Here is a 57671-nt window from a genome sequence, read left to right on the forward strand (position 1 = left end):
TGGCGTTGTCGCGCCGGAACGCGGGCGCGCCCTCGACTGCGGTGTAGAGGGTGGCGCCGAGGGACCACAGGTCGGCGGGCGGCCCGTCGGCCTCGCCGCGCAGCCGTTCGGGGGCCATGTACCCGGGTGAGCCGTTCAGCAGCCCGGTCTGGGTGAGGGCCGGGTCACCGGCGACCGTGGCGATGCCGAAGTCGGTGAGCAGCACCCTGCCGTCGTCGGTGAGCAGCACGTTGCCCGGCTTGACGTCCCGGTGCAGGATGCCGGCCGCGTGGGCGGCGCCCAGCGCGTCCAGGACGGCGAGCCCGATGGCGGCCACCCGGTGAGGCGGCAGCGGCCCGTCCGCGCGCACGATCTTGTCGAGCGACCTGCCCCGGACCAGCTCCATGACGATCCAGGGCTGGCCGCCCTCCAGGACCACGTCGTGCACGGTGACGATCGAGGGGTGCGACCGCAGCCGGGCGGCGGCCCGGGCCTCCCTCAGGGTGCGTTCGCGCAGCTCCGCCCGGGCGTCCGCGTCGAGCTCCGGCGGCAGCAGCACTTCCTTGATCGCGACCTCCTGGCGCAGGAGCTCGTCGGCGGCGCGCCAGACCGTCCCCATGCCACCCTGCCCGATCGCCGAGATGAGCCGGTAGCGGCCCGCGAGCAGGGTCACCGGCGGGCCCCGGTCCGCGCGTGGGACGGGCTCGGCTGACCGGCGCCGCACGGGCCGGGGCGCGCGTTCGTCGGGTGTTCGGGCACGGCCGTGGTCCGCGGCGGCCGGACGGCGATCGTCAACATCTCTCCCAGGTGCGATTCGGCAGCGCCATTCTGGCGGCCGGACCGGACCTGAGCATCCGGAATCCCCGCATCGCGGCGATTTGGTGTGATCCTGCAACCAGGGCTCGGCGCGTCGATCAACCTCAAGATCATCGTCACGGCGGCCGGGCCTTGCGCTTGAGCTCGGGCCCGGACGGCGCCTAGGGCTGCACCTCCAGGTAGTCGACGTTCGGCCCGCCGTTCGCGGTGGTCGCGGTGGCCCGGATGGTGTTGGTCCCGGCGGAGAGGTTCGCGGTGAGCGTCCCGGTCTGCCAGGTGGTCCACGCGCCCGTCCCCGGGAAGGCCATCCCGGCGGCCACGGTGGCGCCGTTGACCGTGACGGTCATCGGCCGGTTGACGGTGGTGCCGTTGGCGTACCGCACGCGCAGCGTCACCGGGCCCGCAGCCGCCGCGGTGACGGTCCACTGGACGTACGCTCCACTGGCGTTGTCGTAGTTGACGAACCCGATGCCGGAATAGCCCGCGTGGTCGGACTCGACGACGCCCCGCGAGATCGTGGCGTTCTCCGCCTCGTACCTTGCCGCCGTACCGGTGCTCCACGGGACCTGGGCGGACCGGTAGAAGCCGATACCCATGGCCGTCCAGCGCGGCGCCTGCGCGCCCAGGCGGGCGCGGAAGGCGTTCCAGTCGTGCGTGGACCACGGCGACCAGCCCAGCTCGGCGATGGCGGGCAGCCGGGGGAACGCCATGTACTCGATGTGGTCCTCGGTGACGATCGTCTCGGTCCACAGCGGCGCCTCGACGCCGAGCACGGCCGACTCGGGCACTCCGCTCAGGTAGGCGCCCGGGTTCCACTCGTACGCCGTCCGCACCTCGATGTAGCCCGCCCAGTTCAGCCCGAGCGGAGTGGAGGAGTTGTACTTCATGTCGAGGTAGGCCTTGTCGGCCGGGGACATGACGACCTTGGCGCCGCGCGAGACGGCCGTGGTCACCGCCGAGTCGGAGGTGGTCGTCCCCCAGTACTGCACGACGCGCCCCGGCGAGTGGTTCACCGCCGACGTCCCTATCTGGTGCCACCCCATGACCGTCTTGCCCGTCCCGGTCACCAGGGGCTGCACGCGGTTCATGAACGCGGCGTACTGCGCGGCCGGGGTTGAGCTCGCCTCGTCGCCGCCGATGTGCAGGTAGGGGCCGGGCGTGATCGCGGCCAGCTCGGTGAGCACGTTCGCGACGAAGGTGTAGGTGTTCTCCTTGGTCGTGCACAGCGAGCTGAAGCCGACGTCGGTCCCGGTGTAGAGCGGCGGGGCGACGCCGTCGCAGTTCAACTCGGCGTAGGACGCGAGCGCGGCGTTGGTGTGGCCCGGCATGTCGATCTCCGGGACGATGGTGACGTACCGCTGCGCGGCGTAGGCCACGATGTCCTGGTATTGGGCCTTGGTGTAGTAGCCGCCCGCGCCGCCGCCGACCTGCGTGCCGCCCCCGTAGGTCGCCAGGCGCGGCCAGGTGTCGATCGCGATGCGCCAGCCCTGGTCGTCCGAGAGGTGCAGGTGCAGATGGTTGACCTTGTAGAGGGCGATCCTGTCGATGTACTGCTTGACGGTCGCGACCGGGTGGAAGTGGCGCGCGACGTCGAGCATGGCGCCCCGGTAGGCGAACCGCGGGTGGTCGACGACGCGCCCGCCCGGCACGACCCAGGGGCCGGGGCGCACCGTCGTGCTCTCGACGTCGGCCGGCAGGAGCTGGCGCAGCGTCTGCACGCCGTTGAACAGCCCGTTGGCCGTCTGCGCGCGGATGGTCACCGACGTGGCGGTCACGTCGAGCTGGTAGCCCTGCGCGCCCACGGCGGGGTCGGCGCCGGTCAGCAGCAGCGAGATGCCCGGGGAGGGCGAGGACGCCTGGGCCAGCGGCAGCGCGTACCCGGTCGAGCGTCGCAGGAGCGCGGCGAGGTAGGCGCCGACGTCCGCGGCCGCGGCCGAGCCCGTCTGGGTGAAGATGCCCGCACCCGACGGGAGGATGTAGGTGACGCCGGCGGACGGCTGGGCCGACGCAGGGGCCGGGATGACGTCGGCGATCGACGCGGCCGAGGCCGGAGGGGCCGCGGTGACCGTCACCAGCCCGGTGCCGCCGACCAGGAGCAGGACCGCGGCGAGCCATGCGAGCGCACGGCGGGCCAGGGGACGTAGGCGGGTCGTGCGGGGCTTGCCGGACGGTAAGGAGAGGCTCATAGGCGTCCCTCGCAGGCGAAAGCGGCTTATTTATTAACAAGCTTTACTTTCAGCGAGAACGCCGTCAAGCCACAGGGCGCCCCCCCGGATCGGGGTGCACGCGAGGTCACTCCGCCGCGATCGGGAGCAGCACCCGGAAGCGGGTGTCGCCCGGCACCGAGTCCACCCGGATGTCGCCGTGGTGCTTGTTCACGATGATCCGGTAGGAGATGTCCAGCCCGAGGCCCGTGCCCTCGCCCACCGGCTTCGTGGTGAAGAACGGCTCGAAGATGCGCGGCCGGATCTCGGCGGGGATGCCCGGCCCGGTGTCGGCGATCTCGACGAAGACGCGGTCGGCCTCGTGCCCGGTGCGGACGGTGAGCACGCCGCCGCGGCCGTTCATCGCCGCGAAGGCGTTGTCGATGAGGTTCGTCCACACCTGGTTCAGCTCGGCGGCGTACGCCGGGATCGCCGGCACGGTGCGGTCGTACTCCTTGACGGTCCGCACCCCGGAGGGGATCTTCGCCTGCATCATGGTCAGCGTGGCGTCGAGCAGCTCGTGCACCTCGACGGTCTGGTAAGGGGTGCGGTCGAGTTGGGAGTACTGCTTGGCGGCCTGGACCAGCGAGGACACGCGACTCACCGCGTCCTCGATCTCGCCCATCAGCAGCTCGGTCTCGATCGTGTAGGTCAGCCAGCGGATCGCGGGCTCCAGGTTCTCGCCGCCGACCGCGCCGCTGATGCGGTCCAGCCACGTCGCATCGATTCCGCCGGAGACGAGCGTCGAGGCCAGCTCCCAGCCGCCCGTGATGTCGTGGTCGTCCAGCCAGTCGCACAGCGCGTCCTCGGCGTCGGCGGTGGCGAGCGCCGACAGCGGCACCGCGTTCGCCGCCCGCTTGACCGCGTCCTCCTGCAGCTCGACCAGGTCGTGCAGCCGCGAACCGTCCACCCTGCCGTCGGCGATCAGCGCCAGCTTGTGGCGCATGCCCGCGACCCGCTCGCGCAGCACGGCCGTGGCCCGGACGGCCGCCGCCGCCGGGTTGTTCAGCTCGTGGGTCAGCCCCGCCGACAGCGAGCCCAGGGCCAGCAGCCGCTCGCGCTCGCCGACGATGGTCTGGTTGACGCGCATGCCGACGAACATGCCCTCCAGCATGTGCGTCGCCATCGGGAACCATTCGCGCATCGCCCGGGCGAGCACGCTCGCCGGTAGCGCGAACAGCTCGATGTCGCTGATCGCGCGCAGCGTGGCGGTGTAGGTCTGTTTCACCTGGTCGGCGAGGTAGGTCTGCATCGCCCCGGCGTACACGCCGCGCTGGTCGGTGCGGTTGATCTCGACCTCGTCGCCCCGGACGCGCCGCGTGAGGGCCACGGTGCCGCTCAGCAGGACGTAGAAGCAGGTGGCGGGCTCGCCCTCCTGGCAGACCATCTCACCGCCCCTGTGGCGCTCCACGCGGCCGTGCTCGACGAACACGGCGAGCTGGGAATCGGTCAGGGATTCGAACAGGAACAGGGTGCGCAGCTCGCCGGCGGTGAGGCGATCACCGTCCGCGTCTCCGCGCCCGGCGGTCTCGCCCGGCTCGGTCATTGCGTCTCCAGATAACGGTGGATCAGCGATACGGCCATCGCGCCCTCGCCTACGGCCGAGGCGACGCGCTTGACCGAGGTGGCGCGCACGTCGCCGGCGGCGAACACGCCCGGCATACTGCATTCCAGGTGGTACGGATCGCGCGGCAGCGACCAGCCCGGCGGCCGGCGGCCGTCGGCGAGCAGGTCCGGGCCGGTGAGCACGAAGCCACGATCGTCCCGCTGGATGGATTTGTCCAGCCAGTCCGTGCGCGGCTCGGCCCCGATGAAGATGAACAGCCAGGAGGTGTTCACGTCCTTGACGTGCCCGGAGCGCGGGTCGCACAGCGAAAGCCGCTGCAGGTGGCCGTCGCCCTCGCCCCCGACCACCGTCGTGTGCGGGTGGACCTCGATGTTCGGCCTGCCCTCGATCTGGTCGATCAGGTACTGCGACATCGAGCGCCGCAGGTCCCCGGCGCGGATGAGGATGTGGACCTTCCGGGCGTACCGCGAGAAGTGCATGGCGGCCTGGCCGGCGGAGTTGGCGCCTCCGACGATGTAGACCTCCTCGCCGGCGCAGGCGGGGGCCTCGGTCGCCGCCGACCCGTAGAAGACGCCCCGGCCGGTCAGCTCGGCGAGGCCGGGGGCCTCCAGCATGCGGTAGGAGACACCGGTGGCCAGCACGACGGTGTGGGCGGCGATGGCGCCGCCGTCACCGAAGCGCAGCAGTCGCGTGCTGCCGCCCGACTCCAGGCCGACGACCTCGCGCGTGGTGAGGATCTCGGCGCCGAAGCGCAGGGCCTGGCGCCGGGCGCGGTCGGTGAGCTGCGCGCCCGACACGCCGTCGGGGAAACCGAGGTAGTTCTCGATGCGGCTGCTCTGCCCGGCCTGGCCTCCGGTGGCGCGCTGTTCCAGCAGGACGGTGCGCAGGCCCTCGGACGCGCCGTACACCGCCGCGCCGAGCCCCGCCGGACCCGCGCCCACGACCACCAGGTCGTAGAAGTCCTCTGCGGGCTTGGTCGTCAGCCCGACGTGCGCGGCCAGGCCGGCCTCGGTCGGCTTGACCAGGGACGAGCCGTCCGGGGTGACCACCAGCGGCACATCGTCCACGCCCAGGCCCGCCGCGGAGAGCAGGCGCCCGCCCTCGGCCTCGTCGGCCAGCAGCCAGCGGTAGGGGACGAGGTTGCGGGCGAGGAAGTCGCGGACCTTGTACGACGGGGCCGACCAGCGGTGGCCGACGACGCGGATGTCGTTGATCGCCTCGTCGGGCGCCGCCGCCCACGCGTCCAGCAGCGCGTCGACGACCGGATAGAGCTTCTCCTCCGGCGGGTTCCACGGCTTCAGCAGGTAGTGGTCCAGGTCGACGATGTTGATCGCGTCGATGGCCGCCTCGGTGTCGGCGTACGCCGTGAGCAGCACGCGGCGGGCGCGCGGGAAGATGTCCATCGCGGACTCGAGGAACTGGATGCCGTTCATCTGGGGCATTCGGTAGTCCGCCAGCATGACGGCGACCTGCTCGCCGCGCAGCTTGAGCTCGCGCAGGGCATCGAGGGCGGCCTGGCCGGAATCGGCGCGCACCACTCGGTAACGATCACCGTATCGTCGCCTGATGTCCCTGGCCACCGACCGCGAGACGGCCGGATCGTCGTCGACGGTCAAAATCGCCGGGTTCGCCATGGATCCAATGAAACCATGTCGTGGAGTAAAGATGGCCCGGTCCCGAGGGCCTTGCGCCGCTCATGCGCACCCCTGTGCCCGACCCTCCCGCGGATATCACAGATGTCGGAACTGGCCTGGTTTCGGGGGCTTTCCGGGAGCCGAGTGAGTAGAGTCACCGGCGATGGCTACACAGACGACGCACACGATCACCGTTCAGTGGGACGTCATCCCCGACGACGCCGACGACGTCGCGCTCGTCCACGACGGCGCGTTCCGCACCTACCGGTGCGCCTGCGAGACACCGCTGCCCGGACGGGTCGCCGCCGAGCTGCACGCCATGGAGACCGGCCAGTGCTCGGTCTGCCTCGGATCGGCCGACCAGGAGATCGTGCCCGGGTTCGTCCAGCGCTGCGCCGCGTGCGCCGCCACCGGACGCCGCGACGTCCAGCTCGTCTGGGAGGTCGCGCACGGCGAGGCGCGGGAGGTGATCACCACGGAGCTGGTCCGCGGCGTGATCGGCGACCACGCCGGCCCGTTCCGGCTGTCGCAGGTCGCCGACGCCGTCCGCGAGAGCCTCGCCCTGCCGCGCGGCCGCCTCCCCGTGGGCCCGCGCGTCCGGGACGTGCTGCGCGAGATGGAGGCCGCCGGGGAGCTGGTGATGCTGTCGGCCCCCGACGAGATGCTGCGCGGCCCGTCCGTGGTGCTGTACCGCGACCCGCTGTGGCAGCGGGCTTCGGCCTGAGGCGGCCGCGCCTCACACGCCGCTGAGGACGAGGACGGCCCACGAGGAGACCGCCCCCGTCACGGCCCCCGCCGCGACCTGCGCGAAGGTGTGGTGCGCCAACCGGACGCGCGCCCAGCACACCACCGCGACGACCAGCAGCCCGACGGTCAGCGTGGGCGTCGCGGGCAGGACGCGCGACAGCACCAGCACCGTCCCCGCGGACACGGCGGCGTGGAAGGAGATCTTCCACAGCAGCGTCACCGGCACGGTCACCGCCAGGCCCGCGAGCATCGCGCCCACCGTGGCCACCAGCAGCCGCGGCGCGCCGAGACCGGCCAGCAGGACGAGCGCGGCCAGCACCGCGACGACCGCCACCATCAGCGGGACCGTCCTTCGGGAACGGTCGACGATGTGCCGCGAGTCCAGCCGCCCGGCGCGCACCCCGAGGGCGATGACCAGGGCGGGGACGCCTCCGCACAGCAGCGACGCCACCAGCCCCCAGCGGAACCCGGCCCACCCGTCGGAGACCAGGCCCACCACCGGCGGCAGCCCGATCACCAGCACCTGCGGCGCGAAGACCTCGGTCACCCACCGGGCGACCCGGTCGGTGACCCCGGTGCCCTCCACGACCCCCTCGCCGGCACCCGGCACGCGCGCCCCACCCATGACACTCCCTGGAGAGATCTTCCGGACGTACGCACAGTGCCACATCTGAACCTATGGCCACGCCAAAAGCACTGTTCGGGGCGCGGCGGTGTTCTGGAGGAGGAGGGAGGAAGGGTGAGGAACGAGCCCTTCCGAGTGACGACGGAAGAACACCGCCTCAAGGGCGCCCCGAACCCGCCGAGCGGAGCGGGGCCGTGGACGCAGCCAACAGGCGGCGGTGGGCGGCTTCGGCGGCGCCGGGGGCGGGCTCGGGGGCGGCTCTCAGGGCCAGGGCGGCGGCGCCGGCCGCGCCGTCCAGGGACAGGGCGAGCGGGCGTCCGCGCAGCGTGTCCCGGACACGCTCGGCGACCAGGGTCGGCTGGGTGAGCAGCGACCCGGCGAGGACGACCGGCAGCGCGGGGTCCAGCGGGCCGACGGCGTCGAGGGTGGCGACGAGGCGGCGGGCGGCGTCGTCCAAGATGGCGAGCGCGACGCGGTCGCCCTCCCGGGCCGCGGCCTCCACGACCGGGCTGATGATCCCGAGCCGCGCGGGCTCGTGGTCGTACACGGCCGCGATGTACGCCTCGATCAGCGCCTGCTCCGACCGGGGAGCGGCCGCGGGGGCGCCCTCCAGGGTCGCGAGGACGCGCTCGGTGAGGACGGTGGGGGCTCCGCGCCCGTCGAGGGAGGCCAGGGCGGCCTGGACGGCGCGGCGGCCGATCCACACGCCCGAGCCCTCGTCCCCGAGCAGCCAGCCGTAGCCGTCGCACCGGCGGGCGATGCGCCGGTCCTCCATGCGCGCCGCCACGGCGCCCGTCCCCGAAAGGATCAGGCCGCCGGAGGGCTCGGGCGTCGCCCCGGCGAAGGCGACCACGACGTCGGGGACGACCTCGGGCAGGCCGGGCAGCCCGGCGGCCCGCCACGCCGCGGCGGCCAGCGCGCGCGCCTCCTTGCGGCCGGTCTCACTGGCGCCCGCGAGCCCGAACACCCCGCCCACCACTCTGCCCGCCACGTCGCCGGCCACATCACCGGCGGTCTCACCGGCCGCGCCGGGACGGACGCCGGCCAGCGCCTCGGCGAGGGCGCGGGCCAGGTTGCCGCCCGGGTCGCGCGCCGAGCGGGGGTTGGCGCCGCCCGCCCGTCCGCGGGAGAGGATCTCGCCGCTCGTGGTGGCGATCAGGCACCGCGTGCTCGTCCCTCCGCCGTCCACGCCGACGACCAACGGCTCAGCCTCGCTCATACGTCTCCCCTGCCCGGTCGTGCCCGGAAGTATGGGCAGGCGAAGATCTTCGCCGCCCGCGCCTCACCGGCCGGCGGGCCCCTACTCGGGCTCCCAGGAGACGGGTTCGCTCTGGCGGTTGGCCCGGTCCAGGGCGGTCACGTGGTAGCGGGTGCCGGGCCCCGCCCCGGTGTCGGTGTGGCGGGCGTGGCGGGTCCCCGGCAGCACGGCGATCAGCCGGCCGGGGTCGCCGGGCCCGTCGGTCCGGTACACGGCGTACAGGCGAGGCGCGGGGTGGCCACCGGCGTGGAAGGTGATCTCGGTGCCCGTGTCCGTCGACCGGACGGCCCTGAGGACGGGCGGGGCGGGCGAGGGGCCGTCGGCGAGGCGCGGGAGCAGCGGCGGCAGCGCGGGCTCGGCGTAGTGGTCCTCGCACAGGCGGCTGGTCGAGCCGCGGCGGTCGGCGCGCAGGTCGCCCGCGCTGTAGTAGACGTCTCCGCCGATCAGCGGGTGGTCGCGGTCGAAGGTCAGGTGCCGGGACAGCTCGGCCGGGTCCTGCCAGGCGCCGGTCTCGCCGGGGGCGCAGGCGCGGTAGGCGGCCTGGCCGATCCAGAGCTGGGTGCCCGTGCCGTCCACGACGCGCGCCCACCAGGGGGCGAGCACGGCGTAGTCGGCGGCCCCCGGACCGATGTGCCAGTAGAGCTGCGGCGTGACGTAGTCGAGCCAGCCCTTCTGCACCCAGCCCCGCGTGTCGGCGTACTGGTCGTCGTAGGACTGCAGGGCGGTGGTGGCGGATCCGCCGGGGTCGGAGGCGCGGTTGCGCCAGACGCCGAAGGGGCTGATGCCCCACATCGCCTCGGGCTTCGCCTCACGCACGCGCTCGGCCATCTCCTGGACGAACCGGTCGACGTTGTGCCGACGCCATGCCGCCCGGTCGGGGAAACCCTTGCCGTGGCGGGCGTAGGCGGCGGCGTCGCCGAACTCCTGCCCGTCCACGGGATAGGGGTAGAAGTAGTCGTCGAAGTGGACGCCGTCGACGTCGTACCGGACGACCGCGTCCATGATCGCCTCCTGGACGAAGGCGCGCACCTCGGGCAGCCCGGGGTTGTAGTACAGCCCGCCCGCGTAGCGGACCCCCCACGCGGGATGGCGGCGCAGCGGGTGATCGGCGACGAGCCGCGCCGGGTCCGCCTGGAGCGATACGCGGTAGGGGTTGAACCACGCGTGGAAGGCCAGCCCGCGCGCGTGGGCGGCCTCGATCATGAACCGCAGCGGGTCGTACCCGGGGTCGCGTCCCTGGACGCCGGTGAGGTACTGCGACCAGGGCTCGTGGCGCGAGGGCCAGAACGCGTCGGCGGTGGGCCGCACCTGTACGAACACGGCGTTGAGGCGGCGGGCGGCGGCGAAGTCGAGCCAGGAGGTGAACTCCGCCTTCTGCTGCTCGGCGGTCAGTCCGGGGCGTGACGGCCAGTTGTCGTTGTCGACGGAGCCGATCCACATGCCGCGCATCTGGCGCGGGGCGGTCAGGACCGGGTTCCGCGCGGTGGCGGCCTTCCCGCGGGTCCCGGCGGGACCGGACGCGCGGCCACGCGCGTGGGCGAGGGGGATGAGGGCGGCACCGGCGAGGCCGCCGAGGACGGCCCTGCGGCTGATCGGCTTGGAGTTCACGTGTCCTCCCATGGGATCACCGGCCGGGCCGCGTGACGGCGGACTCCGGGCCGGAGTTGGCGGGGGGTTTCACTTTGCGGGAGCGCTTCGAAGAGAATCGTCATCAGGCCGTGACCTAACCAAGAGCCGATGAAGGAAATCTTCATAGAAGATACGCCAAATGTCGAATAGTGCCACATCGGTGGCAAAGTTCACACGACGCCCACCGCGTCCAGACCGGAAAGGATCTCCACGCCCGCGACGAACATGCCGATCACGAGGGCCGGCCCGGACGCCGGCCACAGCGCCCCTGACGACCCTGACCGCACGCCACGCCCACCCACCGGAAGCGCCGCCCATGCCGCACCCCACGCGCGAACCGCGCAGCCCCGACCTGGACCGTCTGGCCGCCACCGTGCTCCAGCCCGGTTTCGACGGCACGACCCCGCCGGACTGGCTGCGCGCGCAGCTCGCCGAGGGCCTCGGCGGCGTCGTCCTGTTCGCGCGCAACATCTCCCCGGACACCGCCGGCCTCGTGCGGCGCCTGCGCGCGGAGAACCCCGGGGTCGTCGTCGCCGTGGACGAGGAGGGCGGCATGATCACCCGCCTGGAGGCCGCGTCCGGCAGCTCGTGGCCGGGCAACGCCGCGCTCGGCCTGCTGGACGACCCGGAGCGGACCGAGCGCACCGGCGCGGAGATCGGCCGCATGCTCGCCGCCGTGGGGATCACGCTGAACTACGCCCCCGACGTGGACGTCAACGCCGACCCGGCCAACCCGGTGATCGGCGTGCGGTCGTTCGGCGCGGACCCGGCGCTGGTGGCCCGGCACGCGGCGGCCTGGGTGGCCGGGCACCAGAGCGCGGGGGTGGCGGCCTGCGCCAAGCACTTCCCCGGCCACGGGGACACCGTGACCGACTCCCACCTCGCCCTCCCCGCCGTCCACGCGTCGCGCGACCTGCTGGAGCGGCGCGACCTGCCGCCCTTCCGCGCCGCCGTGGCGGCCGGGGTCCGGGCGATCATGTGCGGCCACCTGCTGGTGCCGTCCCTCGACCCGGACCTGCCCGCGACGCTGAGCCGGCGCGTCCTGACCGGTCTGCTGCGCGAGGAGCTCGGGTTCGAGGGCCTGATGGTGACCGACGCGATCGAGATGCGGGCCGTCGCGGCGCGCATGCCCCAGACGGAGATCGCCGTACGGGCGCTGGCCGCGGGCGCCGACGCCGTCTGCGTGGGCGCGTCCTCCCCCGGCGGCGAGAACGTCGTCGCGCTGCGGGAGGCGATCGTCCGCGCCGTCCACGAGGGGACGCTGGCGGAGTCGCGGCTGGCCGAGGCGGCGGGCCGGGTGCGCGCGCTGGTGGCCTGGCACGAGGCGGCCCGGGCGGACGGCGAGGCGGCCCCCGTGCCGCGCGACCCGGCGTACGGGGTGTCCCGGCTGGGGTTGGAGACGGCGCGGCTCGCCCTGCGCGTCACGGCGAGGGCCGAGGGGGTGGAACGGCCGGTGCTGACCCGGCCGCCGCGGGTGATCGAGATGACGGCCCGCCCCCACCTCGCGGCCGGAGGCGCTCCCCCGTACGGACCGGCGGAGGCGCTGGCGGCGCTGCTGCCCGGCACGACCCGCGAGACGCTGACGCCCGAACGGCACGACCTCCCCGTCCTGGACGGCCCGAGCCGGGCGCCGCTGGTGGTCGTGACCCGCGACGCGCACCGGCACGCGTGGATGCGGGACGGCCTGCGGCGGATCGTCCGCCGCAGGACGGACGCGATCGTCATCGAGATGGGCCTGCCCGGCTCCCCCGCGGGCGCGCTCTACCTGGCGACCAGCGGCGACTCGCGGGTCACCGCGCTGGCCGCCGCCGAGTGGCTCACATCACGGTGAACCATCGGCAGGGCCGCTTGAGGACGATGGAGCGGTCCGATAAGACCAGGACTGAGTAATGTGTCGGTAACAGAAAAGGACCCCCATGATCGACCCGCAACGCTCGACCCCGGAAAACCTGGTCGCCCGGGTGCGGGCCGTGCTCCCCTCCCTCACCCCGTCCGCCCAGATCATCGCCCGGCTCATCCTCGACGACCCGGCGACCGTCGCCCGCAGCACCATCACCGAGCTGAGCGCCGCGTCGGCGACCAGCGAGGCGACGATCGTGCGCACCGCGCGGGCCCTCGGCTTCTCCGGGTACGCCCAGCTCCGGCTCGCGCTCGCGGCCGCCGCGGCCACCAACCGCCAGGGGCCTGACCGGCTCGTGCCCGGCGACCTCGCCCCCGACGACCCGCTGTCCGACGTGATCGCCAAGGTGACCCGCGCCGAGGCGCAGGCGCTGGAGGACACGGCCGCGCAGCTCTCCCCCGACCTGCTGGGCGAGGTCGTCACGGCCATCACCACGGCGCGGCGGATCGACGTCTACGGGGTCGCCGCCTCCGGGCTGGTCGCCCAGGACATGGCGCAGAAGCTGCTGCGCATCGGCCTGTCGGCGCACGCGTTCACCGACGCGCACCTGGCGCTGACCAGCGCCGTCCTGCTGAGGCCCGGCGACGTCGCGGTCGGGGTGAGCACGACGGGCGAGACGCCCGACGTGGTGGAGCCGTTGCGGCGCGCGGGCAAGGCGGGGGCGGCCACCGTCGCGATCACCAACAACCCGCGGTCCTCGCTCGCCGAGGTGTGCGGGCACGTCCTGATCTCGGCGGGCCGTGAGACGGCCTTCCGCCCGGGCGCGCTGGCCAGCAGGATCAGCCAGTTGCTGATCGTCGACTACGTCTTCGTCGGGGTGGCGCAGCGGACGTCGGAGGTGTCCAACGAGGCCCTGCGCACGACCCGCGACGCCCTGGACCACTTCGTGTCGGACTCGCGGCAGCGGGGCCGTAAGGCCTGGTAGGCCCCTCAGGCCCCGCGCCGGCGGAGGCGATCGTCCAGGAAGTCGTCCAGGACCGGTCCGAGGCCGACGCGGCCCGCGGGGGTCACCCGGCGTCGCGCGAGCGGAGGATCTTGGTCAGGGCCATGACGGCGAGGGCGACCACGCCGATGATCAGGGCCCACTTGACGAGCCCGGCGATGAGGCCGAGAACGCTGCCGAGGAGGAAGAAGCCGACGATCACGGCGGCGGCGATAAGAAGAATGCGTCCCATGGCATTCACGCTAGGCCGCCGGGACCTCCGGCGATACGGGCGCGGGCCGACTTCAGGGAGGAGTCAGGGTCGGCCCTGAGGCCGCGCCGGGGGTGTCCCCGCCGGGAACCCCGCCGGCCCTGCCGGGCGTACCGCGGGCACTCCGCCGGGGACCACTCCGCGGCAATGCCTTCGGGAACGCCGGCGGGCCGGCCCCTCGCGCAGGGGCCGGCCCGCCTTTCGTGACCCGAGTTCCTAGAGGACCGCGCAGCCGATCCGCACCGGAACCCTGGCCGACCAGCGGCCGGAGACCACGTCGTACGCCTGGGCGTAGCCGTTGGCGGGACGGCCGGGGCCCGAACAGTCGAAGACGCCGGTCTTCTTGCCGAAGCTGCCGCCCACGAACCCGCCGTGCGCGGCGGCGGTGACGGTCCCGGTCCAGAACGTGCGGCCGGTGTTGTAGCGCAGGTAGAGCTTGACCTGGCCGAAGTTGTAGTGGTCGCCGCTCAGCTTGAGCCGCGGGATGTCGTCCACCGAGGTCGTGGTCGAGGTGCCGTCGCCGTTGTCGCGCGGCGGGACGGTGTACCGGTTGATCCACAGGCGGGCGGAGACCTTACGGCCGTCGGCGGCGGCGTTGTCGGCGCGGGCCTGGGAGCGGATGGCCGGGGTGACGCAGACGTCGTCGCCGCTGAACGCCTCGCGCCACACGTAGCCCTGGACGCAGGTGTGCGGGCCGAAGGCGCCGGAGGTCCACCGGCTCGCGGCGGCGGCGTTGTCGTTGCGGGTCTGGGTGCGGACGCCGGAGGTGACGCAGACGTGGTCGGAGGGCCGGGCCTCGCGCCACACGTAGCCCTGGACGCAGGTGTCGGGGCCGAAGTCGCCGGTGGCGGCGGACGCGGAGGTCGCGGGGACGGTGACGGCCAGACCGGCGATGGAGGCGGCGGCGAGACCGAGCAGGGTGCGCTTCATCTTTCTTCTCCTGAGGGTGAGTGCTTCCCGGTCCGGTCGGTGCCGCCGGGGGCCTTGCACGCTCAGTTAACGGAGGGCCGCCTGCACGTTCATTGACATCCGCTTGACCCCGCCGCCGCAAGGCGCCTGCAAGTCGCTCAAGCGCCTCGCGGCGGGCCGCGGGGCCGTCCGGCCGGTGCGGGTGCGGACACGGGGGTGTGGACGGGCCCAGAGGGCTCGAGCTCAAGCGGGGGACGGCTCAGACGGGGACGGCGAAGAGGGCTCTGCGGCCCTTGAACTCGGTGACGCTCCAGAGCTGGTTCTTCTCGGTCCAGCAGGTGAGGTCCTCCGGTCCTACCGGGAACTTCCTCACCTGGGCGGTCTGCCCGTCCGGCACGACCAGCAGCGAGCCGTTCGCCGTGGAGGACGCCGCCTGGCTGAGGTACCACTTCCCCCTGTACGACAGTGCCCCCTGGATCTTCGCCGCGGGCAGCGTCAGGGCGTCCGCGGCCACCGCCGTCCCGTCCGGGCCGGCGACCGGCGTGCCGTCCGCGGCGAGCGGCCAGCGCGCCACCCGCCCCACCACGCCCGGGTCCTCGGCCGGGTCGACGTACTCGCCGGAGACCAGCGTGTGCGGGGTCGTGCTGCGGTCGACGGCGGCGAAGGAGAACCGGGCCGTGGCGGTGGCCGCCCACGCGTCCACCTGCGGCATCACGTACCGGTACCCGAACGCGTGGTACCCGCCGTTCCGCTTGCCGATCTTGTCGTCGTCGCCCTTGACCTCGAAGACGCGCCGGGTGTCGAATACGCGCATCCCGCGCGAGGTGTCCGCCACGTAGATCAGATCGCCGTACCAGGCCACGCCACCCGCGTGGATGTTGATCGCGGCGTACGAGCCGTCCGCCTTCGGCTCGACCAGCAGGACGTGCCGGTACTTGCGGGTCGCCGGGCTGAGGAACGACAGACGCACCCCGCGCTCGGTGGACGCGCCCTCCGGCTTCCAGTACCAGCTCACCACCAGCGCCTGGACGTCCTTGCGGCCCGCCTCGGAGGACGAGGCGACACCCTGGGGATACCAGTCGGCGGTCTGGTCGTCGCCCTCCTCGAAGCAGTACCAGTCGGCGGGCTTGGGGTTCATGGAGCCGAACGCGGACGTGCTCCCCTTGCGCACGGCCGTCCGGTTGGCGTCGGCGAGCACGGTCTTCAGGTCGCGGGCGGGCAGGGCCTTGGCGAGCGTCTCGACGGCCTTCGGGAGGTCGCGGGTGTTCCGCCGGAGCCGGAACGGCCCTGGGTCCGTGGCGGTCATGCGGCTCGCTGTCATGCGGCGCTCCCGTCGCGCGTTCGGAGCGAGGAGTGCGCCGCCGCGGCGCCGGGCCGCGCCTACCCCGCTCGGCCGGTGATCGATCTCGACAGTCTGCCGCAGGAGCGGAATATCCGCACACGTAATGACCTATCCGGCACTGAGGACCGCCGCCGCCTCGCGCCGGCCCCGAGGGTCGCCGCTCATGCGTCGCGGGCGTCTGCTGCAACGTGCCGAGCAGGCGCCCGCTCCGCAACCGTATGGGTAGGCGCTTAACGTGAGACGTGCCGCGCGGTCATGAGTGGTACCCGCCGGGAAGGAGGCGGGGGCGTCAGGCGTCGGGCTCCTCCAGGGACCTCCTCGCGCGCTCGATCACCTCGTCCCCGGTGAGCGCGCTCTTCGGATGGTGGCTCAGGCACAGGGAGGTGCGGACCTTGCGGAACCCGCCGCCCTCCAGGGCCGCGTAGAACTCGCCGGTGCCGAGATGCCCCACGTCCGCGACGGCGCCGCCCTTGGCCCGGGCCAGTTCCGTCGCCGCCGTGATCTGCACGGGCGCGTTCAGCAGACCGAAGAACTGCGTGGCGGCGTTCCCCGGGATCCGGTTGTGCAGGCCCTTCGGCGCCTGCGTCGCGAACACCAGGCCCAGCCCGTACTTGCGCGCCTGCGACGCCAGCGCCAGCGTGCTGTGCGTGCAGGCCGTCATCGCCCCGGACGGCGCGAACGTCTGCGCCTCGTCCATGACGAACAGGCCGCCCAGGGGACGGTTCCCGGCCGGGTTGCGCTTGATCCACGAGAACAGCGCCATCTGGAGCTGGTTGACGAACCCCTGCCGCTGGCCGTCCGAGGGCAGCCCCGCCAGGTTGACGACCGAGACGCGCGCCCGCTTGCCCTTCGCCGGGGTCAGCAGCACCCCCGGATCCACCGGAGTCCCGGTGCCGCCGAACAGAGGGTCGATGACCATCGCGGCCGTGAGGTTCTCGGCGATGTCCGCCGCCAGCTTCTCGGCGTTCTTCAGCTCGCTGACGCCCTCCGGCAGCGCCGCCATGACCTCGATCAGGCCCTTCAGGCTCGTCGGCCCCCGGCGCGCGTAGTACACGAGGGCCTCCCGGAGCACGGCCAGGCCCTGGTGCGCCTTCGCGGCGCCGCCGACCAGCTTGGCGCGCGGGGCCAGGGACTCGACGGCGCTGTCCACGGCCTCGCCGAACTCGTCCGGGTCGTCCACGACGCCGCTGAAGTCGGGCAGCGGCTTGAAGGTCAGCGGGCGTCCGGCGTCGCGGCGCGGTGTCCAGACCACGACGTCGGTGTTCTCCAGATACTCCTTGGCCTTGGCCGCGTCCCCGGGGGCCCACTGCGGCGGGTCCTCGGGCCACGCGTCGCCCAGGCGGGCCAGGTCGTTGTTGGGGTCGAGGACGATCGACGAGACCCCGTTCAGCGCGCACTCCTCGATCAGCCGCCGGATCAGCACGGTCTTCCCGGACCCGGACCCGGCGAAGATCACGGTGTGCTTGCGCAGCGCCTCCAACTCGATCTCGACCGGCGCGCCCTCGACGAACGTGGTCCCCAACGTCACCACGGAACCGACCGCAGAACCGGTCACAGGATCGGCGACAGAATCGGCCACGGAGCCAGCCACGGAGCCGACCGCAGAACCGGCCACGGCTGCCGAGTGCAGCGGGCCCACGCCTTCCAGGGCCGTGGCGCCCCCGGGGCCGAGCCCTCCCTTAGGTGGGCGAACCGCACCCTTTCCACCCTGGCCGCCCTCCCCGTCCCTACCGTCCGCCTCGCCCGAGTCCCCGGTCGCGGCGTCGTCCCGCCGTGCGTCCGGAACGCTCCAGACCTCGGCGAGCGCCTCGGTGAACAGCTTGACGTCGTCGGCGGGCTTGCGAGCCAACAGCCAGGCGGGCAGATCCGGCGCGTTCTCGGCGAACATGTCCCGCAGCGCGGCGAGGGTCTTCAGATCCTCCTCGTCCACCGGAAGCGTCCGCCCCCCGGCCCGCTCGAACTCCGCGACCGCCTCCTGAGTACGTTGCCCGCCCGACCAGTCGCCGTTCCGCAAGATGAACAGCCGCCTCGCCTGGGACCCGCTCATCAACCCCGCTGCCACGGACGCCGTCCGCAGACGGTTGAGCGAGGCGAGGGCGTTCCGCGATGAAATCGCACGAAACGCCCAGTGCGCCTCTTCCTCGGACTCCTCGTTCAGGGTACGCCGAAGCCGCGCGTGCAGAGGCGGCTTCGCACTCGGCGGCGCATCTTTACTGAACTCCCGCCCCGCGTCCCCTTGCCCGGCGATCCAGGCGGCCAGCCCGGCGGACAGCAACGCGGGCATGACCGCGTCCTCGGACTCGAACTCAAGAGCCGATGCCACGGCAGCGGCGCCCTTCAGTTCAGCGAACCTCACGTCCATCGCGGTCAGGTCGGGTGTGTCGATCACGCGAGTGGGCGTGTCGGTCGGGCCGATCGGCTCCGTCAGATACTCCAACTCACGGACTTCGTCGGCGACCAAGCACGCCCGGACATGCCCGTCGATCTTTATCAGAAGCTGGCGGACGGTAAAGTCGGGCGCGTCATCGAAGGCGGAGGGTTTGACCGGCCACGTGGGATAGGGGGGCCGGAAACCAACGGACTTGAAACGGCTTGCGAGCCGCTTCTCGACCAGTTCTCGCCCGATCTTGGCGTTGGGAATGGAGTGCAACTGCGAGACCTCGCGGAACCGATCTCGCACGCTGTCCACGGCCAACGTCTTGATGAGCGTCCACGACGTAGGCAGACAGGACAGAACCGTGAGCGCACGACTTGTGTACTCGCGGAGCGACATCAGCCCACCCGCGATGTGTTCGATCGCGAGAGCCTCTCGCCAGTCGTATTCCGATCCCATCTTCGCGGCCATCGAGGTCTTCGTGATGAGGCCGTCGACCTGATCGACGGCGATCACCGATGGACCGGTCATCGCCAGCAGGCGGAACACATCCTTGACGATTTCCTGCGGGGACTTCTTGCCTCTTCCTATCCCCCAGGCGGCGCGCTCTCCCAGCTCTTCCTCGGGCTGAGACGACAAGTAGGAGGTGCCGATGTCCTGTGCGTGGAAATTGTTCGAGGCGAGCAGCACGAGAGCGCGTAGGGTGTCCTGGGTCTCACGACCTATCCGGTCGTCGTAGCGGCGCAGCGCGTCGACGAATCCGTCCAGCGCCCCCTTGGTCAACGCCGCGTGCCCGAACAACTGGAGACGCTCCAGGCGAGACACACCGACGAGCGATGAGAGCTTGCGCATGGCTGCCCTGAGTTGGGTGTCAGCGTCTGCGTCACGTGCCAGGCTGTCCAGCATCGACACCAGGACGCTGCCCCAGAAGTCCCTGGCATCCAGAAGGCGGACCAAGAAGAAGTAGCCGCCTTCTTCCTGGATCTTCTGCCGCACCCATCCGACCAGGTGAGTCTTGCCCGACCCGCGCTGCCCTTGAACGACCACCCCTATCGGACTGGCTGTGACGCTACCGCCGGCTTCTGCCATCCCGTCGAGGATCGCCTGAGCCGTAGCACGGTGCAGACCGTCCACATGGAATTCGGATGGGCGCCACACATCGTCGTCGCCCTCGACGTAGTTGAACCGCATGGCTTGCAGGGCAAACCGCTCATTGACGTCCATCACGCTCCGATCGACAGAAGATGCTTGTCCTGGTCGCCGATGTTCACTGCCGCTTCACGGTCCTCCTTGGAGAGGGACTTGTTGTTTGATTCCGGAACCAGGTTCACGTCGGAGGAGCGGTTCATCAGCCTCAGCACCTGGTCCAGCTGCGCCCGGGGGACGTCACCCAAGCGCGACCGAATCTCCGCCAGCCCGACCCATGCGCCAGGCTCTTTCGCTAGCACCTTGTACGCGGCTCGAATGAGTGCCTCTAGGTCTGATGACTCTGAAGCCTTGATCGTTGTGGCGGGCACCGGATGTGAGGACACCGACTCCGCGGCTATGGGAGTAGGCGCCTCATTCATCGAAACGGCCGACGGACCGAAAATATCCAGGAGCTTGTAGCCATTTCGTTCCATGACACTGTGAAGCCCGCCGGCCAAGCCTTCCAAGATCACCTTGGGAGATGCCTTGAGCTGCAGACTTTGGAACCCGTGGGCGATCTCGTCGCGCATTCGAGCCCAACCTGCGTCGGTGAGCACATGGGCATAACCACGTCCTTGCTTCCAGCTGTCGACCAGGCCCAACTTGTTCAGATGCTCACGCTCAGGATTGACCAGCGTCAGGCCGTAGAGCTTCTCCAGTTCGGAGTTGGAGACCTCTCTGGCCTCGCGCATCAGCGCAACCATGCGAGCCAGCTCCGGCTGCGACAGTTTTTCGTCAGACACGTTGTCTTCCCTCCAGGGTTTCGTTCCGGCGGCTGCGGAGGAATTGCTCCAACTGGCCGACGACGTTCTCCACGTCCGTCAGGACTTGGGCGTTCGTGAACCGTAGGACCGCGTAGCCGTCCAGTTGTAGCTGAACGTCGCGCTGGCGGTCGGCGGCGAAGTGGTCGGGTTTGAGGTGATCGTCGCCGTCGATTTCGACGGCGCAGCGTTCGGCGCGCCATAGGAGGTCGACCACGATGGGGTTGGTGAGCGGGTGGGATTGGTAGGTCTGGTTCCAGGCGCGGCCTTGGGCCCAGGGATGGGAGGAGAGCGCCTTTTCCAGTAACTTCTCCGCCTTGCTCGCCGGGTGCGGCTTTCCGATCACGGGCGGGTAGGCGATGGCACGTTCCACTGGACGTCCGGGCGGATGCGGGGACCGGCGCGGCGGTACCCGCACGTCGTGTCCGGGGAAGCGGAGCGTTACCGGTTCGACGTGGTCGGCGGATGTGGTCAGGGCACCCGCCAGCCATACGCCGAACCCGCCCCGCCCCGCCAGCCATTCGCATGCCGCGACGAGCACGTCCTCCTCGGACGCGGACAGCGCCTCGGGCACCCTCACCAGGATCGCCGCCCGGGAGCGGCCGAAACCGGAGGCGAGCACCCGGGCGAGCCCCGCCGCGCGGACTTCGGGGGCGAACCTGGACGTGTCAGGCGCTCCGCGTAGGGCCGATTCGGCGAGGTCCGCGAGGAACGGTCCGAAATGGCGACTGGTGGACGCGGCGCGCAGTGCGAGGGTGCGTACGGCGATGACCGACGCGCCGCCCGGCCCTTCGATTCCCTCGGCGCCCGGAAGCCACGCGGGGAACAACTCGACGGCGGCGGCTTCGAGTTCGCGCAGCGCTGCGGCCACCGCTTCCGCCCCGGATTCGGCGGCCGAGGGCGTGTAGGTGAGAACGGCCGGGGCGTTCTCGGGGAGCGGTTCGACGGTGAGCGTGCTCACCGCGGCGTCCGCCCGCAGTAGGCGTACGACGCGCCCCACCGGCAACTCCGCCCACGAATGTGCCACGCCGTATCCTTCTGCGCATCGGTCACTTGAGATTGCGCACTTTATACGCGGGCGATACTGGCGCGCACTCCTTTGCCCGAGACCCGACTATTTGCCCTGTTTTAAGCGGCCGACATGGCTAATGCCACCCCGCGCGAACACGCCCGAGCCGATTGTCCGAAACCGGGATTCGGTCCCCGGAGAAACGAGCGGCCCGGGCTCGGCGCGAACCGAGCCCGGCCGTAACCGGCACGAACGGTCAGGCGACCGTGCAGGCGGAGCCGTTCAGCGTGTAGCCGGCCGGGGAGGCGTCGCCAGCGTTCCAGGTACCCCGGAATAGTGGGGGCGCTCCCAAGCACGAGCGACCCCGGGTCGTGCTCCGCCCGCCCTCCCAGAGCCCTCGCGCCCTGTCGTCCCCACAGGATCTCTGACCTGCGATTACGAGCCCTTCGCCGCTGAAAATTTCACCTGCCGCTCCCGGTCGGCGTACCGCCGCGCCGCCCGCGCCACATTGTCCGGCATGCGGCCGAAGATCAGCCCATGGAAGGGGTACAAACCCCACCAGTAGAGATGTCCGGACAGGCCGCGCGGGTGGAAGATCGCCCGCTGGCCGTACACCGTCTCGCCGTCCTCGCGGCGGCAGGTGAGCTCCAGCCAGGCGAGGCCCGGCAGCAGCATCTCGGCGCGCAGCCGCAGCAGGCGGCCGGGCTCGATCTCCTCCACCCGCCAGAAGTCCAGGGCGTCGCCGACGCGCAGCCGCGCGGGGTCGCGCCGCCCCCGGCGCAGGCCGACGCCTCCGGCCACGCGGTCCAGCAGTCCGCGCAGATACCAGGCGACGGGCAGGGAGTACCAGCCGTTCTCGCCTCCGATGCCCTCGATCACCCGCCACAGCGTCTCGGGCGGCGCGTCCACGGCCTCGGTGCGCTCGTCGACGTACAGGCTGCCGCCCGCCCAGTCGGGGTCGGTGGGCAGCGGGTCGCTCGGCGCGCCGGCGGTGGAGGCGGACGACCAGCGGGTGGCGACGTCGGCCTCCTTGATGCGCTGGAGCGCCAGCCGCACCGCCCCGGGGAAGTCGATCAGCCCCTCCGGCGGGTCGGGGACGTACCGGGCGATGTCGTGCTCGCGGCAGATCGCCTCGTCGCGCAGGGACTCCACCAGCGGCCGGGCGACGTTCACCGGGAGGGGGGTGACCAGGCCGATCCACAGGCTGGACAGCTTCGGCGTGAGCAGCGGCACCGGGATGATCAGCCGGGCGGGCAGCCCCGCGACGGCGGCGTACCCGCGCATCATGCCGGCGTAGGTCAGCACGCTGGGGCCGCCGATGTCGAACGAGCGGTTCACCCCCTCGGGGATGTCGACCGCCTTCACCAGGTAGCGCAGCACGTCCCTGATCGCGATGGGCTGGGTGCGGGTGCCGACCCAGCGGGGCGTGGTCATGACGGGCAGCCGCTCGGTGAGGTGGCGAAGCATCTCGAAGGAGACCGAACCCGAGCCGATGATCATCGACGCGCGGTACGCGACGGCGGGCACCGCGCGGTCGAGGAAGACGCGCTCGACCTCGGCCCGCGACCGCATGTGCGGCGACGGCCGCGAGCCCGGCGACCGGGGGTCGCGGGGGGTCAGGCCGCCCAGGTAGACGATGCGGCGGACCCCGGCGTCCTCGGCCGCCGCCGCGAAGGTCTCCGCCGCCCGGCGGTCGCGCTCGGCGAAGCCCTGGCCCGCGGCCATGCCGTGGATCAGGTAGTAGGCGACGTCCACGCCCTCCAGAGCGGCCCGCGTCGCGCGGGGGTCGGCGGCGTCGGCCTCGGCGACCTCCACCCGGCCGATCCAGGCCTGGTCGCGCAGGCGGCCCGCCGAACGGGCCATGCAGCGGACGTCGTGGCCGGCCTTGAGCAGTTCGGGCACCAGCCTGCCGCCGATGTAGCCGGTCGCGCCGGTGACGAGACACCGGGTCATCGCATCACCCCCGATGACCCATTCGTACCCATGGGCTTCTGCGGTTCCGCCCCCGGTGCGGGTTCACCCAGGGCATGATCCGACACTGGATGAGCCAAGATATCTGGGGTAGGCCATCCGCGTACACGTCGATCCGGAGGGTAGTCAGATGCTTTACGGAAAAGAGCATGTAGATAGATATCGCGCGACGGACGGCAAAGAGGGACACGACTGGAACGGCACGACCGTCCTTCTGCTGACGACCACCGGGCGGACCAGCGGCCGCAAGTACACGACGCCGCTCATCTACCAGAAGCACGGGGACGACTACGTGATCGTCGCGTCCAAGGGCGGCGACCCCCAGTCCCCCGACTGGTACCGCAACCTGGAGGCCGATCCCAACGTCGAGGTGCAGGTCCTGGGCGACCGGTTTGCCGCCCGCGCCCGTACCGCCTCGCCGGAGGAGAAGCCCGAGCTGTGGCGGCTGATGAACGCCACCTGGCCGCAGTACGACGAATATCAGGCCAAGACCGACCGCGAGATCCCCGTCGTGGTCCTCGAACGCGCCGCGGGCTGAGGCGCGCTCCGCGCCCGGAGGAAAGAGGGGCCACCGATCGTGTACGGGATACGCGACCGGTGGCCCTTCCGGCGCGGTATTTGCGAAAATACCGTGACGGACCGGTCGGGTGTAGCCCGGCCCGTCCTGCCAGAGGTTCCGGCGCGTGCACGAGTCAGGAGACAGGATGGGCACCGATTCCCGGACGGCCGAGATCATGATCGCCGAGGCCAGGAAGGCCTTCTGGGTCATGGTGGGGTTCCTGGCCCTGATCTGGGTGGTCCAGATCGCGAACTGGGCCTTGGGCTACTCCCTGAGCCAGTCGTTCGGCATCGCGGCCCGTGATCCCGCGCGGCTGCCGGACATCGTCACGGCACCGTTCCTGCACTGGAACTGGATGCACATCGAGGGCAACTCGGGCCCGCTGTTCGTCTTCGGCTTCCTCGCCGCCTACCGCGGCGTCGGCAAGTTCCTCGGGGTCACCGCGCTGATCGCGGCGGTGAGCGGCCTCGGCGTGTGGTTCGTGGCCGGCCCGGGCAGCGTCACGGCGGGCGCCAGCGGCGTGGTGTTCGGCTACTTCGGCTACGTCCTGGTGAAGGGCCTCTTCGACCGGCACACCATCGACATCGTCGTCGGCCTGGTGATGGCGCTCTGCTTCGCGTACCAGTTCACCGGGCTGCTGCCCTCCGACGAGTTCAGCTGGCAGGGGCACCTGTTCGGCTTCATCGGCGGCATCGTCGGCGGCTGGGTGTTCCGCGACCGCCGCGCGCCGTCGCCCGCGACCGCGCCCGTCCCCGGCGCCGCCCGTCCGGTGAACGGCCCCGTCCCCAGGCCCCTGGACCGGCCCGCTCCCACGTCCACGGACCCCTCCCGCGCCGCCCTGCTCAAGGAACTCGACGACATGGGCCTGTGAGCGCCCCGCCGTCGCCGGCCGGTCTGCGCCGCCCCCGTGCCGCGCCTTGGCGGGGGCGTCCGCATGTGGCCGTCGCCCAGCGGCCGAGTAGTCGGTATCGTCCCTGTATGTGACCCTCCTCATCGACCCGCCGAACTGGGCGGGCCCCCGCGGCCTCTACTGGTCACACCTGGTCAGTGACCACTCGCTGGACGAGCTGCACGGCTTCGCGGCCCTGCTCGGCTCGCCCCGCCGGGCGTTCGACCGTGACCACTACGACGTCCCGGAGACGGTGTACCTGCGGGCGATCGAGCTGGGCGCCGAGGCGGTGTCCTCGCAGACACTGGTCAAGCGCCTGATCGCGGCGGGGCTCCGGCGCCGCCGCCTCCGTCCCTGACACGGGGACGGCCGCCGGTCCCAGGAGCGGTCAGCGTCCGGGGGGCTGCGCGGTGAGGGCCGCCAGCTCCGCGTGGACGTTCCGGCGCGCCGCCGACTCCCACAGGTCGCGCGCGGGCTCGGTCCGGTACAGCACCGGCATGGCGAGCAGGTTCTCGAGGACGCGCGCCCGGCCGGCCCGGAACGCGTCGTCGGGCACGTGCCGGTACTCCTCGCGCACCGCGCGGGCGTACGCGTCGTAACCGGGACCGGCGAGCACGGCGAGATCGGCGTCGCACAGGACCTCGCCGTCACGATCCCCCGGAGCCGGATCGTGCCCGGCGGTCAACCGCACGAGCCGCGCCACCGTGCCTACCGAGCCCGCTCCACTCGCTCGGGCATGGGCGCTCTCGACCAGGCGGGGCAGGCGGGAGTGGGCCAGTTGGGCGCTGCGTTCCTCGTCCCAGCCGGGGCGGCCGTCGTACACCGCGTCATGGAACCAGGCGGCCAGGCGTACGGCCGCCGGGTCGCGGGTGAGGAAGGCGAGCGGCTCGATGGCGGCGAGCACCGCGCGCAGGTGGTCCAGGGTGTGGTACCTGCGGTGGGGTTCGGACCACCGGGCGATCAGCTCGGCGCCGACGGCCCCGGCCGCCGGCGAGTCGCCCGCGAGGTCCCGCCACGCGGCGGCCAGATCACGCATGCCCCAATCGTGCCACCACCCGGCCCGGCCGCCCCACCCCTGGGCCGGCCGCGCCCGGCCCGGTCCCGTCACCGATGCGGCCGGACCGCCTGTCTCCGCCGGACCGGCCGGTTCTCCGCCGGGGATCAGTCGGCGATGTAGGAGATCGAGCGGACCTCGTAGCCGCGGGTCTTGCTCCCCTTCATGTGCAGGAACATGGCGCCGCCCTCGTAGGAGTAGGCGCACGCCTGGCCGCCGGTCTCGGCCTGGCAGCCCTGGTACATGTAGCCGACGCCGCCGAACTTGACCTTGAACAGCGTCTTCACCGCGCCGGTGGACCCGACCTCCAGGCCGCGGTTCCTGTCCCCGGCCTTCCACGCCGCGAAGAAGTACTTGGCCGCCTTGTCCGCCGAGGTGATGTGGCGGGACTCGTACACCTTCGCGACCTTGTTCCCCGAGACGATCATGAGGATGCCGTTGAGCCCGCCCGGCACGCGCACGCTGGTGTGGACGAACCGGCAGGCGTTCTTGACGCACCCGGCCGACTTGTCCGGTGCCCGGTAGGCGTAGGCGAACAGTGTCTTCACCGCGGCGGGGCTCGCCACGGCGGCGGCCGCGGCGCTGTCGTCCTGGAGCCACGCGCGGAACAGCTTGCCGGCGACGCTCGCCGGGGTGGGCACGGAAACACCCGCCGAAACGCCCGCCGAGCCACCCGACGAGCCGCCCACGGCCACCGCCGCCGTGCCCGCCTCGGCCCGCATCGGCAGCGACAGCGACAGCGACGCAGCCGCCGCCAGGACCACGGCGGCCTTCGATCCACGCATGAGAAATCCTCCCCTTGTCCGGGACCCGGCCGGGCCCCGGCAGGAGGACGCCGGAGCCGTGGGCGCGGTTCACCGGTTCACCGGACCGTTTTCGATCACGGTTTCGGGCGCACGAGCCTGGGCCGGGGGGCCGCGCCGCCTGAGATCGCCGGTCTGAGCGCGCCGAGGGCGAAAGGTGGATGGACCACGTCGTTGCTTTCGGCAGTATTGAGGGGTGACCCTCCTCCAGCACCTTCCCCAGGACACCCGCCCCGACGCTCTGTTCGAGGCGTTCGCCGAGTGGAACGCCGACCGCGGGCTGACGCTCTACCCCGCGCAGGAGGAAGCGCTCATCGAGGTCGTCTCGGGCAACAACGTGATCCTGGCCACGCCGACCGGCTCGGGCAAGAGCCTGGTCGCGGCCGGCGCGCACTTCGCGGCGATCGCCACCGGCAGGCGCACGTTCTACACCGCGCCCATCAAGGCCCTGGTCTCGGAGAAGTTCTTCGACCTTGTCGCGCTGTTCGGCACCGAGAACGTCGGCATGATGACCGGCGACGCCTCGGTCAACGCCTCCGCGCCCATCATCTGCTGCACGGCCGAGATCCTCGCCAACATCGCCCTGCGCGACGGCGCCGAGGCCGACATCGGCCAGGTCGTCATGGACGAGTTCCACTTCTACGCGGAGCCCGACCGCGGCTGGGCGTGGCAGGTGCCGCTGCTGGAGCTGCCGCAGGCGCAGTTCGTCCTGATGTCGGCCACGCTCGGCGACGTGACGCGGTTCGAGAAGGACCTGACGCGGCGCACCGGCCGGGACACCGCGGTGGTGCGCTCGGCGACGCGGCCCGTCCCGCTGTACTACAGCTACCGCACCACTCCCCTGCACGAGACGCTGGAGGAGCTGCTGTCCAGCCAGTCGGCGCCGGTGTACGTCGTCCACTTCACGCAGGCGGCGGCGATGGAGCGGGCTCAGGCGCTGATGAGCGTCAACATGTCGTCCAAGTCCGAGAAGGAGGCGATCGCCTCGCTGATCGGCAACTTCCGGTTCACGACGCGGTTCGGCCGCGCGCTGTCCCGGCTGGTCCGGCACGGCATCGGCGTCCACCATGCCGGCATGCTGCCGAAGTACCGGCGCCTGGTCGAGCGGCTGGCCCAGGCCGGGCTGCTGAAGGTCATCTGCGGCACCGACACCCTCGGGGTCGGCGTCAACGTGCCGATCCGCACGGTGCTGTTCACGGCGCTCAGCAAGTACGACGGCAACCGCGTCCGCCTGCTGCGGGCCCGCGAGTTCCACCAGATCGCCGGCCGGGCCGGGCGGGCCGGCTTCGACACGCTCGGGTACGTCGTCTGCCAGGCCCCTGACCATGTCGTCGAGAACGAGAAGGCGCTGGCCAAGGCCGGGGACGACCCGAAGAAGCGACGCAGGGTCGTGCGCAAGAAGGCCCCCGAGGGGTTCGTGAACTGGAGCGAGGAGACGTTCGAGCGCCTGCAGAAGGCCGAGCCCGAGCCGCTGAACTCCCGGTTCAAGGTCAGCAACGCCATGCTGCTGGCCGTCATCAACCGGCCGGGCGACTGCTTCGCGGCGATGAAGCGCCTGCTGACCGACAACCACGAGGAGCGCAAGGCCCAGCGGCGGCACATCAGCCACGCGATCGCGATCTACCGCTCGCTGCTGGCCGGCGGCGTGGTCGAGAAGCTGCGCGAGCCGGACGAGCAGGGCCGCATGGCCCGGCTGACCGTCGACCTGCAGGAGGACTTCGCGCTCAACCAGGCGCTGTCGACGTTCGCGCTCGCCGCGTTCGAGCTGCTGGACTCCGCCTCGACGACCTACGCCCTCGACATCGTCTCGATCGTCGAGTCGACGCTGGACGACCCGCGCCAGATCCTGCACTCCCAGCTCAACAAGGCGCGCGGCGAGGCCGTGGCCCAGATGAAGGCCGACGGCGTCGAGTACGAGGAGCGCATGGAGCTGCTCACCGACGTCACCTACGCCATGCCGCTGGAAGACCTGCTGTTCGGCGCGTACGAGACCTACCGGCGCGGGCATCCCTGGGTGGGCGACCACGCGGTCAGCCCCAAGTCGGTCGTCCGCGACATGTACGAGCGGGCGATGACCTTCGCCGAGTACGTCCAGTTCTACGAGCTGGCGCGGTCGGAGGGCACGGTGCTGCGCTACCTCGCCGACGCCTACCGCACGCTGAGCCGCACGGTGCCCGACCACATGAAGACCGAGGACCTCCAGGACCTGATCGAGTGGCTCGGCGAGCTGGTGCGCCAGGTCGACTCCAGCCTGCTGGACGAGTGGGAGCAGTTGCAGAACCCGTCGGAGGAGCTGGAGCGTCCCGGCCTGGAGGAGAACACCCGGCCGGTCACCGGCAACCGGCGGGCCTTCCGCGTGCTGGTGCGCAACGCCATGTTCCGCATGGTCGAGCTGGCCGCGCTGGAGAAGTACGACGAGCTGCGCGAGCTGGCCGACATCGACTGGGAGTCGGCGCTGGACGCCTACTACGAGGAGCACGACGAGATCCGCACCGGTCCGGACGCGCGCGGCCCGGCGCTGCTGCAGATCGAGGAGGAGAAGGAACTCTGGCGGGTCCGGCAGGTCCTGCACGACCCGGCGGACGACCACGACTGGGGCATCAGCGCCCAGGTCGACCTGGCGGCCTCGGACGAGGAGGGCCGCGCGGTCGTGTACGTCATCGGCGTGGACCGCCTCTGACGGACCGCCTCTGACCGGCGCCGGGGCTCAGCCGCCGGAGGTGTCCAGCTCGGCGTCCGGGGAGATCTCGGCGTCGCCGGGGTCGTCAAGCCAGCCGTCCGGCAGGTGGACCCGGTCCCGGGAGCTCGACTTCCCGCGCGGGCCGTCCGCCGCCTCCCCCGGCCAGGGCAGCCCGGCGGGCAGGCGGGCCAGGTGGTCGCGCAGCTCGTCCAGGGAGCCCGCGGTGGCGAGGTCGCGGCGCAGTCCGGCGCCGACCTCGAACCCCTTGAGGTACCAGCCGACGTGCTTGCGGAAGTCCAGGACGCCGTGGGTCTCGCTGCCGAAGCACTCCACGAGCAGCTCGGCGTGGCGCGCCATGGTCGCGCCGACCTCGCCCAGGGACGGCCGGGCCCGCTCGGGACGGCCCTGGAAGGCGTTGTCCAGGTCGCGGAAGAGCCAGGGGCGGCCGAGGCAGCCGCGTCCGACGACCACGCCGTCGCAGCCCGTCGTCCGGGTCATGCGGATCGCGTCCTCGGCGCTCCAGATGTCGCCGTTGCCGAGCACGGGGATCTCCGGGACGGCGTCCTTGAGGCGGGCGATCGCGTCCCAGTCGGCCGTGCCGCCGTAGTGCTGCACGGCGGTGCGGCCGTGCAGGGCGACGGCGCTCAGGCCCTCCTGGACGGCGATCCTGCCCGCGTCGAGGTAGGTCAGGTGGTCGTCGTCGATGCCCTTGCGCATCTTCATGGTCACCGGCAGCGTCCCGGCGTTCGCGACCGCGGCGCGCAGGATGCGCCGCAGCAGGCCGCGCTTGTACGGCAGGGCGGACCCGCCGCCGCGGCGGGTGACCTTGGGCACGGGGCAGCCGAAGTTGAGGTCGACGTGGTCGGCCAGGCCCTCCTCTGCGACGATCCTGACGGCCCTGCCCACGGTCTCGGGGTCGACGCCGTAGAGCTGGACGCTGCGCGGGGTCTCGTCCGGCTGGAAGCGGATCATCGCGAGGGTCTTGGGATTGCGTTCGGCCAGGCCCCGCGTCGTGATCATCTCGGACACGTACAGGCCGCCGCCCTGCTCGCGGCACAGCGCGCGGAACGCCGTGTTGGTGACGCCCGCCATGGGTGCGAGCACCACGGGCGGCCAGACCTCGATCGACCCAATCTTCACCCGCTCATTTGTACCCCACGCCCGGAACGGGCGGATCAGCGTCGGTCGGCCGCCGTCTCACCACCCGTGCTTTCCCAGGTGAACCCATGTTTCCCCGCATCTTTGGACCGGCGCCGGCGCGGACCGTTAGATTGGGACGAGGGACGATCTCCGGGCCGCCGCCCGGGGACGCCACGGTGCTCGTAAAATGCTCGCACTCGACAGACGGAGGGCGTGGATGCTGCTGAGGCTGCGTATCTCACTGCCTGACCGCCCGGGGTCCCTGGGCCAGGTGACGCGCGTGCTCGGCGTCGCGGGGGCCGACATCATCCAGCTCGTCGTACTCGAACGCGGCGAGGGCCGGGCCGTGGACGACCTCACGGTGTACTGGCCGGACACCGCGCCGCGCGACACGCTCGTGCAGGGGCTGGAGACGGTCCCCGGAGTGGTCGTCGAAGGGGTGTGGGCCACGCGGGAGGCGCCGGGCACCTACCCCGAGCTGGAGATCCTCAAGTACATCACCACGGCGGGCGACCGCGCGCTGGCGACGTTGATCGACTCCATGCCGGTACTGTTCAGCGCCGACTGGGCCGCCGCCGCGACCGAGCGGCAGCCGCGCAGCATCGTCCACTCGAGCTGGCGCGCCCCGACCGACGTGCCGTTCCCGTCGATCACGCCGACCCGCCCGGAGGCGCACACGCTGCCCTCGGGGCTGCACATCATCGCGGCCCCCCTTCCGCCGCTCGCGCTCACGTTCCTGCTGGCCAGGGCCGAGGGGCCGCCGTTCCACCGCATCGAGATCCACCGGCTGACCCGCATCCTGGAGATCTTCCTGACGCTCCCGGCCGTCGAGCGCATGGTCGCCCGCACCTTCCGCGGATCGCCCGCCGGTTAGGCACAGGCGGCGAAAACCCGCTAGAGTCTCCGTGTCGTCACCACGGGCGCGGGTCTCCCGAGGTGGGCACGCGGACGTGGCTCAGCTGGTAGAGCATCACCTTGCCAAGGTGAGGGTCGCGGGTTCGAATCCCGTCGTCCGCTCTGATTCTTCATCGAGGGCGATTAGCTCAGTGGGAGAGCGCTACCTTGACACGGTAGAGGCCACTGGTTCAATCCCAGTATCGCCCACCATCTGACGCGAAAGGCCGGTCCCTTCTGGTGACCGGCCTTTCGCGTGCGCGGGCCGCCGGGGCGGCGGCGAAGAATTCCTCCAGAACGAGCGTGGCCGCGCCCAGGGCGACCGCGTCGGGCCCCAGGTGGCCGAGGACGATCGACGTGGCGGCGTACGGCTGGGGCAGGGAGTTCTCGGCGGCGGCGCGGCGGATGGCGGGCAGCAGCCGCTCGCCGAGCAGCAGGCCGACCCAGCCGCCGACGACGATGTGCCCGGGGTTGATGAGGTTGACCAGGTTGCCGAGCCCGACGCCGAGGTAGTCGATCGTCTCCTCCACCACGGGCGAGTCGGAGGCCAGCAGGCGGGTCAGCTCCTCGTGCCGGCCCGCGGTCTGGGTGGAGACGCCGGCCCGTTCGAGGATGGCCTCGGCCCCGATGTAAGCCTCCAGGCAGCCGCGCCCGCCGCACCGGCAGGGCCGACCCCCCGCGACGATCTTGGTGTGGCCCCACTCGCCGGCGCTGCTGCTGACCCCGTGGAAGGTGGCGCCGCCGGTGACGACGGCCGCGCCGACCCCGGAGCCGATGAGCACGATGACGGCGTCGCCGGCGTCCCGCCCCGAGCCGAACCACAGCTCGGCCTGGCCCATCGCCTTGGTGCCGTTGCCGACGTGCAGCGGAGGCAGCGGGAGCGCCGACCCCGTGCGCAGCAGCGCGCCGAGGGGCACGCCCTCCCAGCCGAAGGTCTTGGCGTGGATCACGACGTCCTCGCCGCGCTCGACGATTCCGGGGACGCCCACGCCGACGCCGAGGACCTGCGCGGACGGCACCCCCGCGTCGGAGAGGACGACCTCGATGCCCGCGATGATGTGGCGGGCGACCAGCTCGGGATCGTGGCGGGCGGGCCGCAGGGCGTACTCGACCTTGGCGCGCTCGTTCATGCCGAGGTCGAACAGCTCGACGCGGACGTGCGTCTCGGCGACGTCGACGCCGATGGCGTAGCCGTAGAGCGGGTCGACGCGCAGCAGGACGCGCGGGCGCCCGCCGTCGGACTCGACCTGGCCGGCCTCGGTGATGATGCCCTCGCCGAGCAGGTCGCCGGTCATGGTGCTGACGGTGGCGGCGCTCAGGCCGGTGAGCCGGGTGAGGTCGTTTCTGCTGGTGGGCCCGGCGAAGTAGAGGGTGCGCAGCAGCATGGAGCGGTTGCCTCTGCGGACATCCCGCACCGTCCTGCGCTCGGGCCTCGCCATGATCTGACCTCCCCTGAGTTCTGCGGCCATGTTAGTTCAGAGACTGAAACCGCCCGCGCGCCCGAGGCCGCGAAACGGCGCACCGTCGGGCCGTCGCACGTCACCAAAGCGTTTCCGGGAGATTCTGGGTTTGTTCGTAGCTCAAATCAGAACGGGTGTGGCCGCTGATCGTGCTCAACGACCCCGACCTGCGCTGCCGCCGGCCCTGCAGCAGCTCGCGAGCACCGAGTCCGGGCGGGAGTACCACGTCATGGCCGGGGCGGCGCCGGCGGTGATCCCGGTGATCGTCATTCCGATGATCTTCCACCGGCGGATCATGGAGGGGATCGCGTCCACGGGCCTGAAGAGCTGGTCCCCGGCCGATCGCGGGCTCGCGGGCTCGCGGGCGAGCCGTACCGGGCCAGGTGTGCGGTACGGCCCGCCGCGCGTACCCGCTCGCTTCCGATCTTGATCTTAGAAGGAGCGGTAACGAGGGCGGCACGACGCGCGGGCGCGGGCGAGTGAGGCTTTTCTATGAATATTGAACCAAGCATTGACGCCACCAGTAGACCAGTCGGCCGGAACGCGGTCACATTCCCCGGCCGATGGTGCTCTCGCGGATCACGAGACGGTGGTCGACGTAGATCTCCCGGGCGGCCCCCTGGACGACGCCCGACATCCGCTCCACGAGAAGTTCGACGGCCTGGCGGCTGATCTGCTGCTTGTCCGGGGAGATAGTGGTCAGGGTGGGCGTGCCGTAGCGTCCGTCCTCGATGTCGTCGAACCCGGCGAGGGCGACCTGGGGCGGCACGTCGTAGCCGCGTTCCAGGAGCGTGCGGAGCGCGCCGAGGGCGAGCAGGTCGCTGAAGCAGAAGACGGCGTCCGGAGGATCGGCGGCGTCCAGGAGGCGGGCCATCGCCCTGGCGCCGTCCGCGCGGTGGTAGGCGGCGACAGGAGCGACGAGGCTCTCGTCGACGGGGAGGCCGGCCTCCTCCAGGGCTTGGCGGTATCCGGCCAGGCGCAGCCGCGCCGTCTCACCGGCGGCCTCGTCCTGCGCACCGATCGCGGCGATCCGGCGACGGCCGAGGGCGGCCAGATGCATGGTCGCCTCCTTGGCCGCGGTGACGTTGTCGACGACGACGTGGTCGGCGGGGCCGTTGTGGATGCGCTCGCCCAGCAGGACCATCGGGGTGTCGTCGGTGCGCGCGCTGAGGTCGTCCGCGGTCAGCGCGAGAGGGCTCAAGATGAGACCGTCGATCAGATGGTCCCTGATGCCCTTGGCGACCTGCTGCTCGCGGTCCCTGTTCCCGCCGGTCTGGTCGATGAGCACGGTCAGCCCGCGTTCCCCGGCTGCGGCGACCACCAGCCGGGCGAGCTCGGCGAAGTAGGGGATGTCCAGCTCGGGCACGGCCAGTGCGATGATCCCTGAACGGCCCTGGCGAAGGTTTCGCGCGGACACGTTCGGCCGGTAGTTGAGCTCCTTGATGACCTGCTCGACCCGCGCACGCGTCTTCGGTGTGACGTGAATGTAGCCGTTGACGACGTTCGACACCGTCTTCACCGAGACACCGGCCAGCCGGGCCACGTCCTTCATCCCGACCCGGCGGCGATCGTCCGGGTCCGGCGCCGACGGCATCGATCGTGTGGGTTCCCCCATGCCTGGCCTTTCGCTCCATGTGGATGTAGATGAGTGTAGGACCTCTTTACAACGTTATATACAACGATGTATATCTCGTAACCGCCACGAAACAATGAGGAGGACGGCCCGTGGAATCCGCCAAGCTCATCCTCGACCCGGCCTTCGAGATCGGCCCGGTCGAGCGGCGCCTGTTCGGATCGTTCGTCGAGCACATGGGCCGGTCGGTCTACACAGGCGTGTACGAGCCCGGGCATCCGGAGGCCGGGGAGTCCGGCCTGCGCCGTGACGTGATCGAGCTGGCCAGGGAGATGGGCGTGACGGTCGTTCGCTATCCCGGGGGCAACTTCGTCTCGAACTACAACTGGGAAGACGGGGTGGGCCCCGCCGACGAGCGGCCCACGAGGCTCGACCTCGCCTGGCGGCAGATCGAGACCAACGCGTTCGGCCTGGGCGAGTTCATGTCATGGGCCGGCGAGCTGCCTGCCGAGCCGATGATGGCGGTGAACCTCGGGACCCGGGGCATCCGTGAAGCATGTGACCTGATCGAGTACGCCAACCACCCGCGGGGCACCCGCTGGTCGGACCTGCGCGTCGAGCACGGCCGCCGTGAGCCGTACGACCTGCGCCTGTGGTGCCTGGGCAACGAGATGGACGGGCCGTGGCAGGTCGGCGGCAAGACAGCGGAGGAGTACGGCCGACTCGCGGCCGAGACCGCCAAGGCGATGAGGCGCGTGGATCCCCGTGTGGAGCTGGTGGCCTGCGGCAGCTCCAACAGCGGGATGCCGACGTTCGCCTCATGGGAGGCGACGGTGCTCGGGCACTGCCTCGAGCACGTGGACTACATCTCGCTGCACGCCTACTACGACCCCGCCGCAGGCGACCGCGCGAGCTATCTGGCGTCGGCCGTCGAGATGGACGCCCACATCGACGCGGTGGTCGCCACCGCCGACCACGTCGCCGCCAAGCTGGGCAGCCGCAAGCGGCTCAGGCTCTCCTTCGACGAGTGGAACGTGTGGTCGCAGAGCCTGTTCGGCGGCGAGGCGAGCCTCGAATGGGCCGAGGCGCCGCGGATCATCGAGGAAGACTACGACGTGACGGCCGCCGTGGTGGTGGGAAGCCTGCTGATCACCCTGCTCAACCACGCCGACAGGGTCGGCATCGCCTGCCAGGCCCAGCTCGCCAACGTCATCGCGCCGATCCGCACGGAACCGGGCGGGCCGGCCTGGCGTCAGACGATCTTCCACCCGTTCGCGCTCACCGCCGCGCACGCGCGCGGCCGCGTCCTGCGGGTGGAGGTCGCCTCGCCCACGTTCCCGACCGAGCGGTTCGGGGAGGTGGCTGTGCTCGCCGCCGCGGCCACCCACGACGACGACAGGGGGGAGCTGACGGTCTTCGCGGCGAACCGGAGCGAGCGGCCGCTCCCGCTCGAGATCGATCTGCGCGGCCTGCCCGGCTTCACGGACGCTCGCCACGTGGTCGTGGCCGATGAGGACGCCGGGGCTCGCAACAGCGAGGAGACGCCCAACCGGGTCGTCCCGCGAGCGTTGGACGGGGTCGTGCTCGGTGGGGACCGGCTGTCGGCGGTCCTGCCGCCCACCTCGTTCAACGTCGTACGGCTGGCCAGGGGCCAGGCCGTACGCCGGGGGCTCTAGGTCAGCTGACCGGAAAATCAGAAAAAGTCGGGGGGAGAGGAGATTCTCATGAGATTGCGCAGCCGGGTACGGCTCGTCACGATGACCGCCGCGATCGCCCTGCTCTCGACGGCCTGCGCCGGCCAGGGACAGGGAGACAGCGACACCGGCGGTTCGAGCGGACCGGTGACCCTGAAATTCTGGAACGGCTTCACGGGGCCGGACCGGGCGGCGGTCGAGGGCATCGTGTCCAAGTACAACGCGTCACAGAACAAGGTGAAGATCGAGATGGAGATCATGCCCTGGGACGTGTTCTTCGAGAAGCTGCTGCCCAGCCTGGGCTCCGGAACGGGTCCCGACATCTCCGCGATGGACACGGCGCAGATCCCGCAGTACGCCGCGCGCGACGTCTTCCAGCCGCTCGACGACGCCTACGGCCCGCAGGGGGTCGACCCGAACGTGCTGGTGCGCTCCGCCGTCGACGCCACGGTCTTCAAGGGCAAGAAGTACGGCATCCCGATGAACTTCACCACGCTGAAGCTCTACTGGAACAAGGACATGTTCCGCGAGGCGGGTCTGGATCCGGAGAAGCCCCCGGCGAACTGGGACGAGTTCGGCGACTACGCCAAGAAGCTGACCAAGGACACAGACGGCGACGGCAAACCGGAGCAGTACGGCCTGACCATCGCCGACCACGCGACGATCGCGATGTGGCCGATCCTGTTCTGGCAGAACGGCGGCGGCGTCGTCTCCGAGGACGGGCGCACCGCGACGCTGGACGACCCGGCCACCATCGAGGCCGCCAAACACTGGGTGGACCTGGTGACCAAGGGCAAGATCGCGCCGGTCGGCCTGAGCGGCGCCGACGCCGACAAGCTCTTCCAGAGCAAGAAGGCCGCGATGGAGATCGTCGGGCCGTGGATGACGACGGGCTTCAAGCAGGCCGGCATCGACTTCGGCATCGCCATGCCGCCCGCGGGCCCGAAGGCTCAGGTGACGCTCGGCACGAGCGTTGCCTTCACGCTGAGCTCGCGTGCCGCGGGACAGAAGAAGCAGGCCGCGCAGGACTTCTTCTCCTATTGGAACAGCAAGGAGTCGCAGAAGTACTGGTCGGTCAACTCCGGCTTTCCCCCCAACAGGACCGACCTGACGGCCGACGACCTCAAGGACAACCCGTACTCGGCCCTTTTCGGGCAGGACGCCGACAAGTCGCGGTTCTATCTGGCGGGCGTGCAGGAGTTCCAGAAGGTCAACGAAACGATCTTCGAACCCGCCCTGCAGCGCGTGCTGAACGGCAAGGGCGACATCGAGCAGGTCTTCGCCCAGGCCGACAAGGACATCCAGGTCGTCCTCGACAGCGCGCAGTAACCCCGGAAGAGGGCGACCGTGACGACTACCGTGCGAACGGCAGTGAAACTCCCCACCAGGCGAACCAGCGCCGGTTCCTCCGGCAGGCGGCAGGCCAGAGCGGCGTGGCTGTTCATGCTGCCGACTCTGGCCGTGCTGGGTGTGTTCGTGGTCTGGCCGATGCTGCAGGCGCTGTATCTGTCGTTCACCGACTATCAGGTGTTCGCGCCGGCCCGGTGGATCGGGCTCGAGAACTACCAAAAGCTGGTGTCCGATCCGGCGTTCGCCAACGCATTGGTCAACACGCTCTACTACGCGGCCGTGACCACCCCGGTCTCGGTGGCGCTGGCCCTCGGGCTCGCGCTCATGCTGAACCGGCGGATGCCTCTGCGCGGTTTCATCAGGACCGCGGTGTTCGTCCCGGTCGTCATCTCCCTCGCGGTCGTGGCGATCGCCTGGAGCTTCCTGCTCGATCCCAACATCGGGCTGCTCAGCCACTGGCTGTCCAAGATCGGAATCGTGTCCGAGCAGGGCTGGCTGCGCGATCCCTCGCTGGCCATGCCGGCGGTGATGATCGTCGGAGTCTGGAAGAACGTCGGCTTCTACATGGTGATGTACCTGGCGGGGCTTCAGTCGATCCCGACGGCGCTCTACGAGGCGGCCCGCGTCGACGGCGCGGGCGCCTTGATGCAGTTCCGCCGCATCACCTGGCCGCTCCTGGCCAACCAGACCATGCTCATCGTGATCCTGGCCGCGATCGCCACGCTGCAGGCCTTCGACCAGATCTTCGTCATGACCCACGGCGGCCCGTTCTTCAGGACCGAGACATTGGTGATGATGACTTATCGAGTCGGCTTCAAGGAGTTTCAGTTCGGCTATGCGGCCGCGGTGTCATGGGCACTGGTCCTGCTGATCTTCGTGCTGAGCATGCTCCAGGTCGCCTACTTCAGAAAGCGGGCGGTGACGTACTGATGCCAGCGGACAACCGCGGGCTGCGCCTGACCTGGCGGGTCCTGACGACCGCGACGGGACTGGCCATAGCCCTGGCCATGCTGTTCCCCCTGGTGTGGATGGTCACCACCTCGTTCAAGCCCGAGTCGGAGATCGTCTCCTTCCCCCCGAGACTGCTGCCTGAGACCTTCACGCTCGACAACTACACCGGTGTGTGGGAGCGGCTGCCCTTCACCCGGCTGTTCCTCAATACCGTGGTCTTCGCCGGAGTGGTCACCGTCTGCTCGCTCCTGCTCGACTCGATGACCGCCTACGCGCTCGCCCGGCTGCGCTTCCGCGGCAAGGGGGCGGTCTTCGTGCTGGTGCTGGTGCTCCTCATGGTGCCCTTCCAGGTGACGCTCATCCCGCTGTACGACCTGCTTGCGCACCTCGGGTGGATCAACACCTTCCAGGGGCTCATCGTGCCGAGGCTGACCAACGCGTTCGGCATCTTCTTCCTGCGCCAGTTCCTGCTGTCGATCCCCCGGGATCTGGAGGACGCGGCGCGGGTCGACGGCGCCTCCGAGTTCCGCATCTACTGGCGGATCGTGATGCCGCTCGCCGTACCGGCCCTGCTCACGCTGGCCTTGTTCCACTTCATGTACAACTGGAACGACCTGCTGTGGCCCCTGATCATCACCCAGGACGCCTCACGGCAGACCCTTCCCGCCGGGCTCGCACTCTTCATGGGGCAGCACGTGGTGGAGTACGGCCCGCTGATGGCCGCGTCCGTCATGACGCTCCTGCCGGTGGTCATCTTCTTCATCATCATCCAGCGCCGGTTCGTGGCCGGCATGGCGACGACAGGAATCAGATAGCGATGCGGTGGTTCGAGGACGGGCGACTGCGGTTCGCCGTCGGGATCGAGGACACGTTCATCCCCCAGGAGTATCCCGGCAGGCGCAAGCTCGACGAGTACGAGCTGACCCAGCACTATCACCTGTGGCACGAGGACCTGGGCCTCGCCTCGGCCACGGGGGCGGAGATGATCCGCTGGGGCATCCCCTGGTACCTGCTCGAACCTGAACCCGGCCGCTTCCGCTGGGACTGGCTCGACCGGGTCGTGGACCGCCTGGGGGAACTGGGCCTGACGTGCGTCGTCGACCTGATGCACTATGGCACGCCGAGCTGGCTCGACAACCAGTTCCTGAACGCCGACTATCCGTCCCGCGTGGCCGAGTACGGCACCCGCGTCGCCGAGCGCTACCGGGACCGCCTCCACGTGTGGACCCCGCTCAACGAACCCACGATCAACGCGATCTACTGCGGTGAGAACGGAACGTGGCCCCCCGGGCTCACCGGCCATGACGGGTTCGTCAAGCTCGCGATGGCCATCGCCCGGGGGATCGTGGCGACCCAGCGCGGCATCGCGGAGGTGCAGCCGGACGCCTCCTTCGTGCACGTGGAGGCGAGTTTCCGGTACGCGGGCGACTGGTTCCCCTTCGACGTCGGCCTCGTCCGCGAGCGCCGATTCCTGATCATGGACCTCATCACCGGAGCCCTGGACGACGAGCACCCGCTCTACGGATACCTGCGCGAGCACGGCGTCGACGACGGCGAGCTCGCCCGGCTCAGGGAAGCCGCGGTCACACCGGACGTGGTCGGAGTGAACTACTACCCGGCCTTCACCACCTCGCGCTTCGAGCCGGGCTCGCCGACGCCCCTGCCCGTGGAGGCGGGCACCGCGGGGCTGGAGGAGCTGCTGCGGGAGTTCGCCGCGCGGTACGGCCGGCCGGTCTTCCTGACCGAGACCAGCAGGGCCGGTACGCCCGAGCAGCGGGCCGGCTGGCTCCGGGACAGCATCGGGCTGGTCCATCGTCTGCGAGAGGAGGGCGTTCCGGTCGTCGGCTACACCTGGTGGCCGCTGTTCGCCCTGGTGGACTGGCTGTACCGGGAGAGCACCGAACCGGTCGAACGCTGGCTGGTCCCCATGGGCCTCTACGACCTCGAACCCGACGGGGCCGGGGTTCTGCGGCGAGTTCCGACCGTCGCCGTCGAGGAGTTCAAACGCCTGACACGCCCGTGATGTGCGGTTCACGCTCCCACCCACCGGGGAAGCCTTCCACCGCACCGGTTTACTGCGCGAGCGACACCGGGGCGACCGGGCTTCGCACCCGGAAATCGGACGTCACAGCCCGGCCTGCGGAAATCGGACGCCCCGGCGTCGGCCTCCGGGATTTTCCGCACACTTCCCGAATATCGGCATAGACGAAAAACCCCACGCCGCGTTCTCGAATGGACGCGTGCCGTGACCGCGTATTCACGGCGGCCTCGGGCCTGCCGGCACGGGCGTTCGCCCCCACACGCAGGGGCGGCCGTCACGCACGGGCACCGGGCCGCACCCGGGGTGACAGGCATTTCGCGCGCGTCCCCCAAATGTTCATCCCCGATACATCGGAGCCCATAAACCCTCACAACCAACACGGCTCTGTCGGTCGTCTCATTTACTATCTATTGGCCTGGGACGGCGGGAAATCAATGAGAAACCGGCAGAGTGACGGCATGCGAAACAGATGGCCCCTGGCGATGGTCACCGTGGTGGCGGTGATCGTCTTCTTCGGTGTGTACATGCTCGTGGCCGCCCCGGAACCCCAGGGGCCGTCGTCGCACGCCGCCGACGACCCCGCGCCGACGCTCGCGGCGTCGTCCCCCGCCGTCCCGCCGGCCGTGCCGTCCTCGCCGGGCGATCCGGTGCTGGCCGTCCCCTCGTCGTTCCCGTCGACGCCGGGCCCGCAGGTCCAGCCCGTCGTCCCCACGACCGCGCCCGCCACACAGCCCGCCGCCCAGCCGGGCGATCCCGGGCCGGTCGCCGAGCGCTACTTCGCCGCCTGGCGGCTCAGCGACTTCACCGGCATGGCCGCCCTCGTCGCCGACCCGCCGCCCGACTTCGCCGACCGGCACAGGCGCTTCGCGAGCGAACTGCGGATCGCGTCGGTGTCCCTGTCCCCCGGGCCGCTCTCCCGGCCGGGCGCCGACAGCGCCGAGGTGCCCTTCCAAGGGGTCCGCCAGGTGACGGGGCTCGGCGCGTGGCCGTTCTCCTCGGTGCTGCGCCTGGCGGTGCGCGGCGGCGCGTGGAAGGTGCTGTGGTCGCCAGGGACACTGCACCCCGCGCTGAAGGACGGCGGCGAGCTGCGCCTGGAGGAGACCAAGGTCAAGCGGCCAGGGGCGCTGACCCGCGAGGGCGTACCGTTCCCGTCCGGCAGCAAGGCGGGTGACTACTTCCCCGGGCTGGACGCGACCTTCACCGAGATGAAGCTCAAGGAGCAGCCCTCGGGCAAGGTCCTGCTGGCCTCGCAGCCGCCGTCCACCCCGCAGGCCCAGACGACGATCTCCAGGCCCGTGCAGGAGGCCGCCGCGCGGGCGCTGGACGGCGCCGGCCGGCCCGCGGCGCTCGTGGCGGTGGACGTGCCGAGCGGCGAGGTCCGCGCGGTCGCCGACACCCTGGGCGGCAAGGGGGCGTTCAACGGCCTGTACCCGCCCGGGTCTGCGTTCAAGGTGGTCACCGCGGCCGCGCTGCTGCGCTCGGGCCTCGCCCCGGACGCGCAGGTGGCCTGCCCGGCCGCCTACACGATCCCGAACGCGCGGCGCTTCACCAACGACGGCGGCGCCGACCACGGCGCGGTCTCCCTGACCACGGCCTTCGCCCTGTCGTGCAACACCACGTTCGCGCAGCAGGCGTACGAGCGGCTGCGCGACGACCGGCTGCGCGCGGAGGCCGCCGACCGGTTCGGCTTCCGCGAGAAGGCGGGCCTGAGCTCCTGCCGGATCAGCCCGCCCCAGGACATGAACGAGCTCGGCGCCGACGCGATCGGGCAGAACTCGGTGCGGGCCAGCCCGCTGTGCATGGCGGAGGTCGCGGCGGCCGTGGCCCGCGGCACGTGGCGGCAGTCGGTGATCACGCCCGGCGCCGACCCCGGCTCGCCCCCGGTCCCGCTGGACGAGGGCGTCGCGGCGAGCCTGCGGGCGATGATGGAGGCCGTGGTCACCCAGGGCACCGCCGCCCAGGCCGGACTGCCTCCGGGCACCGCCGGCAAGACGGGCACCGCCGAGGTGTCCGGCGGCGCGGCCCACGCCTGGTTCGTCGGCTACCGCGGCGACCTGGCCTTCGCCGTCCTCGTCCAGAACGGCGGCGTCGGAGGCAGGGTCGCGGCGCCGATCGCGGCCAGGTTCCTCAAGGCCCTGTGAGACCTGCCGCGGCGAGAAAGGCCCGCCTCGGTGAGAAAGGGCTCAGCCCCGACCGGCCGTGGACCGGACCGCGGATGGCTGCGTCCGTCGTGGTCCGTGGTCGTCCATGATCGTTGAGGCCGGGCGGGGCCGCCGGGGTGAAGGTGGTGCGGAGGCGGTCAGTGCTGGGGGGTCGGGATGTGGTCGCGGGTCATGGCGTCCAAGGTCTGCTCCATGTGGGCGCGGAGCTCGCCGAGACGCCCGTTGACGATGGCGGAGGCGTGGTCGGGGTCCATGGCGATAATGTCGCGGAGGCCACTGTGCCCGGCGCCGTGCTCGAAGCTGTGACGGACCACGGTCTGGTCCGGCGTCTCGCCCGGCGTCAGCTCGTAGCGCCACCGCGACGAGGGCGCGTCCGGGTCGCCCTTCGGGTCGAGAACCTCCCAGGCGAACGTCCGCGGCGCCTCGACCTCGGTGACCTGGCAGGTCACCGTCCACTCATGGCCCTGCCTGTTGTTGCGCGCCTGGAAGCGCGTGCCCGCCTTCGGCGCGGCGTCGCCGTCTACCCAGTTGTCGAAGCGGCACTCCGGGCTCCAGTCGCCGATGCGCGGCACGGACGTGATGAGCTCCCAGAGCTTCTCCTGGGGAAGGTCGACGGTGACCTCCAGGTCCACCCGCGCTCCGGTGACGCCGTAATCCTCCATGCAGACCTCCGTGTCTCGTGGCACCGGGGCGCGGTGCCGTGCAGCGTCGAGTCGATCCCCTATGGAGTATCAGGCCGGGCACCGTGCGTGTTTCCCGCGCCCGGTCCGATAGGGGTGTGTCTGGGGTCGGTGCGCGCGGCGGCATCTGCGAAGGTCAGGGCCCGCCTTCCGGGGCGAGGGTGGCTCGTCCCAGGCAGCGGCGGCGGTACACCCCGTATTGCCGTCCCGGCCGATAATGGACGACCGAAAGACCCCTGGCTGTCTACTCATACCACCACGCTCCGGGAGTCCGGCACGCCGGACGCACGCCCGGCTCCCCCGGGCGCGACGGTCGCGGGCGCTAACTCGAGGCGGCGAGCCCGGCGCGGTAGGCCTCCAGGCGTTCCGCCAGTTCCTTCGGGCGGACCAGGGCGGGGAGGTGCCCGCCGTCCATCTCGTCGGGGACGATGCCGAGGCGGTCGCGGACGACGCGGCGCAGGAACGGGGCCGGGAGGAAACGGTCGTCGCGGCAGAGCAGGAAGCGCGTCGGCACGGCGGGCCAGGCGGTGAGCGGCCACGGGGCGGCGAACGGCGTGCCCGACTGGCCCGGGGACTTCCTGGACAGCAGTTCCTCCACGACGGCGGGGGGAACGTCATGGAGGAAGGTGGCCATCTCGTCGAACTCGCCCGCCGGCCGCCCCTCGCGTTCGTCCAGCTCGCGCTGGGCCTGGGTCTGCCCGGTGTTGTCCCACCACTCGCCGGCCGACTCCCCCGGCGACGGCACCATGGCCGCCACCATCACCAGCAGGTCCACCGGGATGCGCGCACACACCAGCGGGGCGGTGAACCCGGCGAGCGACTGCGCGACCAGGACGAGCCCGCCGTCGACCGCGCCGTCCGTGCGGCCCGTGCGGCCGGTGTGCGCGCGGATCGCCTCCAGGACCGTCTCCGCGTACTCGGGGAAGCCGGCCGCGTCGTCGCCGCACGGCAGATCGGGCGCCACGACGTCGTGCCCCCGCGCCCGCAGCTCGGGTACGACCAGATGCCAGTACCAGGAATCCGACCCGGCGCCGTGGATCAGTACATAGGTGGCCATCGCAGGTGCTCCTCCAGGTGGGGCCCGGCGGCACCGGGCGGGCGTGTTCCCCTGGACGTTACCGCGCGCCTCCGACAAGAACACGCGGCCGGACGCCGTCCTGGACACCGGCGTCGCCACTCCGCGGCCCCTGTGTTCGAGGCCCCCGGCCGGCGCCATCGCCGCGAAGACCCTGCGTGATCATCTCTGCGAGCACGAACCGACGACGATCCCGGCCGGCCCGGCGCGCGGGTCCGGGCGTTCCGTTCCAGGAACGCCCACTCGAATCGGACGCGACGCTCGGACCGCCGCGTCGCCTCTGGACGGACGCGACGCTCAGGCGGCCGCGGCGGCCTCCGTGGCCGGCGGGGCCGGCCGGTAGATGTGGACCACGGCGCCGGCGCTGGTCTTCTTGGTTTCGACCAGACTCAGGGTGGCGAGACCGTCGCCGTTCTCGAACAGGCGCTTGCCCTTGCCGAGGAAGACCGGGAAGAACCACAGACGGTACTCGTCGACGAGGCCGTGCTCGATCAACGTGCGGGCGAGGGCCCCGCTGCCGTGCACCTGCAGCTCGTTGCCGGGCTCGTTCTTGAGCCGGATGATCTCCTCGATGAAGTCGCCCTTGAGGATGGTCGTCCCGGCCCAGTCCGCGGTGTCCAAAGTCTCCGACACGACATACTTCGGGCAATTGTTCAGCTTGGTCGCTATCGGGTCGCTGTCGTCGATGAAGTTCGGCCAGTGGGCGGCGAAGATCTGGTAGGTCTTGCGCCCGAACAGGAAGGCGTCGGCCTCCTTGAACCACTCACCGAGGAACGTCCCCATGTCCTCGTCCGAATGGGGGATCTGCCAGCCGCCGAGCTCGAAGCCGCCCTCACGGTCCTCGTCAGGCTGGCCCGGAGCCTGCATGACCCCGTCCAGCGACAGAAACGTCGTCAACGTCAATTTCATAGCGCGCTCCCTTCACACCACCTGTAGCTGCCGCAATCGTCCTATCGGCGGCGCGTGCTTGTATACGCGCGGGATTGCGCACTTGCCGGCCGTCACACGCCGGCTTGGACGGTATCGACGGCCGGGCCGCTCATGCTCGGCCTTCCCGTAAGCCGGACCAAAGGGAAGGGCCGGGAGTGAGAAGTCGGTTCGATGTACCTTCTCCTCACCCCCGCCCGAGCGGGAGGCCTCCCCCGCCGTCGGCCCGTCCTGAGGGGACAGACTCAACGTGTTCACGCGCGCGTCTTCTCGGGCAGCACCGATCGCGCGGCCCCTGAGACGGAAACCCTTCCGAGGGAGCGTGCTCTTCATGATCGAAATGCCGGGGCACCCGCACGGCCGTAACAGACGCCTCCCCGGCTCCCCCAGGCGCGGAACGCGCATCGGCCCGCGCGCGCCGCCGGGGAGGGCGCGCACGGGCCGATGCCGCGGGAAGCCGCAGGAAATGGACCTGAGGGGTTAAGGCTCGGCCGGGTGACGATCTACCGCAGACATGGACATTGCGCCCCGAGACAAATACTCATTTATCCGGCGCCACAGGGTTGCCCAACCGGCGACTCATGGTCATGCGACGGGGTCAGATTCAAGGTGCGGAGATGCCGCGCCAAGCTCGGGGAGACGCATGTTCCGACGACTCGGCCTCATTGTCACGACCACGGTCGCCACCGTGGTCACCACCACGATCCTCACGACGACCCCCGCGCCTCCCGCCACCGCGGACCGGGCGGCCGTCGCCGAGGTCGCCCACCGCGGGGCGTCCAAGGAGGCGCCGGAGAACACCATCGCGGCCTTCCGGCTCGCCGCGCGGCGGCACGCCGACATGTTCGAGCTGGACGTCCAGGAGACCAAGGACCACAAGCTGGTCGTGATGCACGACACGACCCTCGCCCGCACCACCGACGCCGCGCGCGTCTTCCCCGGGCGCGCGCCCTGGCGCGTCCGCGACCTCACGCTCGCCCAGATCAGGAGACTCGACGCGGGCTCGTGGTTCTCGCGGAAGCACAGGGGCGAGCGGGTGCCCACGCTCGGCGAGACGCTGGACGCGCTGGGCGGCAGCGGGATCGGCATGCTGCTGGAGGTCAAGAAGCCGCACCTGTACCCCGGCATCGAGGCGCGCGTCGCCCGCGAGCTGCGGCGCCATCCGGCGTGGCGGCGTCCGGGCCGCCTGGTCGTCCAGTCGTTCGACTGGACCTCGATGCGGCGCTTCCACCGCGTCATGCCCGAGGTCCCGGTCGGCCTGCTCGGCACGCCGGCGCCCGCGCAGCTGCCGGAGCTCGCGAAGTTCGCCCGCCAGATCAACCCGCCGCACCGCCACCTCACCGCGCGGTACGTCCGCGACGTCCACCGGCATGGCATGCGGGTCTACACCTGGACCGTCGACAACCGGGCGGTCGCGCGCCGCCTGATCTCCTACCGGGTGGACGGCATCCTCACCAACAGGCCCGGCAGGGGTGCGGTGCGGAGGTGAGGGTCATTCCTCGCGTAGGCCTTCCGGGCGCATGAGCCTCAGTTGGACCGGCAGGGTCACCAGGGTCACGAGCACGACCACGCCCATCCCGGCGGAGACGATCACGAGCACATTCGACAGACTGATGTGGAGCGGAAGGCCCGGCATCGCCAGCAGCCCCGCCCCAGCCCCGTGCCCGCGAGTACGGCCGGCACGAGTCCGAGCATGACCGGCACGGCCATCTGCCACCATGTGGCCCACGTCAACGTGCTCGCCCTGGTCCCGAAGGCGGTCAGCGCCGCACTGCGCACCGAGCACGTGGCGTTCACCACAGACGAGTTCTGATGCCCGCCGCCTCGTCCAGCGATCCCTGACCGTGTTGCCGGACCCGGGGCGGCGCGCGGAAGATGTTCATGTGGACGGTCTTGCCGCGATCGTGTCGGAGGAGACGTGGAGATCTCTGGTCTCGGCGGGTGTCCCCAAGATCCACGACCCGGGCTCGGTGATCCTTTACCAAGGTGATCCGCCGACGCACGTCCTTCTGCTGCTCGCGGGCCGTGTCCGTGTGTCCCGGGTGGCCGCCGACGGCACCGTGCTCATCCTGGCCGTACGCGGACCAGGCGAGCTCCTGGGCGAGATCGCGGTGCTGGGCGACGACGACCGTTCGGCCACGGTGACCGCGATCGACAGATGTCATACCCGGCTGATTCCGGCGGATCGGTTCGTCGCCCTGGTGCGCTCGCTCGCTTTGGAGGGCGAACTCCTAAGCCTCGCCATGAAACGGATCCGCGAGAGCGAGTCGCTGCGTGCCGAACTGGCGGCCCTGCCGGCCGGGCCGCGTATCGTGCATGCCTTGATGAGGCTGTGGGTGCCCGAGTCGGGCACGCAGGCCTCCGTGGACGTGGGGCTCGACCAGGCCGAGCTGGGACAGGCCACGGGGCTGTCCAGAAGCACGGTCGCCGCCGAGCTGGCGCGGCTCAGAGAGCAGGGCCTGATCGTCACGGCGCGGCGCCGCATCGTCGTCACCGATGTCAACACACTCAGCAAGCTTGCCGCCGAGTGAGGATTTCATTTCCTGAACCGGGCGGGCGTCTGATTTCGGACAGTTGGTCGTTGTCCAGTAGCGCACAGTGTGGAGCACTCCCGACGTTGACAGGAGGGCCCAATGTCCACTATCAGCCCGTTTCGCGCGCTTCTCGCGGTCGATGTCGACGGCTACGGCCGGCAGCCCGACGCCCTGCTCTCGATGCTCCACCGCGAGATCTACGCCGCCCTGACGAACGTGTGCGAGCGGTGCTCACTCGCGGAGGCATGGAGTTCGGTGTCGCTCCTGCAGCGACCCGGTGACGAACTGGTCGCCCTGCTCCCCGTGGAGACGCTTCCTCTGCTGGTCCACCCTTTCCTCGATCACCTGCAGGAGGAACTGGTGCGGGCCGACCGCAGGCTCCGCGAGCACGACCGCGATCTCCGGCTACGGCTGCGGGTGGCCGTCCACGTGGGATCGGTGCGGGGCGACGCCTCGGTGACGGCGGGCATCTCCAGGGCGATGAACGAGGTCCACCGCCTGCTCGGCTGCGACCCCGTCAGGTCCGCACTGCGCGACAGCGATCCCGATGTCACGTTCGTCGCGGCGGTCCTCTCGGAGCAGGTGTTCGCCCAGGTCGTCGAGGGAGGCCGTACGGAGCTTCCGCCTTCGGAGTTCACAAAGGTCCGGGCCAAGGTCAAGCAGTTCGACCAGCCCGCATGGCTGTACGTCCCACGACCCTCACGAGGACCCGCCGAGACGGGGTCCACCGAATCCGAGCGGCCGGCGCCCGCTTCTCCCGCATAGGCGTCACGGCCGGTCGTACGCCGGTGAGACAGGGATCTGGGCACGCAGCGCGACGGCGAGACGCTGTTCCCCCTGTTCGGCCTGCCGCCGCGCCGGTGATCTCCCGGGCTCGCGTTCCCGGACGGCGCGCGGTCAGGGGCCGCCCTCGAAGGGCGGGGCGGCGGGGACGGGCTCGCAGGCGTGCAGGCGCCAGTGGCTGACGGAGGGATCGCTCAGCGCCTCGGTGACCATGGCGTGGATCTGAGCGCGGGTGATGTCGTCGCCGGTCTCGACCCGGATGACGATCTCTCCGTTGGCCTGCCGGAGGTCTTTACGCCATTCTCCGGGGAGGAGGGCCAAAATGCGGATGCCGTCGATCGGCGCATTCGGCGGGGGGCCGAGCCCGGCGCTGTGCATCGTCAATTCGACCAGCATCGTCACCGTCCTCGTCGGGCACCGCGGGCGCCCGGGGTCATCGTGGCAGAGCAGTCTACGCCGATCATACCCAGCCGGAACAGCCCGGCGCGGCGCCGCGTGGCCGCCCTGCGCTCACGAGGGATGGGACCGAATTGTGCATTCTTGCGAGTCCGGGACCGTGTTTCGGAGCGCGGCGCACGTCGAATGACCGCACGCGGCGCTTACCCGGGGCTCGGCGATATCACCCATAAAAGTAGGCTAAGTCAACACATCACCCACTTTCAGCTAGAAAAGCCGATAATTCGTGTAATAACCCTCAATCCCGCACCCCGTCCCGGGCCGTCACGCGGACTCGCGCACGATCAGCTCGGTCGGCAGCATCACGGGGGCGGCGTCACCTTCGTCCATGATGCCGAGCAGCAGCCGCACGGTCGCCGCCGCCTGCTCGCGGAACGGCTGGCGGATCGTCGTCAGCGGCGGCTCGGTGTAGCGCGCGGCCTCGATGTCGTCGAACCCCACCACCGCGACGTCCTCCGGCACCCGCCGCCCGGCCTGCCGCAGCGCCTGCATGGCCCCGAGCGCCATCAGGTCGTTGGCGACGAACACGGCGTCGAGCCCCGGATCGTCCTCCAGGAGCTGCCGCATCGCGACCAGGCCCGACTCGCGGGTGAAGTCGCCGATCGCGACGATGGACCGGCGGTCGGAGCCCTGGAGCACCGCGCGGTACCCGGCCAGCCGGTCCTGGCCGCCGATCATGTCCGGCGGCCCGGCGATCGTGGCGATGCGCCGCCGCCCGCGCTGGAGCAGGTGGCGCACCGCCGCCTCGGCCCCGCCCACGTTGTCGGCGTCGACGTACGGCAGGTTGACGTTCACGGCGGGCCGCCCCAGCGACACGGCGGGGACGCGCATGCGGGTGATCGCCGCGGGCAGCGGATCGGCGCCGTGCATGGAGATGAGTATGACGCCGTCGACGTGCCCGCCGGTGAGGTAACGCTCGACCCGCGCGTGCCCGGCGGGGGTGCCGGCGAGCATGAGGATGACCTGCCTGTCGGCCTCCTCCAGTTCGGCGCTGGCCGAGCGTATGACGGTCGCGAACATCGGGTCGTCGGAGAACACCCTGGTGGGCGGCTCGGAGACCACCAGGGCGATCGAGTCGGTGCGCTGGGTGACCAGGCTGCGCGCCGCGAGGTTCGGGACGTACCCCATCTCGTCCACCGCGCGCATCACGGCGTCGCGGAGCTCGGGCGTCACGGTGGTGCCACCGTTGACGACCCGGGAGACCGTGGCGCGGGAGACCCCCGCCCGTGCCGCCACGGCCTCGAGAGTCGGGCGCTTCATGGCTGTGCCCTCCCTGGTTGTGTCACGCCGATTCCCTGACGACCAGCTCGTTCGGCATGATGACGGGATCGCCCGGCGCCCCCTCCAGCAGGCCGAGCAGCAACCGGGTGGTCGCCGCGGCCTGGTCGGTCATGGAGCTCCGCACGGTCGTGAGCCGCGGCGTGGTGTAGAGCGCGGCCTCGATGTCGTCGAACCCCACCACCGCGACGTCCTCCGGCACCCGCCGCCCGGCCTCGTGCAGCGCGCGCAGGGCGCCGATGGCCATGAGGTCGTTCGCGGCGAACACCGCGTCGAGCGCCGGGTCGTCCTCCAGAAGCTGCCGCATGCCCGCGTCGCCGGAGACGCGGGTGAAGTCGCCGATGGCGACGATGGACCGGCGGCCGGTGTCCCGCAGCGTCTCGCGGTAGCCGGTGAGCCGGTCCTGGGCGGCGAGCATGTCGAGCGGCCCGGTGATCGTGGCGATCCGGCGCCGCCCCAGGCCGAGCAGGTGGCGCACCGCGACACGGGCGCCACCCTGGTTGTCGTTGTCGACGTACGGCACCCCGGGGGCGGACCGCCCGTGCGAGACCATGGGCACGCCCATGCGCGCGAGCGAGGCGGGCAGCGGGTCGGCGCCGTGCAGCGACAACAGCAGGACGCCGGCGACGTGCCCGGCGGCCACGAACCGCTCCACCCGGAGCCGGCTCTCCGGCGACCCCGCGAGGACGAGCGTGACCTGCTTTCCCGCCTCCTCCAGCCCCCGGCTCATCGTGCGCACGACGGCCGAGAACATCGGGTCGTCGGCGATCACCGCCATCGGCGGGTCGGAGACGATGACGGCGACCGCGTCGGTGCGCCGCGTCGCCAGGCTGCGCGCCGCCCCGTTGGGGACGTAGCCGAGCTCGCGCACGGCTCGGATCACCAGCTCGCGGATCTCGGGGGTGACGGTGGCGTCACCGTTCACCACCCGCGACACGCTCGACTTCGACACCCCCGCCCGGGCGGCCACCGCCTCCAAGGTGGGTCGTTTCATGCCAGCCCATTCTCCCGGATGACGCCGCGGTACCACAGGGCGCTGTCCTTGGGCAGGCGGCGCTGCGTCGCGTAGTCGACGTGGACGATGCCGAACCGGCGGTTGTAGCCCTCCGCCCACTCGAAGTTGTCCAGCAGCGACCAGACGAGGTAGCCCCGCATGTCGGCGCCCGCCTCGATCGCCGCGTGCACCGCCCGCAGGTGGGACTCCAGGTAGGCGGTGCGGTCGGTGTCGTGGACGTGCTCGCCGGTGGCGTCCTTGGTGACGACGTCGTCGAAGGCCGCGCCGTTCTCGGTGACCATCAGCCCGACCTCGGGGTAGTCGTTGGACAGGCGCACGAGCAGGCGGGACAGGCCGGTCGGGACGATCGGCCAGTCCATGGCGGTCTTGGGGGCGTCCACGCGGTCGAACAGGATGTCCTCGGTGCCGGGCCAGGCGGGGTTGGCCGGCTCGCCCGGGCTGGACCGCACGATGCACGGGTTGTAGTAGTTGATGCCGATCAGGTCGGGGCGCTGGTGGATGTCGGCCAGGTCGCCGTCGTGGATGTGGTCCAGCCCGCCGTGCCGTTCCACGATCGCCAGCACCTCCTCGGGGTAGGCGCCGCGCAGGACCGGGTCGAGGATCTGCTTGTTGAGCAGGCAGTCCACGCGGTGCACCGCCTCGGCGTCGGCCTCCGACAGCTCGGCGCCCGGGTCGGCGCTCTGCGCCGGGGTGATCACCGGCGAGGAGTTGACGGCCAGCATGATCTCCTGCGCCCCGGCCGCGCGCAGGGCCTGGGTGGCCAGGCCGTGCGCGAGCAGGAAGTGGTGGGTGGCGCGCAGGGCCGAGGCGGCGTCGGTGCGACCCGGCGCGTGGATGCCCGAGCCGTAGCCGAGGAACGCCTGGACCCACGGCTCGTTCAGCGTGGCCCAGTTGCTCACGCGGTCGCCGAGGCGCGCGTACACGGCCTCGGCGTACTCGGCCAGCCGGTAGGAGGTGTCCCGCGAGGTCCACCCGCCGCGGTCCTCCAACGTCTGGGGCAGGTCCCAGTGGTAGAGGGTGACGTACGGCGTGATGCCCGCGGCGGCCAGCTCGTCCACGAGCCGGTCGTAGAAGTCCAGGCCACGCGGGTTGATCGGCCCGGTGCCGTCCGGCTGCACGCGGGGCCAGGAGATCGAGAACCGGTAGGCGCGCAGGCCCAGGTCCGTCATCAGCCGCACGTCGTCGGCGTACCGATGGTAGTGGTCGCAGGCGACGTCACCGGTGTGGCCGAAGGCCACCTTGCCGGGCGTGCGCGCGAAGGTGTCCCAGACCGAGAGGGCGCGGCCGTCGTCCCTGACCGCCCCCTCGATCTGGTAGGACGCCGTCGCGGCGCCCCAGACGAAGCCTTCGGGGAAGACCGCACGCCCCTCCGTCAGATATGAAGGCAGGGTCCCCCGAGTGGTGACGGTCATTGTCATCCCTTCACAGCTCCTTGCATGATTCCTCCGATGACCTGCTTGCCGAGCAGGGCGAACACGATGACCAGCGGCAGCGTTCCGAGCGCCGTGCCGGCCAGGCTGAGGGCGTAGTCGCTGACGTATCCGGCGGCCAGCGTCGACAGCGCCACCTGGACGGTGGGGTTCTCCGGGGTGAGCACGACCAGCGGCCAGAAGTAGTCGTTCCACGCCTGCATGAAGGTCAGCATGCCGAGGACGGCCGCGGCCGGGCGCGCGGCGGGCAGGACGACGTGCCAGAACAGGCCCCAGGTGCTGCACCCGTCGACCCGCCCGGCCTCCAGCAGCTCGGTCGGCAGGGCCCGCGACAGGTACTGCGTCATGAAGAAGACACCGAAGGCGTTGGTGAGCGCCGGGACGATCAGCGCGTACATCGTGCCGGTCCACTCGAGCTTCACCATGAGCAGGTACAGCGGGATGATGCCGAGCTGGGTGGGCACCATCATCGTCGCGACGGTGATCACCAGCAGGATCCTGCCGCCGCGAAAGCGCAGCTTGGCGAAGGCGAACCCCGCCAGGGTGGAGAAGAACATCACCGAGATGGCGATCCCGCCGGCGACGAGGACCGAGTTGAGCAGCGCCAGGGCGAAGGGCACGGTGTCGAAGACGCGGCCGATGTTCGCGACCAGGTTGCCGCCGGGCACGAGCGGGGGCGGCACATCCGCCAGCGCCGAGTTGTCGCGGGAGGCGACCACCACGCTGTAGTAGAGCGGGAGGGCCGAGAAGAACGCCATCGCCATCAGCGTGAGATACGTGAGCGTGCGGGCGGGGCCCGCCTTGATCCGCGGCATCACGTCAGGCTCCCTCGCGTCCGGCGGGTCAGCAGGTAGTTGATGATCGCGACGATGACGATGAAGACGAACATCATCCAGGACACGGCGGAGGCGTACCCGAAGTCCAGCTTGGTGAAGTTCTCGTAGATGAACAGCGCCAGGGTCTGGTACTGGCGGTCGGGGCCGCCGGTGATGCTGTAGGTGCCGAAGAGCAGCGGCTCGGCGAGGATCTGCATCGCGCCGATCGTGGAGGTGATGACCACGAACACGATCGTGGGCCGGATCATCGGAATGGTGATCTTGCGCAGCTGCGTCATCCCGCTGGCGCCGTCGATGGTCGCGGCCTCGTACAGCTCGCGGGGCACGGCCTGCATGGCGGCCAGGAAGATCAGCGCGTTGTAGCCCGTCCACCGCCACATGATCATGATGGAGATGGCGGCGTGGGAGGTCGCGGTCCCGGCGTTCCAGTCGATCGCGCCGGCGCCGAACCAGGACAGCACCCAGTTGATCAGCCCGTAGTCACGGCCGAAGAGCTGGCTGAAGATGACGACGACCGCGACGACGCTGGTGACGTTGGGCAGCAGCAACGTCACGCGGAAGATCGTCTGGGCCCTCAGCGGGCGGTTCAGCAGGTGCGCGAGCCAGATGGCCAGCAGCAGCTGCGGCGCCGTCGAGAACACGCCGATGGAGATGGTGTTGAACGTCGCGTTCCAGAAGTAGTCGTCGGCGAGCAGCGTGCGGAAGTTGTCGAGGCCGACGAAGGTGTGCTCGTCGGACAGCAGCGTCCACTCGTGCAGGCTCACCCAGGCGGTGTAGGCGAGCGGGAACAGCCCGAAGGCGCAGAAGAGCAGGAAGAACGGGGCGACATAGGCGTACGGGGAGGCCTTGACGTCCAGGCGGTGGACCAGATGCCGCCGGAGGGATCCGGGGCTGGACCGCACCGGTGAGGCGGGCGGGGTCGCCGCCACGTCGTCGGGGGCACGGGTGGCCATGGCAGCTCCTTTCGGCAGGCCACAGAGGTGTGGCCTTGTCAGGCCACGGGGACCGGCGGGTCCGGTCGCGGGCCGGGGGCCGGGCGATCGGATCGGGGACGTCCGCCGTAGGATCCCGCGAGGGTGTGGCCGGCCCGGTTGTCGCGGGCCGGCCACCTCCGGCGGCTTATTTGATCCTTTCGAGGTCCTTGAGGGCCTGTGCCCATGCCTCGTCGGGAGACTGCTTGCCCTGCTCGATGCGCTGGAACGCGTTGCCGAACGCGGTGAGCACGTCACCGGCCTTGGGACCGACGTACTGCGGCTTCAGCGCCTTGGCGGCATCGGTGAAGATCTTGCCGGTGGGCGCGTCGCTGAAGAACGGGTTCTTGAACCCGGTGATCGCCGGGTCGTCGTAGAGCGCCGGGATCGACGGCAGCGCTCCGGCCTCGGCGAACAGCTTGAGCTGATTGTCCTTGTTCGTGAGAAGGTCGATCAGCTCGGCCGCCTCCTTGGGGTGCTTACCCTGCTTGGGGGCCATGAGGTGGGTGCCGCCCTGGTTGCCGCCGCCACCGCCGGGCACCGCGGCGACGTCCCACTTGCCCGAGGTCGTCGGGGCGGCGTCCTTGATGCTGCCGAGCTTCCAGGCCGGGCAGATGATCGTGGCGAACGAGCCCTTGGTGAGGCCGGTGTTCCACGGGGGGCTGAAGGCGGCGAGCTTGGCGGACTCGTCGGCCTGCACCATCGCGGCGTTCAGGTCGAACGCCTTCTTCACATCCGGGTTGGTGCCCGCGATGAGGTTGTTCTGCTCGTCGTAGTAGCCGACGGGGGCCTGGTCGACCATGGCGCGGAAGTTCTCGCCCGGGCCGTCGAACCATTTGGCGCCCTCGACCTTGGCGGCGACGAACTTCTTGCCGACCTCCATGTACTGCTCCCAGGTGGGCCAGAGCTGGGAGACCTCGGTGCGGTCGGTCGGCAGGCCGGCCTTCTTGAACAGGTCGGTGCGGTAGCACATGGCCAGGCCGCCGACGTCGGTGCCGAGGCCGAGCAGCTTGGAGCCGTCGGGCGAGAGGCCCTGCTTCCACTTCCAGTCCAGGTAGTCGCCCTGGCGCTTGCTCAGGCCGTACTCGTTCAGGTCGTAGAACTTGTCGGGCAGCGGGGTGAACTGCGCGATGTACCCCGCCTCCACCGCCTCCACGTCGGCGGCCCCCGCCCCCGTGGCCAGCTGCGTGGTGAGGTTCCTGTGGTGGTCGTTGAACTGCGCGCGGCGCTCGACGATCTCGACGTTCGGGTGCGTCTTCTTGAACTCCTCGTAGATGGGAGCGAAGTGGAAGTCGCTGAACAGCGCGACCGTCAGCGTGATCTTCTCGGCCGGCTGAGTGGAACCCGACGAGGCGCCCGCGTCCGTGCCGCCGCCGTCGCCACCGCCGCAGGCGGTCACGCTTGCGGCCAGAACGGCAGCGGCCAGCAGCGGGGTGACCATCCCTGCGCGAAGCTTGCCCATAGACCCTCCCTGGGGCATTTATTGATCTTGGAGGGAGCGCTCCCTGAGAAGGTTCATGCGATTGTGACGGTCATGTCAACGGGTTGGAGGGTAACGATCGCCGTGACCTACCGGGGGCAACGATGAAGCGGGAGAGAGCGCTCACACCTTCCCAACGGTGTCTTCGCACGTCAAAGTATGATCAACGGCGGATGTCCCATTTGGAGAGAGCGCTCTCCTCGGTTCATCACAAGTAGCGCACAGATGTGCTCCACCTTGCCTTGGAGTTAATTCAGGTCTTGACAGATGATCGGGCGAAAGCCACTCTCGGAAGCCAGGGAGCGCTCCCCCGCCTCCCATGTTTTCCTCGATGACTCTCTCCCCGGGGCCGGGTCGCACAATTTCGTTCGGGTTCGCCCGGGTTTGCTTTGGTACCCGCACCACGTCTCGGACAGTATGGGCGTCCATGGACATCTCGGTGCCGGGCGTGGCAGGGGGCGGCGACCGCACGGTGGCCACGCCGGAGCAGGACCCGGGCGCGCACACAGGCCGGGGGCTCGTCCCGCGCGTGAACGCCGCCGTGGCCGTGATGACCGCGGCGGCCCTCGTGCTCACGGTGGCGTGGTCGTGGGAGCCGTCGATGTGGGCCGACGAGCTCGCCACGGTGGGCTCGGTGTCCTCCCTGGACGTCCTGTGGGACACGTTGCGTCAGCGCGACGCCGTCTTCCTCCCCTATTACGTGCTGATGTACCTCTGGACCCGGCTGGGGACCGCGGACTGGTGGGTGCGGCTGCCCTCCGCGCTCGCCGTCGCCGCGGCCACGGGGCTGCTCACCGACCTCGGCCGCCGTCTCGCGGGCGCCCGGGCGGGCGTGGCCGCCGGGGTCGCGCTGCTGGTGCTGCCGTCGATGGCCCGGTTCGGCCAGGAGGCCCGGCCGTACACGCTGGCCGTCGCCGCCGCGGTGTTCTCTTTCTGGGCGCTGCACCGGGCCACCGAGACCGGCCGGTGGGGGCGGTACGTCCTCGCCGTCGCGCTGCTGCCCTGCGCGCACCTGTTCGCCGTGCTCGTGCTGCCCGCGCACCTGGTGATCACCCGCCGGTGCCTGCCGTGGCTGGCCCTCGGCTCCCCGCCGGCCCTCGCACTCGCGGCCCTGTCGGCCGGTCAGGTGGGGCAGGTCGGCTGGCTCGGCCCGCCCACCTGGCAGAACATCGTCCTCGTGCGCAGTGCGATCACCGCGTGGATGCCCGAGCCCGAGCCCGGCGACCTGCCAGCCGTGGTCCTCGGCTGGCTGGTCGCGCTCGCGGGGCTGGCCGCCGCCGTGTACCTCTGGCGCAGGGAGCCCGGCCGGCGGGCCTTCGTGGCGGGCGCGGTGGTCTGGGGCGTGCTGCCCACCGCCGTGCTGTGCGCGGTGTCCTTCCTCGGCACGCCGGTCTACAACTCCCGGTATGTGCTGGCCGCCGCGCCCGCCTTCGCCCTGCTCGCCGGGATGGCCCTGGGCCGCGCCCGCCTGCCGGTCCGGCTCGCCGCCCTTGCCGCGGCCGCCGCCCTGGCCCTGCCCCAGCAGGCGCACGCGCGGACGGCCTCCGGGCACCAGGTGAACTACCGGGACGCCGCCGCCGTGGCCGCGGCGGGGGCGCGGCCGGGTGACCGGGTCGCCTACGCGGTGCCGTGGGCCCGCGAGGGCCTGACCCGCTACGCGGCCATGCCGCCGGAGATGAACCCGCGCGAGGCGATGGGCGTCCGCGTCTGGCTGGTGCGCGAGCGCACGGACCGTCCCGTGCGCCCCGGCACCTCGGCCCCGTCCCGGTACGGCCTGGCGCGGGGGGCGATCCCCAAGGTGGACGTCCTGCTGGAGAACCGCTTCGCCGTCCGCCGCGTGTGGCACTTCC

Annotated in this window: 48 protein-coding genes and 2 tRNA genes (2 of these 50 cut by a window edge); 21 read left to right on the forward strand and 29 right to left on the reverse strand. The window is 71.1% G+C overall.

What is annotated here, in order from left to right:
• From AB0M95_RS03150 to AB0M95_RS03165, 4 genes are all read right to left on the reverse strand, one after another.
• On the reverse strand, positions 1-652 hold the start of the coding sequence (locus AB0M95_RS03150; RefSeq protein ID WP_363758656.1) for a serine/threonine-protein kinase. It extends 1097 nt beyond the left edge of the window; 652 of the gene's 1749 nt are visible here — the first part of the coding sequence; the start codon lies at positions 650-652; its stop codon lies off the left edge, out of view.
• Positions 653-956: 304 nt separating this feature from the next.
• Positions 957-2981 (reverse strand): family 20 glycosylhydrolase, encoded by a 2025-nt coding sequence (locus AB0M95_RS03155; RefSeq protein ID WP_363758659.1) that lies wholly within the window; start codon positions 2979-2981, stop codon positions 957-959.
• A 106-nt stretch (positions 2982-3087) separates the two neighbouring features.
• Positions 3088-4545, reverse strand: coding sequence for an ATP-binding protein (locus AB0M95_RS03160; protein ID WP_363758662.1), 1458 nt, complete (start codon positions 4543-4545; stop codon positions 3088-3090).
• Positions 4542-6200 (reverse strand): FAD-dependent oxidoreductase, encoded by a 1659-nt coding sequence (locus AB0M95_RS03165; protein ID WP_363758665.1) that lies wholly within the window; start codon positions 6198-6200, stop codon positions 4542-4544. The genes AB0M95_RS03160 and AB0M95_RS03165 overlap by 4 nt, the downstream gene beginning before the upstream one ends.
• Positions 6201-6363: 163 nt before the next feature.
• On the opposite strand from AB0M95_RS03165, the gene AB0M95_RS03170 reads away from it, so the two are divergent.
• Positions 6364-6924, forward strand: a complete 561-nt coding sequence (locus tag AB0M95_RS03170; protein WP_358522372.1) for a hypothetical protein — start codon at positions 6364-6366, stop codon at positions 6922-6924.
• 12 nt (positions 6925-6936) lie between these two features.
• On the opposite strand, the gene AB0M95_RS03175 is transcribed toward AB0M95_RS03170, so the two are convergent.
• From AB0M95_RS03175 to AB0M95_RS03185, 3 genes are all read right to left on the reverse strand, one after another.
• On the reverse strand, positions 6937-7572 hold the full coding sequence (locus AB0M95_RS03175) for a hypothetical protein (RefSeq protein ID WP_363758668.1): 636 nt from the start codon (positions 7570-7572) through the stop codon (positions 6937-6939).
• A gap of 157 nt (positions 7573-7729) precedes the next feature.
• On the reverse strand, positions 7730-8791 hold the full coding sequence (locus AB0M95_RS03180) for a BadF/BadG/BcrA/BcrD ATPase family protein (protein ID WP_363758671.1): 1062 nt from the start codon (positions 8789-8791) through the stop codon (positions 7730-7732).
• An 81-nt stretch (positions 8792-8872) separates the two neighbouring features.
• Positions 8873-10438 carry a family 10 glycosylhydrolase gene (locus tag AB0M95_RS03185; RefSeq protein WP_363758674.1) on the reverse strand — a complete coding sequence of 522 codons (1566 nt, stop codon included), beginning with the start codon at positions 10436-10438 and terminating at the stop codon, positions 8873-8875.
• A 337-nt stretch (positions 10439-10775) separates the two neighbouring features.
• Between AB0M95_RS03185 and AB0M95_RS03190 the strand changes: the two genes are divergently transcribed.
• Positions 10776-12290, forward strand: a complete 1515-nt coding sequence (locus AB0M95_RS03190) for a glycoside hydrolase family 3 N-terminal domain-containing protein (RefSeq protein WP_363758677.1) — start codon at positions 10776-10778, stop codon at positions 12288-12290.
• A gap of 85 nt (positions 12291-12375) precedes the next feature.
• Positions 12376-13284 (forward strand): MurR/RpiR family transcriptional regulator, encoded by a 909-nt coding sequence (locus tag AB0M95_RS03195; protein WP_363758680.1) that lies wholly within the window; start codon positions 12376-12378, stop codon positions 13282-13284.
• A gap of 82 nt (positions 13285-13366) precedes the next feature.
• Here AB0M95_RS03195 and AB0M95_RS03200 read toward each other — a convergent pair whose 3' ends face one another.
• The 7 genes from AB0M95_RS03200 to AB0M95_RS03230 all read right to left on the reverse strand — a co-directional run bounded on the left by AB0M95_RS03200 (position 13367) and on the right by AB0M95_RS03230 (position 23088).
• A complete protein-coding gene (locus tag AB0M95_RS03200) occupies positions 13367-13534 on the reverse strand; it encodes a DUF4175 domain-containing protein (RefSeq protein WP_147268943.1) in 168 nt (55 codons plus the stop codon).
• A gap of 234 nt (positions 13535-13768) precedes the next feature.
• Complete coding sequence (locus AB0M95_RS03205; protein ID WP_363758683.1) at positions 13769-14482, reverse strand: hypothetical protein; 714 nt, start codon at positions 14480-14482, stop codon at positions 13769-13771.
• A gap of 238 nt (positions 14483-14720) precedes the next feature.
• On the reverse strand, positions 14721-15782 hold the full coding sequence (locus AB0M95_RS03210) for a hypothetical protein (RefSeq protein ID WP_363758686.1): 1062 nt from the start codon (positions 15780-15782) through the stop codon (positions 14721-14723).
• 310 nt (positions 15783-16092) lie between these two features.
• The gene (locus AB0M95_RS03215) at positions 16093-19224 is read right to left on the reverse strand and encodes a DUF87 domain-containing protein (protein ID WP_363758689.1); all 3132 of its coding nucleotides are present in this window, start codon (positions 19222-19224) and stop codon (positions 16093-16095) included.
• Positions 19225-19400: 176 nt separating this feature from the next.
• The gene (locus tag AB0M95_RS03220; protein ID WP_363758692.1) at positions 19401-20108 is read right to left on the reverse strand and encodes a hypothetical protein; all 708 of its coding nucleotides are present in this window, start codon (positions 20106-20108) and stop codon (positions 19401-19403) included.
• Complete coding sequence (locus AB0M95_RS03225) at positions 20101-21153, reverse strand: DUF559 domain-containing protein (protein ID WP_363758695.1); 1053 nt, start codon at positions 21151-21153, stop codon at positions 20101-20103. The genes AB0M95_RS03220 and AB0M95_RS03225 overlap by 8 nt, the downstream gene beginning before the upstream one ends.
• A 417-nt stretch (positions 21154-21570) precedes the next feature.
• Positions 21571-23088 (reverse strand): SDR family oxidoreductase, encoded by a 1518-nt coding sequence (locus tag AB0M95_RS03230; RefSeq protein WP_363758698.1) that lies wholly within the window; start codon positions 23086-23088, stop codon positions 21571-21573.
• 148 nt (positions 23089-23236) lie between these two features.
• Between AB0M95_RS03230 and AB0M95_RS03235 the strand changes: the two genes are divergently transcribed.
• The 3 genes from AB0M95_RS03235 (at position 23237) to AB0M95_RS03245 (ending at position 24912) form a co-directional block, all read left to right on the forward strand.
• Positions 23237-23644 carry a nitroreductase family deazaflavin-dependent oxidoreductase gene (locus AB0M95_RS03235; protein WP_363758701.1) on the forward strand — a complete coding sequence of 136 codons (408 nt, stop codon included), beginning with the start codon at positions 23237-23239 and terminating at the stop codon, positions 23642-23644.
• Positions 23645-23810: 166 nt separating this feature from the next.
• Positions 23811-24536, forward strand: coding sequence for a rhomboid family intramembrane serine protease (locus tag AB0M95_RS03240; protein WP_363758704.1), 726 nt, complete (start codon positions 23811-23813; stop codon positions 24534-24536).
• Positions 24537-24645: 109 nt separating this feature from the next.
• Positions 24646-24912, forward strand: coding sequence for a DUF4031 domain-containing protein (locus AB0M95_RS03245; protein WP_363758707.1), 267 nt, complete (start codon positions 24646-24648; stop codon positions 24910-24912).
• A gap of 30 nt (positions 24913-24942) precedes the next feature.
• On the opposite strand, the gene AB0M95_RS03250 is transcribed toward AB0M95_RS03245, so the two are convergent.
• Positions 24943-25590 (reverse strand): metal-dependent phosphohydrolase, encoded by a 648-nt coding sequence (locus tag AB0M95_RS03250; protein WP_363758710.1) that lies wholly within the window; start codon positions 25588-25590, stop codon positions 24943-24945.
• Positions 25591-25715: 125 nt separating this feature from the next.
• Entirely contained in the window at positions 25716-26393 is a 678-nt protein-coding gene (locus tag AB0M95_RS03255; protein WP_363758713.1) for a hypothetical protein, read from the reverse strand.
• A gap of 214 nt (positions 26394-26607) precedes the next feature.
• Here AB0M95_RS03255 and AB0M95_RS03260 point away from each other — a divergent pair, with 214 nt between their 5' ends.
• Positions 26608-29091 (forward strand): DUF3516 domain-containing protein, encoded by a 2484-nt coding sequence (locus AB0M95_RS03260; RefSeq protein WP_363758716.1) that lies wholly within the window; start codon positions 26608-26610, stop codon positions 29089-29091.
• A gap of 27 nt (positions 29092-29118) precedes the next feature.
• Here the strand turns inward: AB0M95_RS03260 and dusB are convergent, their stop codons facing one another.
• The gene (dusB, locus tag AB0M95_RS03265) at positions 29119-30231 is read right to left on the reverse strand and encodes a tRNA dihydrouridine synthase DusB (RefSeq protein ID WP_363758719.1); all 1113 of its coding nucleotides are present in this window, start codon (positions 30229-30231) and stop codon (positions 29119-29121) included.
• Between the two features lie 217 nt (positions 30232-30448).
• Here dusB and AB0M95_RS03270 point away from each other — a divergent pair, with 217 nt between their 5' ends.
• From AB0M95_RS03270 to AB0M95_RS03280, 3 genes are all read left to right on the forward strand, one after another.
• Positions 30449-31105: an amino acid-binding protein gene (locus AB0M95_RS03270; RefSeq protein ID WP_358522323.1), complete on the forward strand. Its 657-nt coding sequence runs from the start codon at positions 30449-30451 to the stop codon at positions 31103-31105.
• 70 nt (positions 31106-31175) lie between these two features.
• Positions 31176-31248: transfer RNA gene (locus AB0M95_RS03275), tRNA-Gly, on the forward strand.
• 15 nt (positions 31249-31263) lie between these two features.
• Positions 31264-31338, forward strand: a tRNA-Val gene (locus AB0M95_RS03280).
• On the opposite strand, the gene AB0M95_RS03285 is transcribed toward AB0M95_RS03280, so the two are convergent.
• Positions 31317-32564: an ROK family protein gene (locus AB0M95_RS03285; RefSeq protein WP_363758722.1), complete on the reverse strand. Its 1248-nt coding sequence runs from the start codon at positions 32562-32564 to the stop codon at positions 31317-31319. The two genes, AB0M95_RS03280 and AB0M95_RS03285, sit on opposite strands and share 22 nt — an antisense overlap.
• A 157-nt stretch (positions 32565-32721) precedes the next feature.
• Between AB0M95_RS03285 and AB0M95_RS03290 the strand changes: the two genes are divergently transcribed.
• Entirely contained in the window at positions 32722-33015 is a 294-nt protein-coding gene (locus AB0M95_RS03290) for a hypothetical protein (RefSeq protein ID WP_363758725.1), read from the forward strand.
• A gap of 117 nt (positions 33016-33132) precedes the next feature.
• Here the strand turns inward: AB0M95_RS03290 and AB0M95_RS03295 are convergent, their stop codons facing one another.
• Entirely contained in the window at positions 33133-34179 is a 1047-nt protein-coding gene (locus AB0M95_RS03295) for a LacI family DNA-binding transcriptional regulator (RefSeq protein ID WP_363758728.1), read from the reverse strand.
• Positions 34180-34310: 131 nt separating this feature from the next.
• Between AB0M95_RS03295 and AB0M95_RS03300 the strand changes: the two genes are divergently transcribed.
• From AB0M95_RS03300 to AB0M95_RS03325, 6 genes are all read left to right on the forward strand, one after another.
• Positions 34311-35834 carry an alpha-N-arabinofuranosidase gene (locus tag AB0M95_RS03300; protein ID WP_363758731.1) on the forward strand — a complete coding sequence of 508 codons (1524 nt, stop codon included), beginning with the start codon at positions 34311-34313 and terminating at the stop codon, positions 35832-35834.
• A gap of 48 nt (positions 35835-35882) precedes the next feature.
• Complete coding sequence (locus tag AB0M95_RS03305) at positions 35883-37181, forward strand: ABC transporter substrate-binding protein (RefSeq protein WP_363758734.1); 1299 nt, start codon at positions 35883-35885, stop codon at positions 37179-37181.
• Positions 37182-37223: 42 nt separating this feature from the next.
• Positions 37224-38132, forward strand: a complete 909-nt coding sequence (locus AB0M95_RS03310) for a sugar ABC transporter permease (RefSeq protein ID WP_363758737.1) — start codon at positions 37224-37226, stop codon at positions 38130-38132.
• Positions 38132-38968, forward strand: coding sequence for a carbohydrate ABC transporter permease (locus AB0M95_RS03315; protein ID WP_363758740.1), 837 nt, complete (start codon positions 38132-38134; stop codon positions 38966-38968). The genes AB0M95_RS03310 and AB0M95_RS03315 overlap by 1 nt, the downstream gene beginning before the upstream one ends.
• A 2-nt stretch (positions 38969-38970) precedes the next feature.
• Positions 38971-40176, forward strand: a complete 1206-nt coding sequence (locus AB0M95_RS03320) for a family 1 glycosylhydrolase (RefSeq protein ID WP_363758743.1) — start codon at positions 38971-38973, stop codon at positions 40174-40176.
• 476 nt (positions 40177-40652) lie between these two features.
• Positions 40653-42335, forward strand: a complete 1683-nt coding sequence (locus AB0M95_RS03325) for a penicillin-binding transpeptidase domain-containing protein (RefSeq protein ID WP_363758746.1) — start codon at positions 40653-40655, stop codon at positions 42333-42335.
• Positions 42336-42493: 158 nt separating this feature from the next.
• Here AB0M95_RS03325 and AB0M95_RS03330 read toward each other — a convergent pair whose 3' ends face one another.
• From AB0M95_RS03330 to AB0M95_RS03340, 3 genes are all read right to left on the reverse strand, one after another.
• Complete coding sequence (locus AB0M95_RS03330; RefSeq protein ID WP_363758749.1) at positions 42494-43018, reverse strand: SRPBCC family protein; 525 nt, start codon at positions 43016-43018, stop codon at positions 42494-42496.
• A 340-nt stretch (positions 43019-43358) separates the two neighbouring features.
• Entirely contained in the window at positions 43359-44093 is a 735-nt protein-coding gene (locus AB0M95_RS03335; RefSeq protein ID WP_363758752.1) for an alpha/beta hydrolase, read from the reverse strand.
• Positions 44094-44408: 315 nt separating this feature from the next.
• On the reverse strand, positions 44409-45020 hold the full coding sequence (locus AB0M95_RS03340; RefSeq protein WP_363758755.1) for a dihydrofolate reductase family protein: 612 nt from the start codon (positions 45018-45020) through the stop codon (positions 44409-44411).
• 661 nt (positions 45021-45681) lie between these two features.
• On the opposite strand from AB0M95_RS03340, the gene AB0M95_RS03345 reads away from it, so the two are divergent.
• The 3 genes from AB0M95_RS03345 to AB0M95_RS03355 all read left to right on the forward strand — a co-directional run bounded on the left by AB0M95_RS03345 (position 45682) and on the right by AB0M95_RS03355 (position 48337).
• Positions 45682-46527, forward strand: a complete 846-nt coding sequence (locus AB0M95_RS03345) for a glycerophosphodiester phosphodiesterase family protein (RefSeq protein WP_363758758.1) — start codon at positions 45682-45684, stop codon at positions 46525-46527.
• A gap of 394 nt (positions 46528-46921) precedes the next feature.
• Positions 46922-47569, forward strand: coding sequence for a Crp/Fnr family transcriptional regulator (locus AB0M95_RS03350; RefSeq protein WP_363758761.1), 648 nt, complete (start codon positions 46922-46924; stop codon positions 47567-47569).
• A gap of 102 nt (positions 47570-47671) precedes the next feature.
• Positions 47672-48337 carry a hypothetical protein gene (locus AB0M95_RS03355; protein ID WP_363758764.1) on the forward strand — a complete coding sequence of 222 codons (666 nt, stop codon included), beginning with the start codon at positions 47672-47674 and terminating at the stop codon, positions 48335-48337.
• A gap of 132 nt (positions 48338-48469) precedes the next feature.
• Here AB0M95_RS03355 and AB0M95_RS03360 read toward each other — a convergent pair whose 3' ends face one another.
• From AB0M95_RS03360 to AB0M95_RS03390, 7 genes are all read right to left on the reverse strand, one after another.
• Positions 48470-48751 carry a hypothetical protein gene (locus AB0M95_RS03360; RefSeq protein WP_358522282.1) on the reverse strand — a complete coding sequence of 94 codons (282 nt, stop codon included), beginning with the start codon at positions 48749-48751 and terminating at the stop codon, positions 48470-48472.
• Between the two features lie 324 nt (positions 48752-49075).
• Positions 49076-50071 carry a LacI family DNA-binding transcriptional regulator gene (locus AB0M95_RS03365; protein WP_363758767.1) on the reverse strand — a complete coding sequence of 332 codons (996 nt, stop codon included), beginning with the start codon at positions 50069-50071 and terminating at the stop codon, positions 49076-49078.
• Positions 50072-50093: 22 nt separating this feature from the next.
• The gene (locus AB0M95_RS03370; RefSeq protein ID WP_358522277.1) at positions 50094-51083 is read right to left on the reverse strand and encodes a LacI family DNA-binding transcriptional regulator; all 990 of its coding nucleotides are present in this window, start codon (positions 51081-51083) and stop codon (positions 50094-50096) included.
• Complete coding sequence (locus tag AB0M95_RS03375; protein ID WP_363759129.1) at positions 51080-52516, reverse strand: GH1 family beta-glucosidase; 1437 nt, start codon at positions 52514-52516, stop codon at positions 51080-51082. Before AB0M95_RS03375 ends, AB0M95_RS03370 begins: the two co-directional genes overlap by 4 nt.
• A 2-nt stretch (positions 52517-52518) precedes the next feature.
• The gene (locus AB0M95_RS03380) at positions 52519-53349 is read right to left on the reverse strand and encodes a carbohydrate ABC transporter permease (protein WP_363759132.1); all 831 of its coding nucleotides are present in this window, start codon (positions 53347-53349) and stop codon (positions 52519-52521) included.
• Positions 53349-54323 (reverse strand): sugar ABC transporter permease, encoded by a 975-nt coding sequence (locus AB0M95_RS03385; RefSeq protein WP_363758770.1) that lies wholly within the window; start codon positions 54321-54323, stop codon positions 53349-53351. Before AB0M95_RS03385 ends, AB0M95_RS03380 begins: the two co-directional genes overlap by 1 nt.
• A 166-nt stretch (positions 54324-54489) precedes the next feature.
• Complete coding sequence (locus AB0M95_RS03390; RefSeq protein WP_363758773.1) at positions 54490-55803, reverse strand: extracellular solute-binding protein; 1314 nt, start codon at positions 55801-55803, stop codon at positions 54490-54492.
• 445 nt (positions 55804-56248) lie between these two features.
• On the opposite strand from AB0M95_RS03390, the gene AB0M95_RS03395 reads away from it, so the two are divergent.
• Positions 56249-57671 carry the 5' portion of a glycosyltransferase family 39 protein gene (locus tag AB0M95_RS03395; protein WP_363758776.1) on the forward strand. Its footprint extends 47 nt past the window's final position, so the window shows 1423 of its 1470 coding nt (coding positions 1-1423); the start codon lies at positions 56249-56251; its stop codon lies off the right edge, out of view.

Source organism: Sphaerisporangium sp. NPDC051017 (assembly GCF_040683095.1).
Lineage (GTDB): Bacteria > Actinomycetota > Actinomycetes > Streptosporangiales > Streptosporangiaceae > Sphaerisporangium.

Coding starts and splice junctions, on each gene's coding strand:
- AB0M95_RS03235 (WP_363758701.1), top strand. CDS start 23,237: ATGCTTTACGGAAAAGAGCATGTAGATAGATATCGCGCGACGGACGGC.
- AB0M95_RS03320 (WP_363758743.1), top strand. CDS start 38,971: ATGCGGTGGTTCGAGGACGGGCGACTGCGGTTCGCCGTCGGGATCGAG.
- AB0M95_RS03390 (WP_363758773.1), bottom strand. CDS start 55,803: ATGGGCAAGCTTCGCGCAGGGATGGTCACCCCGCTGCTGGCCGCTGCC.
- AB0M95_RS03175 (WP_363758668.1), bottom strand. CDS start 7,572: ATGGGTGGGGCGCGCGTGCCGGGTGCCGGCGAGGGGGTCGTGGAGGGC.
- AB0M95_RS03355 (WP_363758764.1), top strand. CDS start 47,672: ATGTCCACTATCAGCCCGTTTCGCGCGCTTCTCGCGGTCGATGTCGAC.
- AB0M95_RS03165 (WP_363758665.1), bottom strand. CDS start 6,200: ATGGCGAACCCGGCGATTTTGACCGTCGACGACGATCCGGCCGTCTCG.
- AB0M95_RS03385 (WP_363758770.1), bottom strand. CDS start 54,323: ATGGCCACCCGTGCCCCCGACGACGTGGCGGCGACCCCGCCCGCCTCA.
- AB0M95_RS03330 (WP_363758749.1), bottom strand. CDS start 43,018: ATGGAGGATTACGGCGTCACCGGAGCGCGGGTGGACCTGGAGGTCACC.
- AB0M95_RS03230 (WP_363758698.1), bottom strand. CDS start 23,088: ATGACCCGGTGTCTCGTCACCGGCGCGACCGGCTACATCGGCGGCAGG.
- AB0M95_RS03340 (WP_363758755.1), bottom strand. CDS start 45,020: ATGAAATTGACGTTGACGACGTTTCTGTCGCTGGACGGGGTCATGCAG.
- AB0M95_RS03160 (WP_363758662.1), bottom strand. CDS start 4,545: ATGACCGAGCCGGGCGAGACCGCCGGGCGCGGAGACGCGGACGGTGAT.
- AB0M95_RS03285 (WP_363758722.1), bottom strand. CDS start 32,564: ATGGCGAGGCCCGAGCGCAGGACGGTGCGGGATGTCCGCAGAGGCAAC.
- AB0M95_RS03255 (WP_363758713.1), bottom strand. CDS start 26,393: ATGCGTGGATCGAAGGCCGCCGTGGTCCTGGCGGCGGCTGCGTCGCTG.
- AB0M95_RS03365 (WP_363758767.1), bottom strand. CDS start 50,071: ATGAAGCGCCCGACTCTCGAGGCCGTGGCGGCACGGGCGGGGGTCTCC.
- AB0M95_RS03210 (WP_363758686.1), bottom strand. CDS start 15,782: ATGACAGCGAGCCGCATGACCGCCACGGACCCAGGGCCGTTCCGGCTC.
- AB0M95_RS03295 (WP_363758728.1), bottom strand. CDS start 34,179: ATGCCGTCGGCGCCGGACCCGGACGATCGCCGCCGGGTCGGGATGAAG.
- AB0M95_RS03155 (WP_363758659.1), bottom strand. CDS start 2,981: ATGAGCCTCTCCTTACCGTCCGGCAAGCCCCGCACGACCCGCCTACGT.
- AB0M95_RS03190 (WP_363758677.1), top strand. CDS start 10,776: ATGCCGCACCCCACGCGCGAACCGCGCAGCCCCGACCTGGACCGTCTG.
- AB0M95_RS03305 (WP_363758734.1), top strand. CDS start 35,883: ATGAGATTGCGCAGCCGGGTACGGCTCGTCACGATGACCGCCGCGATC.
- AB0M95_RS03195 (WP_363758680.1), top strand. CDS start 12,376: ATGATCGACCCGCAACGCTCGACCCCGGAAAACCTGGTCGCCCGGGTG.
- AB0M95_RS03170 (WP_358522372.1), top strand. CDS start 6,364: ATGGCTACACAGACGACGCACACGATCACCGTTCAGTGGGACGTCATC.
- AB0M95_RS03380 (WP_363759132.1), bottom strand. CDS start 53,349: ATGCCGCGGATCAAGGCGGGCCCCGCCCGCACGCTCACGTATCTCACG.
- AB0M95_RS03370 (WP_358522277.1), bottom strand. CDS start 51,083: ATGAAACGACCCACCTTGGAGGCGGTGGCCGCCCGGGCGGGGGTGTCG.
- AB0M95_RS03240 (WP_363758704.1), top strand. CDS start 23,811: ATGGGCACCGATTCCCGGACGGCCGAGATCATGATCGCCGAGGCCAGG.
- AB0M95_RS03205 (WP_363758683.1), bottom strand. CDS start 14,482: ATGAAGCGCACCCTGCTCGGTCTCGCCGCCGCCTCCATCGCCGGTCTG.
- AB0M95_RS03315 (WP_363758740.1), top strand. CDS start 38,132: ATGCCAGCGGACAACCGCGGGCTGCGCCTGACCTGGCGGGTCCTGACG.
- AB0M95_RS03250 (WP_363758710.1), bottom strand. CDS start 25,590: ATGCGTGATCTGGCCGCCGCGTGGCGGGACCTCGCGGGCGACTCGCCG.
- AB0M95_RS03325 (WP_363758746.1), top strand. CDS start 40,653: ATGCGAAACAGATGGCCCCTGGCGATGGTCACCGTGGTGGCGGTGATC.
- AB0M95_RS03375 (WP_363759129.1), bottom strand. CDS start 52,516: ATGACCGTCACCACTCGGGGGACCCTGCCTTCATATCTGACGGAGGGG.
- AB0M95_RS03200 (WP_147268943.1), bottom strand. CDS start 13,534: ATGGGACGCATTCTTCTTATCGCCGCCGCCGTGATCGTCGGCTTCTTC.
- AB0M95_RS03345 (WP_363758758.1), top strand. CDS start 45,682: ATGTTCCGACGACTCGGCCTCATTGTCACGACCACGGTCGCCACCGTG.
- AB0M95_RS03360 (WP_358522282.1), bottom strand. CDS start 48,751: ATGCTGGTCGAATTGACGATGCACAGCGCCGGGCTCGGCCCCCCGCCG.
- AB0M95_RS03270 (WP_358522323.1), top strand. CDS start 30,449: ATGCTGCTGAGGCTGCGTATCTCACTGCCTGACCGCCCGGGGTCCCTG.
- AB0M95_RS03180 (WP_363758671.1), bottom strand. CDS start 8,791: ATGAGCGAGGCTGAGCCGTTGGTCGTCGGCGTGGACGGCGGAGGGACG.
- AB0M95_RS03335 (WP_363758752.1), bottom strand. CDS start 44,093: ATGGCCACCTATGTACTGATCCACGGCGCCGGGTCGGATTCCTGGTAC.